Source organism: Micromonospora sp. NPDC049274, assembly GCF_040678875.1.
Lineage (GTDB): Bacteria > Actinomycetota > Actinomycetes > Mycobacteriales > Micromonosporaceae > Micromonospora.
In genome coordinates this window covers 1-56437 of sequence record NZ_JBFAQS010000009.1, presented here as the reverse complement: position 1 = coordinate 56437, position 56437 = coordinate 1, and the positions used below count along the sequence as shown (strand labels likewise).

Genomic DNA, 56437 nt, shown 5'->3' with positions numbered 1-56437 from the left:
CCGCTGAACCTGCTCGGTGACTTCGCCGGCGGGGGCATGGTGCTGGCCGTGGGGGTGCTGGCAGCCCTGCTGGAACGGGAACGCTCCGGCGTCGGCCAGGTCGTCGACGCGGCAATGGTGGACGGCTCGGCGCTGCTCACCTCCTTCCTGCACGGGCTGCTGGGCACCGGCCTGTGGGCCGCCTCGCGCGGGCGGAACCTGCTCGACGGAGGAGCGCCCTTCTACGACACGTACGCCACCTCCGACGGCGGCTTCATGGCCGTCGGGGCACTGGAACCGGCCTTCTACGCCGTACTGCTGACGGGTCTCGGCCTGGCCGACGACGCCGATCTGCCCGACCAGTACGACCCGAGCGGCTGGGACGAGCTGCGCAGGCGGTTCACCGAACGGTTCGCCGAGCGGACCCGGGACGAGTGGACGACGGTCTTCGCCGACCTGGACGCCTGCGTCGCCCCCGTGCTCGCCCCGGGGGAGGCGCACCGGCACCCGCACAACGCGGCCCGGGGGACGTTCGTCGAGGTGGACGGCGAGATCCAGCCGGCCCCGGCGCCCCGCTTCGACCGTACGCCCGCGGGCCCGCCCGCACCCGCGCCCGATCCCGGACGCGACGTCGCGCCTGTCGACGACATCCTCGCCTCCTGGGATTGATCCACAGCGGACCCATGGGATACCCGAGCGGGTGTCGCGTTGATACCGTCGTGCACCGACGGTCGACTGCGTACCTGGGGGGACGAGCATGGCGAGCGGGATTGATCCGTCCGGCCTGAGCGGCTCGCTCGAAGAGGCGATGCGCCTGCTGAGCCAGGCGTCGGGCGCCGTCACGGCGCAGCCGGGTGAGAGCGACGGGCCCGTGCCGGACGCCGAGCAGACGGTGGGGCGGGGCACCGGTGGGGCCGGTCTGGTCGAGGCGGAGGTCGACGCCTTCGGCGCCCTGCGGACGCTGGTGATCGACCCGAGCCTGTCCCGAGCCGGCACGAGCACGATCGCCGCGTACGTCCTGGAGGCGGTCCAGGCGGCACAGGCCGACGAGCGTGCCCGCCGGGCCGACCTGACGGCTGCGGCCCAGGTCGACAGCATGGCCCTCACCCAGCAGCTCGAACGGGTCTCCGAGGAGGCGTTCCGTGGCTTCCAGCAGATGATCGGCGACCTGGACGCGGCCACCCGCCGGATGAATCGGCGCTGAGCCGTGTCCGACGGGATCGAGGTGGACGTCGACGCTCTGCACTCCGCTGCGTCGTCGATCGCGACAACCGGCCAGCAGCTCGGCGAGGCGGTCAGCGGCCTCGAGTCGACTGTGAATGGGGCGGGTAATCCCTGGGGCGCCGACGAGGCGGGCTCACTCTTCGGGGCCGTGTACGTCGAGGTCCTGACGCATGCGCTCGACGTGTACCGGTCGATGGCCGACCAGTTGTTGGAGGCCGCCGAGAACCTCGACCTCAGCGCCGACGCGCACGAGGCGACCGACCTCGCCAACGGGGAACTCTTCACGAGGATGGAGCTGCCCAGTGGGTATGCAGCTTCCTCCTGAGCTCGCCGAGGCGCTGGGCTGGGTCGGCTTCACCTGGCCGACCGCCGACGAGGAGTTGCTGGTCGAGGCGTCCCAGATGTGGTTCGCGTTCGCCGGCCGGCTGCGGACGGCGGCCGGGGAGGCGCAGTCGGGCGCGGCGCAGGTCAGCACGACCAACAGCGGCGATGACGTCCGGGCGTTCGAGCAGGCGTGGCAGGGCGAGGAGGGTGCGCCGCGCCGCATCGAGGACGGCGCGCAGGCGGCCGAACTGATCGGCATGGCGTTGCTGGTGATGGCCATCATCACCCTGACGCAGAAGATCATCGTGATCGTCCAGTTGACGATCCTGGTGATCCAGGTGGCGATCGCGTTGGCGGCTGCGGCACCCAGCTTCGGCGCCTCGCTCGCGCAGATCCCCGTCTCGATCGGCCTGGCCCGGATGGCGATCCAACGGGTCATCAAGGAGGTCATCGAGCGGGTCGTCAAGGAGATCATTCCGCAGTTGTTGATGCGCGCGAAGACGCTGCTGCGTCGTTTCGCCCGCAAGGGGGCGAAGCGGGGCGGCCCGAAGCGGCCCCGCGTGCCCGGCCCGCACACCACCGGGCGCTATCCCAACACGAAGGCGATGCTCGACAAGTACCGCAACGAGCATCTGCCCGGGGGCCACTTCCCGACGGCCGTGCGCCGGCTCAGTCCCGAGGAGCTCGAACAGCACCGGGTCTTCTTCGACGGCGACGGCGTGCTACGTAGCGCGCGCAACGGCGAGCCGTTCGACACGTCGAGCGCGCAGACCGTGTTCAGCGGGGACAGTCAGGCGATCTTCGTGATGGACGGCAACGGCAACCTCTACGCGTCCAACTACCAGCGGGTCGGCGACTTCCACCACTCCACTCTGGGTAACGGAAACCCGGTCGCCGCGGCCGGCGAGCTGGTCGTCAAGGACGGTAGGGTCCAGTACGCCACGGCGCGCAGCGGTCATTACCAGCCCGACCCGAGCCACATGGCCAATCTCGACGCCGAGTTCAGACGCAACGGCGTCAACGGGGTTCCGATTCTGGGCTGGGATGGCGGCCGGATCTTCTAGGGGAGTCGACGAGCATGGGTACGGACAGTTGGAAGGGCCACGTCAACGGGATCCTCTACGGGGTCCAGTTCGACAGGACGCTCGACGATGCGGTGGTGACCCGGGTCGCCGACGGGGTGGCCGCCGGGCTCTACCCGGGTGGCCGGGCCGAGACGCGGGAGGCGCTGGACCAGGCGCTGCTCTACTCGGGCCCCCTGAACGACCAGGCCGAGACGCACCACAGCGAGGACGACATCCGCGCGTTCCTCCAGCGGCTCACCGCCGTCCTGGCCGCCCCGCCCGCGCAGAGCTGATCACGAGGTTCGCGTCACGACAGGGCGCTGTCGTGACGCGAGCCCGCCGATCGCGCGAGGTGACCGGCGGCGGTACCAGGTCGCGAAGAGGGCCACCGCCAGCAGCAGCTCCGCCGCGTCGCCTCCGTAGTACATGAGCTGGGCGGCCGAGCGGAACGCCGCCGCGTCCGGGTCGGTCAGCCCCGGGGGCAGGATGCCGGCCCGCGCGTAGAGGTACTTGGCGAGCACGGCGTGGCCCGCCGACGCCGCGAGCAGCGCGCCGACCCGCACGGCCAGCCCGGGGCGGCGGGGCGCCGGGTCCGGCCCGGCCAGCGACCAGGCGAACAGGTAGCCCGCGGCCAGATAGTGCAGGTGCACGGCGTGGTGCAGGGCCGGCTGGCGTTCCGCCGCCGCGTACAGCGGGGTGAGCAGCACCAGCGCCAACCCGCCGGTGCTCAGCAGCGCGGCGGTGACCGGGTGGGCGATCAGGTGCAGACAGCGGGCGCGCAGCAGCCGGCCGACCCGCCGACGCGTCGGTGCTGGCGCGACGTGCAGCAGCAGCGTCACCGGCGCGCCGAGGACCAGCCCCAGCGGCGCCAGCATGCCGAGCAGCAGGTGCTGCGCCATGTGCCCGCGCGGATCGTCCGAGAGCTGGGCCAGCGGCCCGAGCGTGACCGCCAGCACCGCGCACCCGGCCAGCCAGGCGACGGTACGCCGATGGTCCCAGCCGCGCCTGTCGCGTACGGCGGCCAGCAGGTAGCCGACGGCCAGCACCGCGACCGGGAGCAGCGGCAACCAACCCGGCCCGACAGCCGCGTGGCCCCCGTGTGCCAGGGGCGGCAGCACCGACCAGCCCGATCCGTCCGCCGGGGGCCCGCCGGGTGGCACCGCCGGTAGGTCCGGAGCGACTGCCGTCACCGGGAGCCGTCACCCGGCCCGCGGGACCGCGTCCACCAGATGAGCGCCGCGCCGGCCAGCAGCAGGACCGCGCCGCCTACGTTCCAGACCACGTCGTACGGCACCAGGTGGACGCCGTAGCGGATCTGGTGTACCCGGAGCACCTTGTGGTCGACCAGCCCGTCGAAGAGCTGGAACCCTCCCGCGCCGAGCAGGACGCCACCCCAGGCCAGCCGGGGCGACAGGGCCAGCCGTCGGCGCAGATCGGCGAACCAGAAGAACCCGCCGACCAGGGCGATCACCTCGGCGGCGTGCAGCAGCCCGTCCGAGAGCAGCGCCACCGACGGCGTGGACCGGTCGTAGAAGTGGTGCCAGGCCAGCAACTGGTGGAAGACGATCTCGTCCACGGCGGCCATGATCGCGACACCGATCAGGACGCCTGCGAGGATGGAGGAGCGGGCGTCGACGGTACGTGCACTGGGCAGGCTGGAACCGACCATCACACACCTCGCATTCGCCCGAATCACTGCCGCACTACCCCGGACTCAACGATCCATGCCCGCCGAAGCCACTGCCGGTGAGGCACCGCCACGGTCCCCGTTTCGCGACTTCCGCACGACCACCGGCATGATCATGGAGCCTGAGAGGGCAACCACTGAGGAGGTGCCTGTGCCGGACGCGGACGAACTCGTCGCCGACGCGCTCGCGGCGGTGCGCGGCACCGACGTACGACGGGCCGAACGGCAGTTGGACCGGCTGATGGTCGGCACCGGTGCGGCGGACGGCGCCACGGCTGTGGACGCGGCCCTGCTGCGTCGGCTGGTCCGTGGTCTCGGGCAGCTCTGGCCGCGCGGCTGGCAGCCTGTCGACGTACACCGCATCACCGGACGGCGGCTCGATGCCAGGGCCGCCCGGCTGGTCCGGGACGCGCTGGCCGCCCAGAGACGCGAGCAGGCCGGGCCGGTCCCCGACTGGTGGGACGACCAGCTACGCGGGCTGACCGCCGAGGGCCGGGACGACGGCCGCGACCTGCTTGCCGCCTGGGCCGCCGCGGAGGGGTTGGACCGGGTCGACGCGCTACGCGCGGCGGTCGACGTACTCGCGCTTGTGGAGAGCCTGCCACCGATCGCGGTGCTCCGCCCACCGCCCGGCTCGACAGGTGCGGCCGTCCCCCGCGTGGCCGGTGCGGGCCGCGGCGGGTCGCCGATGCTGGACCGGGTCCGCGCGCTGCTCGCGAAGGCCGAGTCGACCACCTTCCCTGCCGAGGCGGAGGCGTTGACCGGGAAGGCGCAGGAGCTGATCGCCCGGCACAGCATCGACGAGGCGCTGCTGGCGGCAGGGGCGGAGCGCGGCGACCTGCCGGGCGGGGTGCGGCTGGGCACCGAGACCCCTTACGCGGGGGCGAAGGCGCTGCTGGTGCAGGAGGTGGCGGCGGCGAACCGGTGCGAGGCGGTCTGGTCCGACGATCTCGGTTTCACCACGGTGCTGGGGTGGCCGGCGGACCTCGTGGCGGTAGAGCTGCTCTACACGTCGCTGCTGGTGCAGGCCACCGCCGCGATGCTGCGCGGGCGCACCGAGCGCCGGCCGGGGTCGGGCCGGCGGACGAAGGTGTGGGACGAGTCCTTCCTCAACGCGTTCGCGCTGCGGATCGGTGAGCGACTGCGCGCGGCCACCGAGGCGGCGGACCAGGCGGCCGTCGAGACGGCGGGGTCGGAGCGGCTGCTGCCGGTGCTCGCCGCACGCGGCGAGGCGGTCCAGGAGCGGCTGGGCACCCTCTTCCCGGGCGTCACACGGCACCGACTGAGCGTCCGCGACGCCGAGGGCTGGTCGTCAGGCACCTCGGCCGCCGACCGGGCCGCGCTGGACGTCGGCGGCGGCAAGCGGCCTCGACAGGTGCCCGGTCGACAGTGATCCGCCCGGCGTGGGACCACCGCCGGCAAATATTTTCTGCGATTTTCTTCGGTACCGGTAGGGAATGGGGTGTCGGCTCCGACCCTCCGGTGAGCCGCACCCCGACCGGGGAGCGACACGCAGAGCGAGGAGCATCGCCGTGAAGTACATGCTGCTGATCTGGAACCGGCCCGGCTTCACCGAGGAGCTGACCGAGGAGGACCGCAACGCCCTGTTCGGCGAGGTCGACGACATCATGAAGGAGCTGACCGAGACCGGCGAGCTGGTCGACGGCCAGGCGCTGGCCGACCCGGCGCAGACGCAGACGGTCCGGCGCGTCGGCGGCGACACCGAGATCGTCGACGGGCCGTTCGTGGAGAGCAAGGAGCAGTTCGCCGGCTACCTGACCGTCGACTGCGACAGCCCGCAGCGGGCCGCCGAGATCGCCGCCCGCTGGCCGGACGTGCGCTACGGCGGCGCGATGGAGGTCCGGCCGGTCATGGAGCAGGCCGGGACGGAGATGTGACCGACGACCGGACGGTCGAGGACCTGCTGCGCACGCTCGCGCCGCAGGTCCTCGGCCTGCTGGTCCGCCGGCACGGCCAGTTCGACAGGTGCGAGGACGCGGTCCAGGAGGCGTTGCTCGCGGCCGCGACGCAGTGGCCCGGGCAGGGCGTACCGGACAATCCGCGCGCCTGGTTGCTCACCGTGGCGACCCGCCGGCTCACCGACGAGTGGCGCAGCGAGAGCGCCCGCCGGGACCGCGAGGTGGCGCTGGCGCTGCGCGAGCCGGCGTACGCCCAGGTCGCCCCGGCGGCCGACGCCCCGCCGGCGGTGGCGGACGCCGACGACACCCTCACCCTGCTCTTCCTCTGCTGCCACCCGGCGCTCGCGCCCTCGGCGCAGGTGGCGCTCACCCTGCGGGCGGTCGGCGGCCTCAGCACCGCCCAGATCGCCCGGGCGCACCTGCTGCCCGAGGCGACCATGAGCCAACGGATCCGGCGGGCCAAGCAGCGGATCGAGGCCGCCGGAGCCCGTTTCTCGATGCCCGGACCGGGTGAGCGCGGCGAGCGGCTGCGCACCGTGCTCCGGGTGCTCTACCTGATCTTCAACGAGGGGTACACCGCGTCCAGCGGGCCGGACCTGCGACGGGCCGAGCTGACCGGCGAGGCGATCCGGCTGGCCCGCGTCCTGCACGGGCTGCTGCCCGACGACGGCGAGGTGAATGGGCTGCTGGCGCTGATGCTGCTGACCGACGCCCATCGAGCGGCCCGGGTCGGCGAGGACGGCGAGCTGGTGCCGCTGACCGAGCAGGACCGCACCCTCTGGGACGCCGATGCCATCGCGGAGGGAGTCGCCCTCGTCACCGAGGCGCTCACCTGGTCGCCGCCCGGCCCGTACCAGCTTCAGGCGGCGATCGCGGCGGTGCACGCCGAGGCGCCGACGGCGGCGGAGACCGACTGGCCGCAGATCGTGGCGCTCTACCGGCTGCTGGCGCGGATCGCCCCCAACCCGATGGTCACGCTCAACCAGGCGGTCGCGGTGGCCATGGTGGACGGGCCACGCGCCGGGCTCGCCCTGCTCACCGCCCTGGACTCCGACGGCCGCACTGCCGGGCACCACCGGCTCGCGGCGGTCCGGGCGCACCTGCTGGAGCTGGCCGGGGAGCCCGGCGCCGCGCGGGAGGCGTACCTGGCGGCAGCACGCGGCACCACGAGCCTGCCGGAGCAGCGCTATCTCCAGTCGCGGGCGGCCCGGTTGGCCGCGCCCCGGTAGGTCCGCCGCCGGACGCCGGGCGGATCGACCCGACGCCGGCGGCCGACTGTCACACGGGCTCGACGGCCGGGCAGCGGGTGCCCCGGGGCGGCACCACCCGGTCGATCAGGTAGGCGTCGACGGTCCGCTCCACGCACGGGCTCGTGGTGTAGCTGCCGTGCCCCCAACCCTCGTAGGTCAGCAGCACGCCGTGCCTGCCCAACTGCCGCGCCACGTCGGTGGCCCAGTTGTATCCGCTGGCCGGGTCGTGCACGGTGGCGGCGATCAGCAGCGGCACGTCGGTGCGCACGCGCAGGCGGTGCTGCGGGTTGGCGACCGGCGTCGGCGTGCCCAGGCAGGTCGCGAGGGCGAAGACCGCCGTCGGGTACCGCAGGTCGGGCGCGAGCCGGGCCATCCGGCGCAGGTGTCCGGCGTACTCACGGTAGTCGCGGACGGGCAGGCTCCAGTCCTGGCAGAAGACCGCGAAGGGGTACGGCGCCACGGCGTCGCCCGCCGACGGGACGACGGCGGCCCGCACGGCGCTGGGGACGTCCATGCTGCCCAGCCACTCGGCGAGCCCCGGCCACCGCCACGTGTCGTAGAACTCCTTGTGAGTGAGCCGGGTCAGCTCGAACGGGGTCAGCACGACACCGGGCCGTTTCGGGTTGGTCAGATCGCCGCGCTCGGCCCGCGCGCGCAGCCTCTCCCAGATCGCCCGCAAATCCTGCCCGTGCAGCACGCACGCGGTGGACCTGTCGCACCAGGCGACGAACTCGTCGAACGCGTCCTCAGAGGTGACGGCCTGGGTGTCGAGAAGCGCCCGGGTGTCGAGGCTGTGGTCCATGGCGGCCTCCAGCACCATGGCCCGGACCTTCTCCGGGAACAGTTCCGCGTACCGCTCGCCGAGCAGGGTGCCGTAGGAGCTGCCGTGGAAGGTCAACTGCCGCTCGCCGAGCGCGGCCCGGATCGCGTCGAGGTCACGGGCGGCGCTCGTGGTGTCCACGTGGTCGTAGAGCGGGCCGGTGCGGGCGCGGCAGTCGGCGCGCAGCAGCACGTTGCCGGCCAGCGTGGCGTCGAACTGGGCCTGGTCGGCGATCAACTGCGGTTGCCGGGCGAGCAGGTCCCGTGCGCAGAGCACCGGGTGGCTGCCGCCGGTGCCGCGCGGGTCGAAGCTGACGATGTCGAACCGGCGGCGCAGGTCGGCGCTGAACCGGGAGCTGCCGTTCACCACCCGGTCGACCCCGCTGTCGCCCGGCCCGCCGGGACCGAACACCAGCGCACCCTCCCGGGTGGCCGGGTTGGCGACGCGGCGGGCCAGCGCCAGGTCGAAGCGCTCACCCCGAGGTCGGTTCCAGTCCACCGGCAAGGACAGGGTGCCGCACTGGGCGGTGGCGTCGGCGGCGCACGGCCGCCAATCGATCGTCGGGGCGGGCTGTGCTCGGGCGGCGGCCGGGCTCGCCGGGGTCAGGCCGGCGGCCGTGAGGGCCAGGGCGACCGCCCAGCCGACTGCGGATTTGCGTACGCGCAGCATGAGGTGCTGTCCTCTCCTCGAAGGAGCGTTACCGGTGAGACTCGCCCACTGGGCGAGGTGATGCTGCTTCCCTCCCGGGCCGTCGAGTGGCCGCTCGACGGCCCGGGGCCTCCGTCTCCGGCGCGGTCAGTCGACCTCGCGCAGGACGCGTTCGAGGGTGGTCATCCGGGTCTCCATCCCGCCCAGCCGGCCGTCCATGGCCGCGAGCAGGCGGGCGTTCTCCGCCTGGGACTGAGCGGCCGTCTCGGCGAGCCGGCGGTAGTCGTCCGCGCGGGCCGCCTCGTACCGGGCCCGCCGGGTCTTGGCGAATTGGACGACTGTCACCGTGACCACGCTGATCAGGAAACCGAAGATGCCGATCGCGCCGACCACCTCGGTCCAGTCGTGCTCGCTCATCGGTCCGCTCCGGACTGCTCGGCCGAGTCGGGCACGGTGAGCGTCTGGACCGCCGCCGCGATGACCTCGGGGGTGAGTGTGAGCACGAACGGCTCCACCTCGTAGTAGTTCATGGCCTTCCCGTCCTCCGACAACTCCAGGCGAGCGGTGACCAGCCCGGCCGCCGCCAGCTTCCGTAGGTGGACCTGCAACAGCGCCCGGCTGATGCCCAGTTGCCGGGCCAGCCCGCTGACATAGGCACGCTCACGGGCCAGCGCGGCGACGACCCGCAGCCGGTGCGGGTTGGCCAGGGTGGCCAGCATCCGGACCAGGTCGTCGCCGGTCGGCGGTGAGGCGGCACTCATAACCAGCCCTTGCACATGCCAACAGAAGTTAGCAGGTAACAGCGCGCGGCGGTGCGGTCGACAGCGGAATCAGGGGGATCTCAGGGTTCCCGGTCCGGGACAGACAGCAACGCCGGGCCGGTGAAACTCACCGGCCCGGCGTTCTGCTACGTCGTACGTCAGCTCTTGAAGGCGTCCTTGATCTTCTCGCCGGCCTGCTTGAGCTTGGCCGTGGACTGGTCAGCGCGACCCTCGGCCTCGAGCTGCTCGTTGTCGGTGGCCCGACCGGCGCCTTCCTTCAGCTTGCCGGTCGCGTCCTCGGTGGCGTTGTTGATCTTGTCGTCGAATCCCATTGCCAACCTCCATTGCAAGCGTCGCTACGACAGCAGAGGTACCCCCGTCATCGCCGGCCCAACCATCACCATCGTCACAATCCGCGATCGGTGGCCGAGCGAAACCGACGCAGCCGCAGGCTGTTGGCCACCACGAAGACCGAGGACAGCGCCATCGTGGCACCGGCGATCATCGGGTTGAGCAGCCCGGCGGCGGCCAGCGGCAGGGCTGCCACGTTGTAACCGAAGGCCCAGAACAGGTTGCCCCGGATGATCCCGAGCGTGCGCCGGGACAGTCGGATGGCGTCCACCGCCGCATCCAGGTCGCCCCGGACGAGGGTGAGGTCGGACGCCTCGATCGCCACGTCGGTGCCGGTGCCCATGGCCAACCCCAGGTCGGCCTGGGCAAGTGCCGGCGCGTCGTTCACCCCGTCCCCCACCATCGCCACCGACCGCCCCTGCGCCTGCAGCCGCCGGACGACGTCGACCTTCCCGGCGGGCAGCACCTCGGCGATCACCTCGTCGATGCCCACCTCGGCGGCGACCGCCCGGGCCACTGTGGGATTGTCCCCGGTCAGCAGGACCGGGGTGAGCCCCAGCGCACGCAGCCGAGCCACGGCTGTCCGGCTGGTGGGCCGGACCACGTCGGCGACCGCGAGCACACCCCGCGCCCGTCCTTCCCAGCCGGCGACGATCGCCGTACGTCCGGCGGCCTCGGCGTCCCGCACGGCCCGGTCGACCTCCGGCGGTACGTCGACGCCGCGCTCGCGCAGCAGCCGGGGCCGGCCGACCAGTACGGCCCGCCCGTCGACGGTGCCGGTGACGCCCGACCCTTCGAGGTTGGCGAAACCGGTCACCGGGGGCAGCGCTCCGGCCTCGACGGCACCCGCGGCGACGGCCCGGGCGATCGGGTGCTCGGAGGCGGCCTCCACGGCCCCGGCGAGCCGAAGCAACTCGGCGCGGACCTCACCGCTCGCCGGCACGACGTCCACCAACGTCATCCGACCAGTCGTCACAGTGCCGGTCTTGTCCAGTACGACGGTGTCGACCCGACGGGTCGACTCCAGCACCTCCGGTCCCTTGATCAGCACGCCGAGCTGGGCGCCACGGCCCGTGCCGACCAACAGCGCGGTAGGCGTGGCCAGCCCGAGGGCACATGGGCAGGCGATGATCAGCACGGCCACGGCGGCGGTGAACGCGGCGGTCGGACCGGCGCCGGTGCCGAGCCACCAGCCGAGGGTGCCCACCGCCAGGGTGATGACGATCGGCACGAAGACGCCGGAGAGCCGGTCGGCCAGCCGCTGCACGGCCGCCTTGCCGCTCTGCGCCTGCTCGACGAGGTCGGCCATCCGGGCGAGCTGCGTGTCCGCGCCGATCCGGGTGGCGGTGACGACCAGCCGGCCGCCCGCGTTGATCGTGGCGCCGACCACGCCGTCGCCCGGCCCGACCTCGACCGGCACCGACTCACCGGTCAGCATGCTGGCGTCGACGGCGGACGTGCCCTCGTCGACGACCCCGTCGGTGGCGATCTTCTCGCCGGGGCGGACCACGAACCGGTCACCGACGGCGAGCCGGTCCACCGGGATCCGCGTCTCCACCCCGTCGCGCAGCACCGCCACGTCCCGGGCGCCGAGTTCGAGAAGGGCGCGCAGGGCCGCCCCGGCGGTCCGCTTGGACCGGGCCTCGAAGTAGCGGCCGGCCAGGATGAACACGGTCACCCCGGCGGCCGCCTCCAGGTAGATGGTGCCGGCGCCGTCGGTGCGCGTGATGTCGAAGCGGAACGGGTGCGTCATCCCGGGCATCCCCGCGTCGCCCAGGAAGAGCGCCCAGAGTGACCAGCCGAACGCGGCCAGGGTGCCCAGCGAGACCAGCGTGTCCATGGTCGCGGCGCCGTGCCGCAGGTTGGTCCAGGCGGCCCGGTGGAACGGCAGCCCGCCCCAGACCACCACCGGAGCCGCAAGGGTCAGTGACAGCCACTGCCAGTAGTCGAACTGCCAGGGCGGCACCATGGCCAGCACGACCACCGGCACGCTGAGCGCCACCGACACCCACAGCCGGGTACGCGGACCCCGCAGCGGGTCGGCCGGCTGCTCGGTCGTCGGCGGGGCCGGCAGGGCCGCCGTGTAGCCCGTCTTCTGCACCGTGTCGATCAGGTCGTCCGGGGTGACACCGTCGGCGTACCGGACCGTGGCCTTCTCGGTGGCGTAGTTGACTGTGGCGCTCACCCCGTCCATCCGGTTCAGCTTCTTCTCGATCCGGGCGGCGCAGGCGGCGCACGTCATTCCCCCGATGGCCAGCTCGATCCGGTTCGGCGCCTCGGGCAGGGGTCTGCTGGTGGTGGTCATCGTCTGGTCCCGTCAGTTGTGCCCGTGGCCGGGGGTGCCGTGCTCGGCGCCGCCGGTCGAGGACGGTCCACCCGGGGTGGGGCCGGCACCGGTCGCGGCGGCGTCGGCAACGACTGTGAACTCGGCGGTGTGCACCCGCCCGCCGTGCCGGAAGTCGAGGTAGAGCCGGTAGCTGCCGGCCGACGGCACCTCGGCGAGGAAGGTGACCTGCGGACCGGGTCGGGTGCGCCCGTCGCCGGGCGTTCCGTCCGGGTGGACGTGCAGGTACGCGAGATCGCCGCGGCGCAACGCCACCAGGTGCCCGTACGCCCCCAGGTAGGGCTCCAGGTCGGTGACCGGCCGCCCGTCCCGGCTGACGGTAAGGGTGAGTGGCGACGTGCGGCCGGGCTGCGGCGTGCCGGCCAGGGTGACCGTGTACCCGTCGACGGTGGTGCTGCTCGCCGGGGCGGGCAGCGGCCGTTCGGTCAACTCACCGGGGACCGTCACGTCCACCCCGAGGATCAGGGGCTCACCCCCGGTCGGGGTGAAGTCGGCGAACGCCCGCCACTGCCCGGGACCGGCCAGCGGGGTGTCGACCCGCCAGGTGCCGTCGGGAGCCAGGTCGGGGTGCACGTGGCGGAAACCGGACAGGTCCCGGCGGGCGACGATCAGGTGCATCCGCTTGTCGTGCGCCACGTCGTACCTGGTCACCGGGCGGCCGTCCGGTCCACCGACGCGGAAGGCGAACTCGCCTGCCGGGGCGGCCACCGGAACGAGTGTGTAACCCCGGTCGGAGACGAGCAGGCCACCGGGAACCCGATCGGTCACCTCGTCGTGGGTGGTGGGGCCCGAGGTGTGGGCGGCGCCGCCGTCGTGCCCGCTCCGGGCGGCCGGGGCGGCCGGGTCGACCACCCGGCCGATCCCGTACGCCGCGCCGAAGACCGCCGCGAGACCGAGGGCGAACCCGCCCAGCCTGGTCACCGTGTTCACCTCGAGCCTCCCGCTCACGCCTCGACGAGGTCGTAACCGGCCTCGTCGATTGCGGCCCGAACGGACTCGGTGGCCACGGGCTGCTCACTGGTGACGGTGACCCGGCCGCTGGCGAGATCCACCTGCACGTCGCGCACGCCGGCAATGGCGCCCACCTCGGCGCTGACGGCGCTGACGCAGTGCCCGCAGGTCATGCCGCGCACCTGGTACATCGTGTCGACCATCGAAGCTCTCCCTTCATCGTCCGCCAGCCTATACCCCCCAGGGGTAAGGCCGAGTCAGACCGGTGTCCGTTCACGTACCGGTACCCGGTGGGGGTATCCGGCAGGAAGGGACGGTACCATACCCCCCAGGGGTACGCTATCCTCGTCGTCATGACCGCTCCCACCCCGATCCGCGGGTACACCGCCAGCAAGGACCAGCTGCTCGCGCGGCTCCGCCGCGTGGAGGGCCAGGTCCGGGGCATCGAGAAGATGGTCGACGACGACCGCTACTGCATCGACGTGCTCACCCAGATCTCCGCGATCCAGGCCGCTCTCGACAAGGTGGCCCTGGGCCTGCTCGACGGGCACGCCCGGCACTGCATGCACGAGGGAGCGGCCGAGGGCCGGGCCGACGAGATGGCCACCGAGATGATGGCGGCCGTCGGCCGACTCATGAAGCGCGGCTGAGCCGGCAGACGGCTCCCGCCGTGACTACCATTTCCGACGATGGCCCACCGGTCCCCGCCACACAGTCGGGCGCCGGCACCGCCAGACAGCGGCGCCGGCACGTACCAGCCGGGCCGGCCGGTCACTGTGCGTGACCGCCCGTTCGTCAGCCAGCCATCCGATGCGCTCGTCACCGTGTTCGTCCGGCGGAGGTGAACCGCCCGGCCCGTCGGCACGTACCCCGCACCGGATCGTTGGGAGTCTCGCATTGGGTTCCGACCACAGCAGTTCCGCTCGCCCCGCCCCGCCCCGGGTACGACGCGCCGCCGTACCCCTCACCACCGGGCTGGCCGCGGCGGTGAGCGCGGCCGGGTCGACGCCGGTGCGGGGCGCGGACGCCGACGCCCTGACGCCGCGCCCCCGTGCGGACCGGACGGAGGCACTGGCCGCCCTCAGCTCCCCGCCAACGGGTCGGCCCGACGGGCCCGATCCGGAGCGGCGTCCACCCCCATCCACCGCCACCGCCCGGTGGCCAGAGCCGAACAGGAGCACGGATACGGCATGGTGACACTCCTCAGCGTGACCGGATCGGGCATCCCCCCTGAGAACCGCGTCACTGGTCACTCAACGCCATGGCGAAATGACGCTTTTAGTGGGTATCGGGACGTAGCTCAGGCGGTGGATTCTCGGGTAACCTCGCTGCCGGTCACCGACGAAGGCGCGCAGCGGCGCCTGCGGTGCCACCGCCCAATCGCCAACCGGCGAGCCGGGGACCCAGGCACGTGGGGTGAATCCGCGCCAGCGGTAGGGGCCACTTCCGCCCCGAACCCGTCAGCTAACCCGGTCGGCGGTCGACGGAAGGGAACATTGTGACGGCACCCCTACGCCGCTGGTTGACACCCGTGGTGGCCGTGCTCGCCGCGCTGACCGTGTTCGCCGGACCCCTCCCGGCCCACGCCGCCCCGACGACCCCCACACCGTCCGGGCACGAGCAGGAGGACGAGCCCAAGCTGCTCGACGACGTGATCGAGCAGACCAACCGGGACTACGTGGCGGCCAAGTCCAAGCTGGACCAATCCAAGAAGCGGCAGCTCGAGCGTTCGCTGGAGGTCGAGCGGGCCAAGGCCGACCTGGCCGCGCTGGCGCCGCAGGTCGCGCAGATCGCCGCCCAGTCGTACCGGACCGGGCGCGTCGGCGCGATCGCGATGCTGCTGGAGAGCGACGCCCCGGACTCGTTCGTCCAACGGGCCGCGGCGCTCGACGAGATGAACATGGTCAACGAGAAGAAGCTCGCCGAGGTCAACGCGGTCAAGGCCCGCGCCGAGCAGGCCAAGCTGGCCCTCGACGCGGAGGTCCGCGAGCAGCAGAAGCAGACCGCCCTGATGGCGAAGGACAAGCGCGACGCGGAGAAGTCGCTCGCGCTCGTCGGCGGTCAGGGTTTCACCGGCGGCCTGGTGGACGCCACCTCGCCGGTCGCCCGTATCGGCCCGGGTCGCACCGCCGACGGTGACTGGAAGCCGCAGTCGTGCAGCGAGAAGGACCCCACCACCTCCGGCTGCGTCACGCCCCGCACGCTGCACGCGTACAAGGAGGTCAAACGGGCCGGGTTCAACCGGTTCGTCGGCTGCCACCGCAACGGTGGCCCGTACGAGCACCCGAAGGGCCGCGCCTGTGACTGGTCGTTGCAGAAGAGCGGCTTCAGCCCGTGGCACAACAACGACACCCGCATGTACGGCAACAACGTCGCCGCGTTCCTCATCCGCAACGCCGACCGCCTCGGCATCTACTACGTGATCTGGAACCGGCAGATCTGGTTCCCGGCGACCGGCTGGAAGTCGTACAGCGGGCCGTCGAACCACACCGACCACGTGCACATGTCGCTGCTCTGACCCACCGCTCAGGAGTCCGAGGGCCGTCCCGCACCCCGCGGGGCGGCCCTCGCCCTGTCAGGCGGCGGTAGCTGCCGGGGCGTCCGCGGCGCCGGGTGCGTCGACAGTCGCGGCACCCGACGGTACGGGGGTCACCGGGCGCACCACACCGGCGGCGAGCCGGTACGACATCCCCACCACCGCCAACCGTCCCTGCGCCACCTCGGCCGCCAGCACGGGCGACTGCCCGAGCAGCGTTTCGACGGTTTGGGCGATGTGGATGTCGACGATGCCGTCGATATCGGTCACGCCCTCGGCTGTGGCGCGCCGCAGGCTGGGCAGTACGGCGTCGACCACCGCGGGAAGGTGCCCCGGGGGCGCGACGCCGGTGGCGGCCGCCTCGCGAGCAGCCTGTACGGCGCCGCACGAGTCGTGGCCGAGCACCACCACCAGCGGGGTGCCGAGCACGGCGACCGCGTACTCCACGCTGCCCAGCACCTCCGGGCCGGCGGTGTGCCCGGCCGTACGGACCACGAAGAGGTCGCCCAGTCCCCGGTCAAAGATGATTTCGGCGGCCAACCGGGAGTCGGAGCAGCCCACGATCACCGCGAACGGGTGCTGCCCGTCGGCCACGGCAGCGCGGTGCCCGGCGTCCTGGTTGGGGTGGCGCGGCGCTCCACTGACGAAGCGACGATTGCCGGCGGCCAGCTCTGCGTAGGCACGGGCCGGCTCGGTCGACGTCGCCGCTCGATCGCCGGCCCGCTGCGGGCCGGGCTGCTCGCCAGGCGTACCGGAACGGCTCATTCCCGCACCTCGTCTCCACGCGTTTGACCTGTTCAACAGGGTTTTCAGCCGGGCCGGCGGTGGGCGCTGGCCCGGGCTCCACGGTCACACGCACCGCAAGAGGCGTCAAGGTATGCGTGATTTAGATTTCATACGTTGAACCCGAACCGATCTCCGGCCGCAGGGACCGGCCGGGCCGTCGGCACCTGGCCCGACACGCCGGCGGCATAGGGTGGGGCGGACAACCGGAGAGGCGGCGCCACGATGGCGAGCGCGGCGACGGCCGGAGGCGGCCGGAACTGGACGTTCCTGACCAACCATGGGCATGTGCTGCTGGCCATCGCCCGCGACCCCACCGCGCGACTACGCGACGTGGCGGCCGAGGTGGGCGTCACCGAGCGGGCCGCCCAGGCCATAGTCGCCGACCTGGAGGCCGGCGGTTACCTGCACCGCACCCGCGTGGGGCGCCGCAACGAGTACACCCTGAACCCCGCCGGCCGGTTCCGGCACCCGGCCGAGGCCGACCGCCAGGTGGGTGCCCTGCTCGCGCTCTTCGCCGACGCACCCGCCGACGACGTGACGTCCCGACCCTGACCGCGACCTCGCGCCGACACTGAACGCCATCGGCGCACGCCGACCCCTTCCGGCGTCCCCGTTACCCCGCCGCGATCGGCGTCGTCGCGCCTGGCTCCGAGCGGCGTCGGCTTCCGCGCGTCGTCGTCGCCCGCCGGAACGGCGTCGGCGGGCCGCTGCCCGACGCGGCGCAGCGGTAATCTCTGCGGGTGCGCGAATGCCTGCCGCCGAGCACGACCGAGCCGTCCCGCCGTGCCCTCCGAGCCGTCCTCAGTGGAACCCTGGCGGCTCTGCTCGGCGCTGCCCTGGTGGTCCCCTCGTCCCCGGCGGTCGCGGCAGCACCCACCTGCGGCCCGGCCGGCGAGGACGGCCTGGTGCAGATGCCATGGGCACTGCGCCGGGTGGATCCCGCCGCGGCGTGGCCACTCTCCCGGGGCGCCGGGGTGACGGTTGCGGTCATCGACTCGGGGGTCTCGGCCATCCACCCGGCTCTCAAGGGTCAGGTGCTCGAGGGGCGCGACTTCAACAACCTGCCGGCCAAGCAGGGGCAGTGTGACCTCGCTGGTCACGGCACGATGGTCGCCGGCATCATCGCCGGCAAGGACAGCACCGGGGTGCCGTTCAGCGGCGTCGCCCCGGGGGCGCGCATCCTGCCGATCCGGGTCCTTCCGGATGCCAAGGGCACCAACGACGAGGCGCTGCCGGGGCAGATCGCCGCAGCCATCGACTGGGCGGTCGACAACGGCGCCGACGTGATCAACCTGTCCCTGGTGACCCTGCCCCGAAGCGATCTGGCAGAGGCCGTCGAACGCGCCCTCGCCAAGCGGGTGGTGCTTGTCGCCGCGGCGGGCAACCGACAGGAGACCCAGGAGGACAGGCCGGCCTACCCGGCCGCGTACCCGGGGGTGATCGCCGTCGGGGGCGTGGACGAGCAGGGCGGGCACGTGGGCACGTCGGTCAGCGGCACCTTCGTCGACGTCGCCGCTCCGGGACTGAACATCATCGGCCCGGCGCCGGGTGGCTCCGGCTACCGCGCCGAGCCGACGGGCGGCACCAGCTTCGCCGCCGCGTACGTCTCGGGGGTGGCCGCGCTGGTTCGGGCCGCCTACCCGGATCTCACCCCGGAGCAGGTCGCCGACCGGTTGGAACGGACGGCGGACAACCCGCCGCAGGGCCGCAACGCCGAGGTCGGCTACGGCGTGGTCAACCCGTACCGGGCAGTGTCGAGCCTGCTGGGCACCCGCACCAACCAGCCGGTCGCCAGGCTCGCCGCACCTGCCGCTGGGGCCGACCCGCTGAGCTGGCAACGCACCGTCGCGATCTGGGCCGCCGCCATCGGCGGGCTGCTCGCCGTACTGCTGCTCATCGCGCGACCGATCATGGCGCGCGGCCGCCGACGTGGCTGGCGCCCCGGCCGCCGTACCGACGAACCGATCACCGGCTGAGCGGGCGCCGCCCCGGGGCGGCACGGCCGTGGAACGCGGCACGGCTGTGGAACGCGGCACGGCTGTGGAACGCGGCACGGCTGTGGAACGCCGCACGGCTGTGGAACGCGGCACGGCTGTGGAACGCGGCACGGCGCTGCTGCGGTCGGCCGCAGCAGCGCCGTGGCGCGAGAAGTTCAGCGCAGGATGCCGGAGGTGCCACCGCCGTCCGCGCCCCACACGTCCTCGTCCTCCTCCAGCCAGGTGTTGCGGGCGGTGTCCTCCTCGCCGTAGCCGGCGCCGTTGCCCGCCCCGGCCACACCACCGGCGCCCCGAGCACCCGCACCCCGGCCACCGGCGCCCGCCGCGCCACGCCCGGCACCGCCCCGACCGGCACCGCCGCCACCTCCCATGCCGGGTGCCATGCCGCCGCCCAGCTTGCCGCCGCCGAGTCGACCACCGGCGCCCCGGCCACCGCCGCGACCGGCACCCGCCGCGCCGCCACCCATCATCGGGCCCATGCCCGGGGAGACCGCCCGACCGAGCGCGCCGCCACCCGCGAGTGCCCCGGCGCTGCCCACGCCGCCGCCACTGCCGAGCCCACCGGACGAGCCCAGGCCACCGGAGCCCAGGCCACCGCCTCCGAGGCCGGAGCCGAGGCCCGGCGAACCGCCGCCCGCACCCGCGAGGCCGCTGCTGAACTCGTCGCCCGCGCCGCCGACGCCCGGGACGCCACCGGTGCCCGGGTAGTTGCCCGTGCCGGAGTCGTACCCACCGGAGAGATCCGGGTGGGCGCCCGAGCCGCTGGGCAGATTGCCGGTGTCCGGCATGGCGGTGGCACCGATTGAGGGCTTGGCACCCAGGTCGCCGGCGGACGGGCCGCCACCGAGCTTCGGCACACCACCGCCGCCGCCCCCACCGCCGCCGCCGTTGTCCAGGTTGGGGATCTGCTTCGTCGGCGTCTGATTGCCAATTTGGCCGGCGTCGCCCGGGGTGCCGGGGGCAATGGCCTGGTAGTCGCCGCTCACCTGCTGGAAGACCCTGGCCGCGTCCTCCGACTGGTCGTTGATCCAGTCGGCGATCGCGGTCACCGGGTCGAACCAGCCCAGGAAGTCCGGCGAGACCTTCGCCTCGAAGAAGCCGACCCCGAGGGTCAGCTTGGCGTTGCGCGCCTCCAGGACGTCGTTGACGCAGGTCGCCGGGATCGGAAAATCCCGCTGGGCCGCGGTGAGCTTGTCGGCGGCGGTCTTGAGCGACTGGACGATGCCGGTGCCCTTCTCCGCGTCCGCCACGATCTGCCCGGTGTCCTTGGAGATCTGCTCGACATGACCCTTGAACGCCTCGTACGCGGGGCCCTTCCAGGTCGTGCCCAGGTCCTTGATGTTGGTGTCGAGGCTCTGCTTGACGTTGTTCAGATTCTTGATCAGCTGTTCCCAGCCGAGGGCGGCGCTCTCCACGTCGCCCGGCCGGCCGTCGATGACGACCTTCTGGCACATCTCTTCCCAGCTCAGGCCCATCTGCCGTCCTCCCCCGTCCTAGCGACCGTCGCCGTTGCCGGCCACGTCACCGAAGACACGCTGCATGTCGGCGGCGGACATCCTGTTCTGTTCCTCCGCCGTGTCGTAGTTCTGCTTGACCTGGCGCAGCGCCTCCGCCGCGTCGTACAGGCTCTGCGAGAGCTTCCGGACACCGGACTCGGTGCCCTGGTAGAGCCCCTGGTGCTTGGCGGCCAACCGGGCCGCCCAGTCGAACCCGCCGAGCGGGCTCGGCTGCCCGCCGGCTCCGCCGGCCACGCCGCTGGCCGCGCCACCCATCAGGTCCTGGATGTCGACCATGTCGTAGGAGAGCTTGTTCAGGTACGCGGCATGGGTCTCCAGCCAGGTGATGGCCGAGTCCAGGCTTGTCGCGTCCCACTCGGTCTTGACGCCGGCCTCGCCTGGCGCGGTGACCAGACCCTTCGGCGTCTCGGCGTGGTTGACGTTGTCGATGTCCAGGCCGGTGATGGCCAGACCCGACGTCGGCAACCCGCCAACCGGCACCGGGATGTAGAGGTCGTCGTTCTCGTACCGTGCCGGCTGGCTGGTCCTGTCGTCCGTCATCGGTCCCCTCCCCGAAACCCTGACTGGTGGTCTGCGCTCACTGTTGTTGCTGGTGCGGGCCGGATGGTGGTGGCGCCTGGGCCGAGCCCGGCCCGCCCGACGCGCCCGGCGGCTGCGCCGGAGCGGTTGGCGCCGACGGATAGCCCTGCGCGGGCTGGCCCGGCGGCGGGCCGTATCCCGCAGGGTGCTGCGGCGGCGGGCCGTATCCCGCAGGGTGCTGCGGCGGCGGGCCGTATCCCGCAGGGTGCTGCGGCGGCGGGCCGTACCCGGCCGGTGTCGGCTGGGTAGCGGGCCAGCCGGGTGGCGGCGTGCCGGGTACGCCGGGGTACGGGCCGCCGGCCGGCGGTGGGCGCCGCTTGCGGCGTCGCAGCACCACCAGCAGGACGATCAGCGCGACAATCGGCACGCCCAGACAGAGCCCCACCTGGACGATCGCGCCGGCCTTGTTCGTCACTCCGAACTCAACGGCGGGACCGTCGTCGTCGCCGGGTCGCGCGGCGGCACCGCCGGGACGGGTCGGGCCGGCCGCCCCACCCTCCAGCAGCGGGTTCGCCGTCACCGGGGGCACAGACCGGGTCAGCGCTGCCATCAGGTCGACAGTGCCGAAGCCGAACTGCGGGTCACGGCCGGACGGCCCGGCGTCGCGAGCGGTCTTGATCAGCCGGTTGATGACGTTGGCCGCGTCGAGGTTCGGGTACTCGGAACGGATCAGCGCCACCACCCCGGAGATGATGGCGGCAGCGGAACTCGTGCCGCTGCCCACCGAGTAGCCGTTCGGCGAGACCCCCTTGGGTGCCGGCCCGATGATGCTGTCCATCGGGCCGGCGATCACCGTCTCGGGCCCCTGCACCGAGCCGGCGAAGAAGCGGCCCCGCTTGTCGAAACCGGAAACGGCGATGACGCCGGGGATGTTGGCGGGCGCGGTTACCTCACGGTCGCCCTGCTCGACGTTGCCCGCGGAGGCCACCACCACGACGTTCTTGCTCAAGGCGTAGTTGATGGCATCCACCAGATCTGGGGGGGCCGTCCTGTTGCCAGCACCGACGGAGAGGTTGATGACGTCCGCGCCGTTGTCCGCGGCCCACCGAACACCCAGGAGCACGTCCTGGTTGTTGAACGTGTCGCCCATCGAGACCGGGAGGATCTTCGCGCCCGGGGCGATGCCCAGCTCGTGCATCGCGCCACCGCCGCGCCCGGCGATGATGCCGGCCATCGAGGTGCCGTGCCCCTTCACCTTGTCGTCGTCACGCTGCCCGTCCCGGGCGGCCGAGGCGCTGGTGCCGTGCCCCGCCAGCACCTGCCCGCGCAGGTCGGGATGGCTGGCCTCCACACCGCTGTCGATGACGGCGACCACGACACCCGTACCCTTGGTGATCTTGTGGGCGGCGGGGACCTTGAGGTAGTCCAGGTACCACTGGAGGCCACGGACGGTGTCAGCGGCCTGAGCCGGCGGCGGCGCGACAGTCACCGCGGGGGTCAGCGCGGCGCACAACGCCAGCGCGGCCGCGGCCACGGCCCGTGTCGATCGGAAAGGCTTCCCCGTACGCATCGCTCTCCCAGTACCTGTGCCGACGCCAACACAATGCGGCTCCGGCCCGGTCGAGCCGGACCGGAGCCGCATCGGTGATTGTCTCAGCCCCACACCTTGGAGTTGCTCATCTCGGTGGAGACGTAGTTCTCGCGGGCGATGCCGACGGCACCACCGATCTCGTTCAGGATCCGGTTGATGTCCCGAACTGACGAGTCCCACTTCGCCTGGTGCTGCTCGTAGGCGGTGCGGTCCTCACCCTCCCACTCGAGCTTGGACAGCATCGACCGCAGCGTGTCCAGCTTCTCGTCGATGGTCTTCGAGATCGCCTGCATCTGCTGGTTGCTGCTCTCGAGGACCGCGTAGTCAACCTTGATCGTCACGACTTCCTCCTCTGCTGGCTGCGGATCACGGGTTGAGAGCAGAGTGGAACTTGTCCAGCATCTGCTGCTGCTCTTCGTCGTTGACCTGGTGCGTCGTACCCGACTTGTCGAGCAGGTCCGCGATGCTGTCCATCGCGGTCAGCAGGTTGCCGGTGTCTTCGCTCCAGCGCTGCATGAGCGACTGGAAGCCCGTGGACGCCTGACCCTTCCACGCCATGGCCAGGTCGTCGACTACGTTCCACAGCTTCTTCAGCTCGCCGTCGACCTCGCTACGCGTGGACCGCACGTCACTCGCGGCGGTATGGAGAGTCGCAGCTTCGACCTCGAACGCCATGCTTCACACCCTTCCGTCATGTTGTGTGGCGGCGGCTTTGCCGCGCCCCTCCCCCGCGGCAAGGCAGCAACACCCCACCGACGGACACTCCACCTGAGACCGTAGCGGAATCTGTCCAGCCATCGCAGCCCTGACCGGCCACGATCGATGGATGGCGGTGAATCGCGTCGTTTGTGCCACCCGTTCGGACGGGATTCCGACCCGAACGGGGTCCGGGATCGCCGCGTCGTCACCGTCGACACCGGACGGTCGCACCCCACGAGCCGGCCCGGAACGCTCGGTCAGGCCGGCTCGCACCAGGCGGTCTGGATCAACTGCTGACCGTCGCGCCGACGGACGAGCGTGCCCCGACCGGGTGGCTGCGGGCTCGGACGCAGCGTGCCGAAGACCGCGCCCTCCTCCCGGTTGCCGGACATCAGCAGGCCGGGTGAGTCCAGTTCGCGTAACCGTTGCAGCACCGGCTCGTAGAGCGCCCGGGACACCCCGCCGACCCGGCGCGTGACGATCAGGTGCAGACCGATGTCCCGGGCCTGCGGCAGCAGCTCGTGCAGGGCACTCAGCGGGTTGCTGCCACCGGACGCCACCAGGTCGTAGTCGTCCACCAGGATGTACAGGTCCGGACCCTTCCACCAGCTGCGGTCGCGCAGTTGGGCGGTGGTCACGTCCGGGCCGGGCAACCGATTGGACAGCGCGCTGCGGATCGAGCCGAGCCCCTGCGCGAACGCCTGGTTGGAGGGCGCGTAGTCGAGCAGGTGATCGCCCTCCACCGCGCCCAGCAGCCCCCGCCGGTAATCGGCGATCACCAGCCGCGCCTGGGCCGGCGTGTACCGCTCGGTGATGCCCCGGGCGATCAGCCGCAGCAGGTTGGTCTTGCCGCACTCGGCGTCACCGAACACCGTCAGGTGCGGCTCGTTGGCCAGGTCCAGGTAGACCGGCGCGAGCGCCGACTCGTTGACGCCGATCGGCAGACCGGGCGCCGACCGGTCGATGATGCGGGCCAGCTCGGACACCGGCAGCCGGCGCGGCAGCAGCCGCACCTTCGGCGCCGGACGCCCCGGCCAGTTCGCCGCCACGTGCCCGGCCAGCGCTGTCGACGCCTCGCTCAGATCCTCGATGTCGCGCCGACCGTCGATCCGCGAGATGGCGGTCAGGAAGTGCAGCTTGTCCCGGGTCAGGCCGCGACCGGGTGACTTCTCCGGCACGTTCATCGCCGATCGCCTGTCGATCTCGGACTCCGCCGCGTCGCCCAGGCGCAGCTCCAGCTTGGTGCCGAGCAGATCGCGCATGTTGATCCGGATTTCCGCCCAGCGCACCGCCGTGAGCACCACGTGCACCCCGAAGCCGAGACCCCGGTTGGCGAGCGTCGTGATCGTCTGCTCCAGCTCCTCGTAGTCCTGGCGCAGCGTGTTCCAGCCGTCGACCACCAGGAACACGTCGCCGAACGGGTCGTCGGCGAACTCACCGGCGGCCCGGCGACGGCGGTAGCTCGCCACCGAATCGATGCCGTACTGGGCGAAACGCGTCTCCCGCTCGTCCAGCACCGCGACGACCTCGGCCACCGTGCGACGTACCGCCTCGATGTCGCGCCGGCCGGCCACGCCGGCCATGTGCGGCAGACGCTCCAGGCTGCGCAGCGCGCCACCGCCGAAGTCCAGACAGAAGAACTGCACCTCGCGCGGCGTGTGGGTGAGCGCCAGCGAGGCCAGCAGCGACCGCAGCATGGTGCTCTTGCCACTGAGCGAGCTGCCGACGATGACCACGTTGCCGCCCGCGCCGGCCAGCTCGACCATCATCGGGTCACGGCGCTGCTCGTACGGGCGGTCCACCACCCCGACCGGCACCGTGAGGCGACCGCGGCCCGGCCAGGACGCCGTGCAGAGCCCGTAGGTCGGGTCGACGGCCAGCGGGCCGAGCAGCTCGCCCAGGCCCGGCGGGTCCGCCAGCGGCGGCAGCCACACCTGGTGCGCGGGGCGGCCCCGACCCTTGAGCTGGTCGATCAGGACGTCCAGCATCGCGACGGCCTTGCCGTCGGCCGGCTGCTCCGGCTCCGGCACGGCGTCCACCGACACCTGCGGGGCCTGCGCCGGGATGAAGTCGACGCCGTACGGCACGATCCGGCGCTGCACCAGGGCCTGCGACGCGGTGACCTGCTGGCCGGGCGCCCGGTACGGCCCCGAGACGTACGCGGCCCGGAAGCGCAGCATCGTGCTGGTGTCCGTCTTCAGGTAGCCGTGCCCGGGAGCGTTCGGCAGCTCGTACGCGTCCGGCACGCCGAGCACGATCCGGCTCTCCACCGCCGAGAAGGTCCGCAGACCGATCCGGTACGACAGGTGGGTGTCCAGGCCGCGCAGCTTGCCCTCCTCGAGGCGCTGCGAGGCCAGCAGCAGGTGCACACCGAGGGATCGGCCCAGCCGGCCGATCATCACGAAGAGGTCGATGAAGTCCGGCTTCGCGGCCAGCAACTCGCTGAACTCGTCACAGATGATCAGCAGGCTCGGCATCGGCGCCAACGGCTCACCGGCCGCCCGGGCCTTCTCGTACTCGAAACGGGACACGTAGTTGCCCGCCGCGCGCAGCAGCTCCTGCCGGCGCACCATCTCACCGGCCAGCGCGTCACGCATACGGTCGACCAACGGCAGCTCGTCAGCCAGGTTCGTGATCACCGCGCTGGTGTGCGGCAGCGCGTCCAGCGAGGCGAACGTCGCGCCGCCCTTGAAGTCCACCAGGACGAAGTTCAGCTCCTCCGACGAGTGGGTCACCGCCAGCGCGGCCACCACCGTACGGAGCAGTTCGCTCTTGCCGGAGCCGGTCGCGCCGATGACCAGGCCGTGCGGGCCCATGCCCTCGTGCGCCGACTCCTTGAAGTCCAGTTCGACGACGTTGCCGTCCGGGCCGACGCCGAGCGGGATGCGCAGCCGGTCCCGGTGACCGCGCGGCCGCCAGGTCTGGTGCACGTCCACTGCGGCGGCGTCGCCGACGCCGAGCAGGTCGGGCAGCTCCGTGCTGCGGGCCAGCGGCTCCTCGTTGCTGGCCTGCTGCTGCGACAGGCGGTACGGCGCGATCTGCCGGGCCAGGCCCTCGGCGGCCTCGGCGGTGAGCCGGTCGGGTCGCCCGAGCCGCGACGACGAGCTGCCCCGGATCAGGTCGAGGGTGCTGCCGTCGCCCACGTCCAGGCAGAGCAGCCACCGACCGGCGTCGCGCGGCACCGTCCCGGAGAGGTCGATCAGGGTGACGCCGAGCAGGCCCTGGCCCACCAGCTGACAGGTCGGGGAGATCTCGCCACCGTCGACCACCACGACCAGGTGTGGCGCGGTGGTCAGCGCCTTGGCCTCGGGCGCGAACCGGGGTCGCCCGGCCAGTTCGGCGGCGAGGGACTCTTCGGCCTCGGCCAGGCTGGCGAAGACCAGCCGGCGCGCGCCTGCGGCATCCGTCCGACCGGCGTGGTGGGCGTGGGGTAGCCACTTCACCCAGTTCCAGGCCGACTGCCGGTCGGGCGCGGCGACAACGGCGACGACCAGGTCGTCCGGGGCGTGGAAGGTCGCCAGCTGGCCCAGGGCCGCCCGGGTCAGGTCGAGCACCGGCTCCCGGTCGCCGCGCAGCACCACCCGGCTGAAGGCGCGCACCGACAGCGCGGTCGGCAGGTCGGGCACGGTGGTGTGTGCACGCACGAACCGACGCAGCGCGATGGCGCTCATCGGCTCCAGGTCCTCCACCGGCTTGGTCTCCGGGGGAACGATCTCCACGGCCAGCCGCTGCGGGCCGAGCGCGATCCGGGTCTCACCGAAGTCGGGTTCGGTGATCCGCCGCTCCCACAGCCGCCGGGACGCGGCTATCGACCACAGCGCGTCGGGCTCGGGGTGCCGCCAGTTCATCGCGTCCCGCTGCTGGGCCGCCGCCCGCCGGGTGCGCTTGCGCATCTGCGCCAGGTAGCGCATGTAGTCGCGGCGGTCGGCGTTCAGCTCGGCCTTGTCGTTGCCGCCGTTGCTGAGCGAACCGATGGCCATGCCGAGCATCGACACCCCGAACAGCCCACCGGCGACGTACGTCATCATGCCGCCGCCCCGGCCGGCGTAGAGGAACGCCATCGCGCCGACACCGCAGACCATCGGCAGGATCATGAGCAGTTGCCCCATCCCGCGGGGCGTCGGCTCGGGTAGCTCGGGCGGGGACTCCAGCACCACCTCGCCGCGCGGCAAGGCCGGCCCCGGCTGGCGCGGGAGTCGGCGGAACACCACCGTGCTCACGGCTGTCTCCTCCCCAGAAGCGGCCCTGCTGTCGTGCCGACGCGACTCGAAGCCCGCGGGTGGGCACTGTACGTGCCCGCCATCGTAGGTAATCTCCCGTGGGCGCGGTGCACCCGCACCGTGGCACTACGGGCCCGATGATCGTAGATGGACACCCAGGAGGCCACTGTGGCGACGAAGACGGCGACCGGTGGCCTGAGCCGGATCACCATTGTGGCTCCTCGTACCCGGATGGATCTGGCCCTGCCCTCGGACGTACCGATGGCGGACCTTCTGCCCACCCTGCTGCGTTACGCCGGGGAGGACCTGGCCGACGACGGGGTGCGGCACGGCGGCTGGGCGCTGTCCCGGCTGGGTGGCGCACCTCTGGACGGCGGTCGTACGGCCGCGCAGCTCGGTGTCCGCGACGGCGAGGTGTTGTACTTCAATCCCCGGTCCGCGACCGCTCCGGAGATCGTCTTCGACGACGTGGTGGACGCGGTCGCGACCGCGACCACCCAGCGACCGGGTTCCTGGCAGGTCGCCGCGACCCGCTCGTTCGCGGTGCTGTTCGCCGCGGCGGCCTTCGGCGCCGGCGCCGTGGCCGCACTATTCACCGGCCCTCCCCACCTGCCCGGCGCTCTGTCGGCCGCGCTGGTCGCGGTGGCACTGCTGGTCGGCGCGGCGGTGCTCTCCCGGGCGGCGGGTGACACCCGGACGGGCTCGGTGCTGGCGATGGTCGGGCTGGTGTACGCGGGCACCGGCGGTCTGCTGCTGCTCGCCGGTGACCGAAAGCTGACCGAGCTGGCCAGTCCGCACGTTCTTCTCGCGGCCACCGCCGTGGTCGTCGCCGGGGCCGTGGCCGTGCTGGCCGTCGGTGACCGGTACCCGCTCTTCTTCGCCGCGATCGGGGTGGGCGCGGGGATGGGTCTGGGCGCGCTGCTCTGCCTGGTCCTCGGCATCGACGCCGCGGCCGGGGCCGCGGTGGTGGCGGCTGTCGCGTTCGGCGTGGTGCCGGCGCTGCCGATGGTGGCCTACCGGCTGGCCCGACTGCCGGTGCCGTCGATCCCGACCGGCCCGGACGACCTGAAGACCGACAGCGAGTCGGTGGACGGGCGGCAGGTGCTCGAGCGGAGCGACCGGGCCGACCAGTTCCTCACGGGTCTGCTGTGGACGGTCTCGGTGCTGGTGCTCGGCGCGCAGCTGGTGCTGGCCCTGGACGGCAGTCTGGCGGCCGTACTGCTGTGCCTGGTGCTGGCCCTGCTGTCGATGCTGCGGGCGCGGCCGCTCCTGGGTCGGGCCCAGCGCGTTCCGGTGCTGCTCACCGGCACCGTCGGTCTGGGCCTGGCCGCCGCCGCCACCTTCGCGGGTGGATCGCTTCCGGTCCGGCTCGGTCTGATCCTCGGCGGCCTGCTGCTGGCGGCCATGGTCAGCCTGATCTACGGCCTGACCGTCGCCGGCAAGCGCATCTCGCCGGTGTGGGGCCGGCTGCTCGACATCGTCGAGATCATGCTGATCATCGCGCTGGTGCCGCTCGCCTTCTGGGTCTGCGGCCTGTACGGCTGGATCGTCAACCTGCGGCCCTGACCGTCGGGGCCACCGCGACGTCAGCGGGGTTGCCGGCCTCCAACGCCGCCCAGCGTCGACGCGACAGGCGCGCTGGCGTAGACGCCCGGGGCGTGCTGCCCGTCCATCGGCCGGGCCGGCGTGCCGGCGCGGTGTGCGACATCCCGGACGACCTTGACCAGCGCCTCGACGTGGTTGTCCATGGCCGCGACCCGGAGCAGAGGCGCCGCCACGCGCCCGTCGGGCGACACCGCCGCGGCCACCGTGTGCGAGGGGGCCGACGTGGCGGTGATGGCGTCCACCAAGGGACCGAGCGGCGCGTCCGGCCGACCCCGCAGGGTCAGGCAGCGGTGCGTCCAGCCGCCGCCGCGCAGCCCACGCCAGTTCTCCGTCGGCGGCTCCGGCACCAGGTCCAACCCGGCTGCCGACACCACCGCGGCGCGCAGCTCGTCGCGACCCAGCGGGCGGTGGGCCAAACCGGCCGCCGTCAGCGCCTTGCCCAACCGGCCGATCCCGGCGGCCAACGTCCGATGGACACCGGGCAGCCCACCGCCCCGGCTCACCGTCTCGACCCGTGCGTCCGCGACCGTGAGCCGCAGCGCCACCCAGACGGTCCGGTGCGCTGCCGGCGGCGCACCGGGGGCCGGGTACCAGACCAGGGTGTGCGCGACCACCTGGGTCCTGGACACCGGGGCTGTGAAGTCGGCGAGCACCCGCAACGCGTGATCGACTGTCGACGCCTCCACCGAGCCGACCGCGGCGCCGGTGACCGGTTGCAGCGCGACCGCGGCGAACCAGCCCTGGTCGTCCTGCCCGATGCCGAGCCGGGTGCCCCGGTCGGTCAACTCGATGACGTCCAGCTCGGGCGCGAGCGCGGCCAGCCGGGGATCCACGGCGGTGCCGCCGGCCAGCGCGGCCGCCGCCCGTTCGTTACGGAGGCGCAGCCGGCGACGCAGCAGCACGTCGTCGAACCACCAGCGACCGCCACGGCGGGCGAACGTGGCAACCACGACGGCCAGCGCCAGGACGGCCACCGTGGCCAGCAGCCAGCTCGGACCGGCCGTCGCGGCCCAGACGGCGACGGCACACACCTCGAGGACGACGAGCTGGCCGACCAGCACAGGACCGATGCGACCCCGGCCCGGCCGGTCGGCCGCCGGGGTGGCCCGTGCCGGGATGTCGGACGGCCCCGTGACCGCTCGGGCGGGTGGCGCCTGAACCTGCGTCATCGCTGACTGTCCCTCCTGGACGGCATGGCCCTGTGCCGGGTCTACCCGGCACCGATCCGGCGGCGGCCCCGAGGACCCGCCGTCGGACCCTTATCGTAGGGAAGCCCGCGACGGCACCCCGAGGACATCGTCGCGGATCCACCCCGCCGGAGGTAAGTCATGCGGACCCGCCGCGATCAGGTGCAGGCGTACCGCTTCGTCACCCGTCGGATCGTCTCCGCGCTCATGTCGGGCGATCCGGAGACGACCAACCTGCCGATGCGTCGGCTCGGCATGGCGGTCTTCGGCAGTGTGATCGCCGCGGCGGTGGTGCTCGGCGGCGTGGGTGCGTACGGCCAGTTGACCGGGAACACCGCGCCGCTGGAGGAGAACACGCTCGTCATCGAGCGCGAGACCGGCGCGACGTACGTGTTCGCCGAGGGGCAGCTGCACCCCACGCTCAACTACACCTCGGCACGGCTGATCCTGAACGTGCCCGACCCCGCGGTACGCACCATGTCGCAGGCCGCGCTGCGCGACAGGCCACGTGGCCAGACCGTCGGTATCGTCGGCGCGCCCGACGCGCTGCCCGACCGCAAGTCGTTGACCGGTCTGCCGTGGTCTGTCTGCGACGTGCCCGACCCGACCGACCCGCGTCACTCCACCACCCGCGTCGTGATCGACCGCGCGCTGCCCGGCGGCGCGCCGCTCGGCGACCGGGCGGTACTGGTCACCGTGGACGGTCAGCGACACCTGCTCACCGGCAACTCCCGGCTCGAGGTGCGCGGCGGTGACCAGGCGGTCGCCGCGCTGCGGATGACAGGCACGGCGCCGCTGCCGGTCGGCCAGCAACTGCTCAACGCCGTACCGGCCGGGCCGCCGCTGCGCAAGCCGTCACTGCCCGGGATGGGCGACCGGAGCGGCCTGAGCGTCGCCGACCGACCCGCGACCATCGGTCAGGTCTTTCAGGCGGCGGGGCAGCACTACGTACTCGCACGGGAAGGGCTCGTCTCGATCAGTGAGATCACGGCCCTGCTGCTCATCAGCGGCGGTGGTCAGATCACCGACATCACGCCGGACCAGGCCGGTCGACTGTTGACCGAGCAGCGGGTGGACGCGGACGGAATGCCCCGGACGCTGCCCACCCTGTACCAGGCTCGGGCCGGGCAGACGCTGCTCTGCGCGACGTACCGGGCCGGCACCGGCGGTGGTCCCCCGACCACCACCCTGGAGGTCTTCGACCGTGCTCCGGCGGAGCTGACGGCGAACGAGCCCGGCTCGGTGCCGGTGCGCCAGACCAACCGGGACGCGCTCCGCACGGCCGAGTCGGTGCTGCTGCCCGGCGGCAAGGGCGTACTGGCCCAGGCCGCGCCCGGCGCCGGCACCAGCGGTTCCGGCGCCGCCGGTGCGACTGTCTACCTGATCAGCCCGCAGGGCGTCCGGTACCCGCTCGGTTCCGCCGAGACACTGGGGGCGCTCGGCTACGAAGGGGTCACCCCGCTGGCGGTGCCCGGCTCGCTGCTCGCGTTGATCCCGACCGGGCCGACCCTGGACCTGGCGGACGCGCTGGTGCAGTTCGCGCCCGGTGACGCGCCGGCGACCGCGTCCGTGCCACAGCCGACGTCATCCACTCCGGCTGCCGGCGCCCCGGGCACTGGCGCCCCGACGAACGGCGGCACGGGCGGCGGGCTGCCCGCGGCATCGATCGGCGCCGACGACTGAGCCGTTCGGACGGGTCGCCCCGGGTCGCGGCGGTGGACTAACCTGGTTTCGCTGACGGTTGTCAACCAGAACGACGGGGATGTTGCCATGACCGGCCGTACGGAAGTCGACCCGCTGTCCCTTGAGGACTTCCACCAGCACCTGGCATCGCGGCTGAGTCAGGCCGAGTCGGTGCTGCGCAAGCTCAACACCGAGATGCAGTGCAGTCCACCCGCGTTGGGCACGTTCACCGACGCGACCCAGAATTCGCGCCGCTACAGCGAGGTTCACCAGTCGTACGTGGACCAGGCCGAGCGACTCCGGCAGGCCGTGCAGGCTGCGCAGCAGGCGACCAGCACCATCCTGGCCAACTACCGCACCGCCGAGGCGCGTAACGCGGCCAACGCCACCGACATCACGGCCGCGCTGACCGGTGTCGACCGGGCGCTGCAGCCGAAGGGGGACGCGCGTGTCTGAGTACACCCAGCGTTACGAGGGCAAGAGCCACCGCGAGCTGTACGACGCGGTGATGGCCGGCAATCCGGAGCAGATCGACGGGATCGCCGCCCAGTGGGCCGCCCTCAAGGGCATCCTGGACGGCCTCAGCCGGGAGTTGAGCGGCGACCTCGACAAGCTCGGCAACACCTGGACCGGCTCGGCAGGTCAGGAGTTCCAGCGGCGGCTGTCCCTGATCGTCGACCACTCCGACGCGCTGGGCGAGGGCATGGCCGGCGTCAAGCAGGGCCTCACCATGATGGCCGGCCAGCTGCGCACCGCGCACAAGCAGGCCGAGAGCCCGGAAGAGACCGACGACAACGACCAGGCCGTCTCGGGCGCGCTCAAGGGCGCCGCCTTCGGCGTTCCGGGCATCGTGGTCGGAGGCTTCCTGGGCCACCAGCAGGACAAGGAAGAGCAGGAGAAGGCGCACCAGCGGATGGTGAACGTGGTGGCCGAGCTGGCCGCCGGCTACGACCTGTCCGCCTACGACCAGGTGGTCGACCCGCCCCACCCCCACCCGGACACTCCGCAGACGACCAACGACGATCGGCCGACGCCGCGCAGCGGCCCGGCCACCACGACGCCGTCGGCCGCTCCGACCGCCACCGGCCTGACCGCGCACACCGGCGGCGCGACCATCGCGACGCCCGACGGCGTGGCACCACCGCCGGCCGGCGAGGGTGGTTCCATCCCCGGCCAGAACGCCGGCAGCTCGGTCGTCGTCATCGGGCCCGAGGGCGCCGCCAGCGGCGCCGAGGGCAGCACCACCTCCCTCGCCAGCGCGGACCCGGTGCTCGGCGGGGCGGCCGGCCTGGCCGGGCTGTCCGGGTCGACCGCCGTGGCCGCCAGCGCCGCAGGCGGGTCGAGCCCGCTCTTCGGGGCACCGGCCGGTGGGGTGCTGCGCACCTCCGCGCTCGCCGGGTCGACCAGCACGCCCACCACGGCGGCCCGGCCGACCGGTGGCGCTGCCGCCGCCGAGAACCGTTCCGCCAGTGGCGTCGGGCGCAGCGTCGACGGTCGTCGCGGTGAGCCCGGTCGGGCGGCCGGCGGCCGCCAGGGCCTGGCCGGCAACGGCCGGGGCGCCAACCGACCCGGGGTGCTCGGCGGGCACGGTCGCCCCGAGGACGACGAGTCCGACGAGCGGCTGACCTGGCTGACCGAGGACGAGATGGTGTGGCGGGACGCCGGGGACGAAGCGCCGCCGGTGCTCGGCACCGCCGGCTGACCGGTCGATGGCGCTCGGCACCGCCGGCTGACCCGTCGGCGGCCGGCGCCGCACGAGATCCTCGAATGACCCCTGCCGCCTGCTGCGGCAGGGGTCATCGTGGTTCGGCTCCCGGGCACCCGGCGCGACCACGGGTCTACACCGTCCACAGTGTCGACGGTGGTGGCGGTCACCCCGATCGCGCCGGCCGGGGTGCTGCGCCACACCGGCTCGGGCGATAGGTTGGTCAGGTGTCGTCCGCAGCCCTGGTCCGCCCAGCCCGGTGGGCCGTGCTGCGGTCACTGCGGGAGCTGACCCGGCTGGCGGTCACCGCGCTGGTGCTCGCGGTCGGTCTCGGCGGCGCCCTCGCCGCCACGCCGCCGTCCGCCCAGGCTCAACTACGGCCCAGCGCCGTCAGCAGCCGCGTGGACGCCGTTCGACCCGAGGCTGTCGCGGCCACCGAGCGTACGAGCCAGCCGGCCGCGCCCCGGCCGAGCAGCGAAGCCGTCGTCGCCACCCCGACCGGCCCGGTCCTCGCGGGCGCGGAGCACGCGCCGGCCGTTGCGCCCGGTCGCGGCGCCCCGCCCCGACGCGGCCCTCCCACCAGCTGACCCCAGGCCGTCCGGCCACCCGACGCTCCCCGTGACCCGGCTTCGGGTCGTGCGTCCGGGTGCCCGGTCGCCGCCGCCGCGTGACCCGCAGCCAGACCCGATCCGGCTCGTGAGATCTCGCCCGGCCGCGATCGACCCGAGCCTCGGGCGGCCATCCGCAGCTCACCCCGACCACTCGGAGCCCGGCGCGTCGACACCAGTCGAGCGACCGGCCCGGTGCCGTCAGGACCCATCCGTCGATACCGTCGTTCGACCGCGAGGTGCTGATCATGCAGACCGTCCTCTCCGCCGTCCTGCCCGACATGCCCCGGGCCGCCGCCATCTGGCTGAGCCTCCTCGGGGTCGTTGTGGTCGCCGTCGCCGCGCTCCTGCTGCGACCCGGCCGGTTCCGCCTCGACCCGGCCGCCCGGATCCGCGACGCGGCCATGCCCAGCCAGCTCGAACAGGCCCATAAGGAGCGGGAGCAGAGCCGCTACGCGCAGGAGATCGCGGTGGCCGCCGAGCGCGCCACCACCACCGCCCAGCGCCGACGGGCCGAGTGGGTGGCCGCGCAGGAGACCGTCGAAGCTGCCTGGCAGGCGCTGGAGGCGGCCGAGACCGGCGTACGGCGACTCGGCGCGGCGGCCGCGATGCCGCTGCCGCACACCGCCCGGACCCCTGCCGAGTACGCCGACCGCGAGCGCTACCTGCACCGGGCCGCGCTGGACGCGTACTGGCGGCGGGAACTGTCGGTGGAGCAGCTCAGCGACGTCTTCGCGCACCGCGACGGCTGGGACCCGCGGCTGCACCCCGTCGAGCAGGAACTCGTGTTGCAGCGGGCGATCCGCGACAACCTGGCGGCCCGGCACGTCGTCGCCCAAGAGCGGGAGCAGGCGGCCTGGCGGGCCGCGGAACTGGCCGTGGCGGCGGCTCGCAGCCTGCGCGAGGAGGCCCACGCGGCGACCGGACGGCGGGTGGCGGAGTCGGCGTCGGTGCTGCCGCTCAGCGAGGTCCTCCGGCCGTCGGCCGAGCAGACCCGGGAGAACACGGTGGTCGCTCGCGGTCGGGCCGCGGTGCCGGCGTTCTGACGCCTGCGGCTGGGCTCGTCCCGACCGCAGGCACCGCAGCACGCCGCGCCCGGCGGGCGGTTCGGCCAGCGGCGCGCCGGGCCGGTCCCGCGCTTCTGGGTTAGCGTGACGCCATGTCCCGACAGGCGTGGGTCCTCGTGGTGATCGCCGGCATCCTGGCGATCGCCACACTGGTCGGCGCGGTGGTGCTGGCGGTACGCCTGGTGCGTACGAGGCGGCTGCTGACCGGGCTCGGCGCGAGCGGCAAGGTGGCCTTCTACGGAGCGCTGATCTACACGATCTTTCCGGTGGACATCCTCCCGGATCCGATCTACCTGGACGACATGGGCGTTCTGGCCGGCGCGCTGATCTACCTCACCCGGCTCGTGCACAAGCGCCGGGCGGCCGGCCGTCGCCTGCCCGGGCAGCCGGACGCGCCGCCGGAACCGAACCGCGCCCGCTCCGTACGATGATCGGGGTTGGCGCACAGGACGGGGGACGGACGTGGCGGGCGATCATCGGCTGGACATCCGCGACGACCGGGTCGCCGCCTTCTGCGCGGAACGGCACCTGGCGACGCTTACCACCCTGCGTGCCGACGGCACCCCGCACGTGGTGCCGGTCGGGGTCACCCTCGACGCGGCTGCCGGGTTGGCCCGGGTGATCACCTCCGGCACGTCCCGCAAGGCGCGACAGGTGGCCGCCGCCGGCGACACGGGCACTCCGGTGGCCGTCTGCCACGTGGACGGCCGCCGTTGGTTGACGATCGAGGGCCGAGCGGTGCTCCGGTCGGATCAAGCCTCCGTCGCGGAGGCGGAGCGCCGCTACGCCGAGCGGTACCGGACACCGCGCCCGAATCCGGAGCGCGTGGTCATCGAGATCACCGTGACCGGGCTGCTGGGAAGTCTCTGACCTGACGTCCGTTACGTGGCCGTCCGACCGCTTCGGCGTCGGAGCCCACACCTGCGGAATCCCGCACCGCCGGCAGCCGTTACACCTGGCTACGACGCCCGGAACGGCAGCCGGCGGCGGAATGCCGCCCGGAGCAGGGCCGTTACGTCCCCGGTACGCACGGCCGAGACCGCCACGGAGGCGGCACCCCCGAACGGAGACTCGACCATGAACCCGATCGTGCAGAAGAGTGGCCTGTCCGTCGTCGGCCTGCTGGTCGCGGGCGGTTGCGCCCTCGGCCCCGCCGTCGCCGCGCAGGCGGCCCCCGCGCAGGCCGCCCCGTCCTCGTCGAGCCAGAGCAACCGCAGCGCCGAACGGATCCTCGACGTCGACTACCAGGCCCAGCCGAACTTCTTCTACTGCGGCCCGGCCGCGACCCGGATCGCGCTCTCCGCGCAGGGCAAGGCGCTGTCCCAGGACGAGGTGGCCAAGCGGCTCGCCACCACCGAGGCGGGCACACCGTCGGCCCTGGACACCACACGCGTGCTCAACGAGCTGACCGGCGGTCGCTACCGGACCACCGAGATCCGTGACTCGGTGGCCCGCCCGGACCAGGTCGAGCAGCTGCGCCGGGACGTGCTGGCCGCGATCGACGCCGGCCGTCCGGTGGTGGCCAACATCAAGGGCACGACAGTGGACACCGACGGCAACCCGCACTCGTACGAGGGCGGCCACTACCTGACGCTCGTTGGCTACCGCGACGGTGGGGACACCATCCGCGTCGCCGACCCGGCCGACCCCGCGCTGGGCGAGTACTGGATGAGCCTGCCGAAGGTCGCCAACTGGATTGCCGAGCGCGGCTACTCCTCCTGATCCGACGGTTTCACCGGGCCGGTCTCCCCCGCGCGGGGAGGCCGGCCCTGTCGCTGTCGCGCCGACGGGAGGCGAGGTGCGCTCGCCGACGTGCCCGGGCGGCCCGAGTCGGCCGGACGCGGTGCAGATGGCGTCGGATCGGTGGGTTGATGGCCGCCTCGCCGGCGCCGGCCGCCCTGCGCACGATCCGGTTGGCGTCGTCCGGTTCACAGCCGGCCGCCCGGAGCAGGTCGCTGGCAGCGGTACGCAGGCCGGTGACGAGCGCGTCGCCGAACGATTTGACCCCGAGCGCGGCGGATCGCCCGGCCAGCTCGGCGCACTCCTCGACCACCTTCCGGGTGCACAACGGTGTATCGCCGACCCGGCACTCCCTCCGCATCTCCTCCACCGCCTGTCCCAGCCGGGCGATCGCGTCCGGCAGCTCCGACGGGATCGGCTCGTCGTACTGCAGGGCGGTCGTCGACCAGCGGGCCAGCGCGCGGGTGTCCAGCAGCAGCCGCTCCAGGTGTGACGCGCTGCGGGCGTACTCGTGGAACTGTTGGCGGCGGTGCCAGCGCGCCGGGGCGATGGTGACCACCTCCTCCGCCCCACTCAGCGAGTCGTTCAGGCGTCCCACGTCGCCCTCGGTGCCGCGAAGCCGCTCCAGGACACCCTTCGTCCGTTCGACGTCGCGCTCGCGTACCGCCTGTGCCAGCTCGGCGAGCTGCTCGCGCAGGACCGCGAAGATCGGCGCGGCGGCGCGGTCCAGCACGCGCATCGGGTTGACCGGCACCAGCAGCGCCACGACCAGGAGACCTACCGCGCCGCCGACGACCGCGTCGACGATCCTCGGCAGTTCCAGGCCACGCTCCATCGGTGCCAGCGTGGCGATCAGTACGGCGGTACCGCCGGCCTGGCCGACAAGCGGGCCGCCCTTGCCGGCCACCAGGAGGGCGCTGGCGATGGCCAGGGCGACGACCACGCCTGTCTGCCACGGCCCGGAGCCGATGAGGAAGCGCAACGTGTCGCCGATGACGATGCCCAGGCCGACGCCGAACAGCAGCTCGAAGGTGCGTCGGGCCCGCTGGCCGATGGCGGTGGCGATCGTACCGACGGCGGCGGCGGGAGCGAAGACGTGCGCCCCGGGGCCGAGGAAATGCTGCGCGATCAGGCCGGCGAGCGCCGCGGCCAGCCCGGCCTGGACGGCGATCACCAGGGTGACCTCCAGCTGCCGGACCCGGATCCGGCTGGCCTGCCCGCCGCGGTGCCACACCCGATCCACCGTCCGGCCGCTGCGCTCGGCGGCCTCGCCGAGCGTCGACCGGTTCCGGTCGGCTGGTGGGTGGTCGTCGGCCATGGCGGCGGTTACCCCGGGGCCGACGGGCCAATCGTGCTCCTCCGTCCCGCGCGTCCCACGAACACCGTCAGCACCATCCGTCAGCCCGACCACGGACGACGGTCCTTCCGCCAAATCCATCGGCGACCGTGGGTTTGCCCGAACGCTGCGGGGTACCAGGGGCCACACACCTACCGACCGCAACCGGCAAGGGGCCCAGATGACCAATCCACAGACCACCGGCGACCAGGACGTCGTCGACATCCTCGTCGCCGATCACCGCGAGGTCGAGACCCTCTTCGTCGAACTGGAGACGCGGCAGGGCACTCCCGAGCACCGCCGCCAGCTCGCCGACGTCGTGATCGCCGAGTTGGTCCGTCACGCGGTGGCCGAGGAGGCGTACGTCTATCCGACGGCTCGCAAGGCGCTGCCCGACGGCGACCAACTCGCCGATCACGAGATCGAGGAACACTCCGACGCCGAACGGACCATGAAGGACCTGGAGTCGGTCGAGGCGTCCGACCCCCGCTTCGACGAGCTGCTCGCCCACCTGACCAGCACCATCCGCCACCACGTGCAGGACGAGGAGAGCGACCTCTTCCCCCGGCTGCGCGCCGCCACCGCCCGGGAGGAGCTGGTCGAGCTGGCCGGCAAGGTCACGGCGTTCAAGAAGGTGGCACCGACCCGGCCGCACCCGAGCGCGCCGGACCACCCGCCGGCGAACAAGCTGCTCGCCCCCGGCACCGGGATGATCGACCGGCTGCGTGACGCACTGAGTGGCCGACCGACCTCGGTGGACGAGCTACGCGAGAAGCAGCAGCACTGACCGACGTACCGTCCGACAGAGACAATCCCGGGCCGCCGAATCCTCGGCGGCCCGGGACATGTCCGATCCGTCAGCGGACCTGGTCACCCTCACCGGTACGCGCCTGCGCCTGATCCACGCCCTTGTCGATCTGGTCGTCGTACTTGCCGCCCGTGCGCTTGTCGGCCATGTCGCCGGCCTTCTCCATACCCTGATCGACCTGCTTGTCGTGCTTGTCCGCGACGTCCTTGGCCTTGTCCATGAAGTCACCCACGGCGCTCCTCCTCAGCTCGTTTTCCTTCGCGTTCCCTGGGCCGGTCAGCGCAAACGCCGACGGTCCGGACGTGGATGGCGAAGGCCCGGCCGACCGGCCCACCTCGGCGTACGATCCGCGCGGGCGGCACGCCCAGGGCCGTGGAGGACACATCCGTTCCTCCGACGGTCAGCCCAGCGCTGGCGCGATTCGGGTGTCGGCGCAGCGCCGGCCGGGTACCGACCTCGCCGAGATCGAGGAGGGCCGACATGACGGCAGACGAACCCGGGGCGGACGCCGCGCCGACAAGCGGCACCGCGTCCACAAGCGGCGCGGCGTCCACGACCGGCACCGCGCCGGCGACCGGCACCACTCCCACGCCCGGCACCGCGGCGACCGGCGAGACCGGGGCACGCCAGGCGTGGGCGGCCCTGCCCTGGCTGGTCCGGACCGCGGTGCTGTGGAGCGCCTGCCTGGTGGTGATCATCGCCGGGCTCTACCTGCTGGGTCAGATCGCCGTCCTGCTGGCCCCGCTGGCCATCGCCCTGGCCGCCACCATCTTCCTCACCGCGCTGCTCGATCCGGTGCTGCTCCGGCTACGCCGCCTGCGCCTGCCCGCGGCACTGGCGGCGCTGCTCACCGTCCTGCTGCTGCTCGGCATCCTGGTGGGGGTGGGCGCGCTGGTGTGGAATCTGACGGCCAGCCAGTTCGACCAGCTCAGCCAGGAACTGACCCAGGGGTTGGACCGCAGCCGAGAATTCGTCACGTCCACCCTGCCGGTCAGCGACGCCCAGCTCGACAAGCTGATCGACCAGGCTCGGGAAGGGCTCAGTGGCAGCTCTCCGGACCCGGTGGCGGGTGCCCGAACGGCCAGCGAGGTCGTCGGCTCCGCGCTGCTTGCCCTGGTGCTGCTCTTCTTCCTGCTCAAGGACGGCCGGTCGATGTGGCACTGGACGCTGTCCCGGATGACCGGCCCGAACCGACAGGTGGCCGCCGAGGCCGGCCGGGCCGGCTGGCAGACGTTGGGCGCGTACAGCCGGGGGACCATGCTGATCGCGGCGATCGACGCGATCGGCATCGGCCTGGCGTTGGTGCTGCTGGGGGTGCCGCTGGCCCTGCCCCTGGCGCTGATCACCTTCCTCGGCGGCTTCATACCGATCATCGGGGCCACGGTGGCCGGCGCGGTCGCTGTGCTGGTGGCGCTGGCAGCCAACGGGCCGACGACAGCTCTGCTCACCCTCGCCGCGGTGGTCGCCGTGCAGCAGATCGAGGGCAACCTGCTGGAACCGTTGGTCATGAAGCGTCAGGTACGGCTGCACCCGGCCGTGATCCTGGTGGCGGTCACCGCCGGCACCCTGATCGCGGGCATCGCCGGTGCCTTCGTCAGCGTCCCGATCACCGCCGTCCTCTGGCGGATCATCGACACCGTGCAGCGTCGCCGCTCCAGCGCGGAGGCGGCGGCACACTCCTGAGGCGGCACGCCGCGTCGCTCACGAGCGGCGCGGCGCAGCCGTCGTCCGGGCGAGATGGGTGGTGAACCAGGTGCCGGCATGGTCGGCGACCTGGTCGAGCGCGCCGGGCTCCTCGAAGAGATGGGTGGCTCCCGGCACCACCCAGAGCTCGCCGATCTCCCCCAACTCGGTGCGCGCCCGCTCGTTGATCGTGATCACTTCCTCGTCCAGGCCGCCGACCAGCAGCAACGTCGGGGTACGCACCTGAGCCAGCGCCGCGCCGGCCAGGTCGGGTCGGCCGCCCCGGGACACCACCGCGCCCACCCGGTCGGCGCGGGACGCGGCCGCGACCAGCGCGGCGGCGGCACCCGTGCTGGCACCGAAGAGACCGATAGGCACGTCACCGGCGGGGCGCTCGGCCGCCAACCAGTCGACGATCCCGGCCAGCCGACTGGCCAACAACCCGATGTCGAACCGCAGTTCGGCGGTACGCGCGTCCACCTCGTCCTCGGCCGGGGTGAGCAGATCCACCAGCACTGTCGCGAGGCCGCGGTCGTTCAGTGCCCGGGCCACCGCGACGTTGCGCGGGCTGTGCCGCGAGCTACCGCTGCCGTGCGCGAACAGCACCACGCCGACCGGCTGGGCGGGCAGCAGCAGATCAGCGGGAAGCTGGGCGTCCCGGACCGGGATGGTCATCGTGCTGCGTTGCTCAGCCATGCCGCACCTCCACGTGCTTGCCTTCCGCCCGCTTACCCCGCCCGCCGCGCCACACGCGCCCACGTCACCCGCCGCGTCGGGCGGCCCCGATCGCGCACGTCCAGGCACGGCGTTTGCCGGGTGGTCCGCCGGGTACGCGACGAGGAGACCGCAGACCGTGTAGGCGCAGCCGCGCCCCGACGGATCGCGAGGATCACGATGGCCAAGCAGCAGATTTCCCGGCAGCAGCAGATGACCGAGCGCGCCCAGCGTGAACAGGACGCCGAGCGCAACCAGGACTTCGGGGACCAGGCCGCTTCGGCCCGGCTGCCCGACGACCCCAAGGCGGCAGCGCCCCGGGACGCGATCGGACGCCCGTCGACAGGCGAGCCGATCTGACGTACGCCTGTGACGGCCGGGGCGGGAGCACTCCCGCCCCGGCCGTCACTGGTCGTGCTCGGGCAAGCGGAGCAGCGGCGACCGGCCCGGCGGCTGCTCCGGCGCCGGACCCGAGGGCTCGGCCGGCGGGACCGGCACGGTCACCGGCTCGTCGCAGGTGACCCGCAGGATCTGGTCGTGGTGACGCAGCTCCACCACGTCGTCCGGGCCACCGTGGCGCAGCGAGTACGTCGTCTGGTGGGGTCGGACGTCCACCCGCAGCGCCAGCCCGCGCCACTGCAGCGAGAACTCCAGTCGACTGAGCCGGCTGGAGAGCCGGGGTGCGAAGGACAGCTCGCCGTCGTGATCGCGCAGGCCGCCGAAGCCGCTGACCAGGGCTAGCCACGCGCCGGCCAGCGAGGCCATGTGCACGCCGTCACGGGTGTTCTCGTTGAGGTCGTGCAGGTCCATCAGCGCGGCCTCGCGCAGGTAGATGTGCGCCAGGTCGGGATGGCCCACCTCGGCGGCGAGCACCGACTGGGTGCAGGCCGACAGTGACGAGTCCCGCACCGTCCGTCGCTCGTAGTAGAGGAAGTTGCGTACCTTCTGCTCGGGGGTGAAGGCGTCCCCCCGCCAGTGCATCGCCAGGACCAGGTCGGCCTGCTTGACGACCTGCTTGCGGTACAGCTCGAAGTACGGGTAGTGCAGCAGCAGCGGATACTTCTCGGTGGGCGTGTGCGGGAAGTCCCACTCCTGGAGCCGGGTGAACCCCTCCACCTGCTGGTGCACTTCCAGCTCGTCGTCGTACGGCACGTGCATCGAGTTGGCCGCGTCGCGCCAGCTCGCCGCCTCCTCGTCGGTGACCCCGAGATGGAACGCCTCGTCCCGGTAGCGCATCACCACCTCGGCGGCGGTGAGCAGGTTCCGCTGTGCCATCAGGTTGGTGTAGATGTTGTCGTTCTTCACCGCGGTGTACTCGTCGGGGCCGGTGACCCCGTCGATGTGGAAGCGGCCGTGCCGGTCGTGGTGCCCGATCGAGCGCCACAGCCGGGCGGTCTCCACCAGCAGGTCCAGCCCGATCTCCCGCTCCATGGCGGTGTCCCCGGTGACCAGCACGTACCGGCGTACCGCGTCGGCGATGTCTGCGGCGATGTGGAACGCCGCCGTGCCGGCCGGCCAGTATCCGGAGGACTCCGGCCCCTCGATGGTCCGCCACGGGAAGGCGGCGCCCTTGAGGTTGAGGGTCTCGGCCCGCTCCCGTGCCAGCTCCAGGGTGCTGTGCCGCCACTGCAGGGCGCTGCGCACCGCGCTGGGCTGGGTGTACGTGAGCACGGGCAGGACGAACATCTCGGTGTCCCAGAAGGCGTGCCCGTCGTAGCCGGGGCCCGTCAACCCCTTCGCCGAGATCGGCCGCTGCTCGGCCCGGGCGCCGGCCTGGAGTACGTGGAACAGACCGAACCGCACGGCCTGCTGGATCTCCGGATCGCCCTCGACCAGCACGTCGGCGGCGTCCCAGAACTCGTCGAGGTAGTTGCGCTGCTCCCGGTGCAGCCCGTCCCAGCCGTCGAGGCGGGCACCGGCCAGCGCGGCGCCGACCTGGTCGCGGAGCGCGGGCAGCGAGCGGCGACTGGACCAGCCGTACGTCAGGTACTTGACCACCCGCAGCTTCTCGCCGGGCTTGAGCACGCAGCCGATGGTGGTGCGGACCCAGTCCTCGTACCCCTCGGACTCGATGGTGGTGTGGTCCGGGCCGTGCACCTCGTGTTCCATCGCGGCGGCCACCCGCAGCCCGGAGACCTTGGTGCGGTGGATGAGCTGCCCGCCGTCCGGGGTGGTCAGCTCCTCCTCGGCCTGCAACGGCGACTCCAGCACGGCCGCGACCCGGGGGTCCTTGCTCTGCGCCGGCAGCGACTCGTTGGCCACCAGCTCGGACTGGACGATCAGCCGCAGCGGGCGGTCGACGGCCTCCACCTCGTAGCTGATCGCGGCGACCGAGCGCTGGGTGAACGACACGAGCCGGGTGCTGCGGACCTTGACCTCGCGGCCGGCCGGCGAGCGCCAGTGCAGCTCCCGGTGCAGGGTGCCGGCGCGCATGTCGAGGACCCGCTCGTGGGACAGCAGCTCGCCGTAGCGGACGTCGAGAGGCTCGTCGTCGACGAGCAGCCTGATCAGCTTGCCGTTGGTGACGTTGACGATGGTCTGCCCGGACTCGGGGAAGCCGTAGCCGGCCTCCGCGTACGGCAGCGGACGGAGCTCGTAAAACGAGTTGAGGTACGTGCCGGGTAGGCCGTGCGGTTCGCCCTCGTCGAGGTTTCCGCGCAGCCCGACGTGCCCGTTGGAGAGCGCGAAGACCGACTCCGACTGGGCCAGCACGTCCATGTCCAGGCGGGTCTCCCGGATGTGCCACGGCTCGACGGGATAGGCCCGTTCCCGGATCATGCGCCGCCCCGCTCACCTGTCGACGTCTGGCCGGCCGTGCGCGGCACCCCTGCGGCGGCGTCGCCCGCGTCGAGCAGGTCGGCGAGGTCCTTGACGACGATGTCGGCGCCGTGCGCGAGCAGTTCGTCGGCCTGTCCCACCCGGTCGACACCGATCACGTACCCGAAGCCGCCGGCGCGGCCGGCCGCCACCCCGGAGAGCGCGTCCTCGAAGACGGCGGCCTGGGTGGGGTCCACGCCGAGGATCCTGGCCCCGGCCAGGAAGGTGTCGGGTTGCGGCTTGCCGCGCAGCTTCTGTTCCCGGGCGACGAGTCCGTCGACCCGCGCCTCCAGCAGAGCTTCCAGCCCGGCAGCGGCGACCACCTCGCGCCCGTTGGCGCTCGCGGTGACCACCGCCCGGCGCAGCCCGGCAGCCGTCGCCGCCTCCAGGTAGCGCACCGAGCCCGGGTAGACCTCGACACCGGAGGTGCGCAGCTGTTCCAGCAGGAGGACGTTTTTGCGGTTGCCGACGCCGTTGACGGTGTCGGCGTCGGGCGGGTCGTCCGGGCTGCCCTCGGGAAGCACGATGCCCCGGGAGGCGAGGAACGACCGGACGCCGTCGGCGCGGGGCCGGCCGTCGACGTAGCGGTTGTAGTCGGGGCCGGGGTCGAACGGCTGGAAGGGTTCTCCGGTCGCCGTGGCGCGCTGCCGCAGGAAATCGTCGAACGTCTTCGTCCAGGCGGCGTTGTGCACCCGGGCGGTCTGCGTCAGCACACCGTCCAGATCGAAGAGACAGGCGGTCACATGAGCAGGTAGGCCCAGCACGGTACGAATCTAACCACCCGGCCGGGCCCGCAAACCCGTTTTGGACGCCCGTGGCACGGCTCAGTTCGGTCGCAGCGTCCAGACCACCGTCATCGCCGACGTGGGCGTGCCGTCCTCGGTGGCGATCTCCACCTCGACACCGAACTCGGGCCGCCTACCGGATTCCAGCTCGGCGATCACCTCGGGAGCCGGCCGAACGAGCCGCGCGGTGGCCAGCACCGGTCCCCGGGCCAGCTTGCGGTAGGCGATCTCGGCTCGGACGGCGAGCGGCACGGCCCGGTCGAGCAGCTGCCCGAAGGCGGCCAGCACGACCGTGCCGGAGGCCGTCTCGCCGAGCGTGAACATCGCCCCGGCGTGCGGGCCCCCGACGTGGTTGTGGGTGGCCGGCGTGTCGGGGAGCCGGACGACGGCCCGCACCCCGCCGTCCGCCTCCGGGGCCACCTCGACGAATTCGATGCCGAGCGTACGAGCGAACGGCACCGCTTCCAGGATGCCGGCCGCCACCTGGCGTGAGTCGATGGTCATGGCCCGACGTTACTTCTCGGTAATGAGGGCGGCAACCAGGGTTTTCCCAGTTACGAGGCGGGTCAGAGGTTGGCGATCGTACGCAGGATCTCCGCGTAGAAGTTGCCGTCGATGCTGCGGAAGAGGGAAAAGTCCTTGTCCGGGTCGCCGAAGAACGGCCGCAGCGTCCACGCCAACTGGGTGCCGACGAAGCCGAAGAGCAGGATCCAGATGTAGAGCAGCGTCATGCTGGCCGGCCGCTGGGTCGGCTCACCGCGCCGAACCTGCGGGCTGCCCCACGGGCGCTGCGCCGGCTGGTAGCCGGGCGGGAACGACGCGCCGGCCGGCTGACCGCTCCACTGCGTCGGAACCTGCGCCGGGGCCGGTGCAGTCGTCGCGTCGGGCGCGGCCCCGTTCGCGGTCGAGGCGGCAGCCGCTCCGGCCGGTACGGCGACCGGCTCGGCAGCCGCACCGGCGACCCCCGCCGATTCGGCGGGCACCGCGACCGGCACGGCACCGGCGGGCACCGTGGCAGGTACGGCAATGGCAGGCACGGCGGCGGGGACGTTGCTCGTCGCCGGGGCGAGCAGGCCGTGGTCGTTGAGCACCTGCATCCCGCCGGTCAGGAACCGCAGCCCGACCAGTGCCGACAGCGTCAGGATCGCGACGTTGAGCAGCTTGAAGAAGCCGTAGTCGGGCGCGGTGATCAGGAAGAAGAGGCTGATCGGCGCGAACGCCACCGCGAGCATCGAGGTGACCGTGATCGCGACCATCACCAGCGCCAGCGACTGGCGCACCGACAGCCGGGCACCGAACACCAGGTTGAACAGGTACAGCGTGGGCAGGCAGATGGCCAGCGTGACCAGGAACAGCAGGGGCAGCTTCAGCGCGGACGTGAGCGCCATCAACGGGCTGTGGAACGCCCCGAGCACCGCCCCGTAGCAGGCGAGCGCGACGGCGGAGCTGGCCAGCATCCGCCCCGTCAGGGCGTTGAGGTCGCCCTCGGCCACGATCTGCTGCCAGATGCCCTGCCGGTCGCGCAGGATGCGCTCGATGACGAGCGGACTGGGACGGTCACCCGACACGGGTGCACCCCTCTCGATATGTCACATACGGGATCAGGTGGGCAGACGGTAGGGCACTGGACGGACATCCCGCCACCCCGCTGCGGCGTGGCGTCAGCGCCAACCCACGTCGATCCGGGCGCCGCGCTCGTCGAAGAAGTGCAGCGCGTCCATCCGTACCGACACGGCGAGCGGGTGACCTGCGGTGACCGCCGGGTACGGCGCCAGCCGCACCGCCAGCTCAGCCGGGCGACGGTGGTGCCGGCCCGGATCGGGGAGGACGCTTGTCTGCCCGGAACCGTTCGGGACGTCCTCGGGCTCCACCGGCTTGCCGGTGAGCCGCTGCATCACCGCACCGAAACGGCGCAGGCCTCGCTGGCCCACAGGCGGCGGGTCCAGTGGGGCGCCCATCTCGTCGACCATGATCGCGGTCGCCCCGATGTCGAGGAACGCCAGCGACTCGTGCCCGTGGTGCTCGAGGTAGCGGATACGGCCGCGCAGCACGTCACCCGGGCTGTCCGGGGCGACCGGGGTGAGCGCCTCGGCCCGCATCCCGACCACGATCCGCTCACCGTGGTAGTGCGCGACCGCCCGGCTACGGATGTCGTTCCACGGCAGGTAGAGCGACTGGTCACCGAGGTTGAGCGTGACGTACCTGTCGAGGTGGACGTAGACCGACGCCTCCAGCAGGTTCATCCGAGGGCTGCCCAGGAAGGCGGCGACGTAGAGCGTCGCCGGGCGGCCGTACACCTGGGTGGGTGTGCCCACGTCCTGGAGCACGCCGCGGCGCATGATGGCCACCCGGTCGGCCATGGTCAGCGCCTCGGCCTGGTCGTGGGTGACGTAGACGGTGGTGACGCCTAGCTCCCGGGTCAGCCCGGAGATCTCCGCGCGCAGCTCGGCGCGGAGCCCACTGTCCAGGTTCGACAGGGGCTCGTCCATCAGGAACAGCCCGGGTCGTCGGACGATTGCGCGGCCCATCGCGACCCGCTGCCGCTGGCCGCCGGAGAGCTGCCCCGGCTTGCGGGCGAGCACGTCGCTGATGCCCAGGGCGCTGGCGACGTCGGTGACCCGCTCACCGCGCGGCTCCGGTTCCACGCCGGCCAGCCGCAGCGGAAAGGCGATGTTGTCGCCGACGGTCATGTGCGGATAGAGCGCGAAGTCCTGGAAGACCATGGCGATCTTGCGGTCGCGTGGCGGCAGGTCGTTCGCCAGCTCTCCGTCCAGCAGCACGGCGCCCGTCGTCGGGTCCTCCAAACCGGCGATCATGCGCAGCACTGTGGACTTGCCGCAGCCGGATGGCCCCAGCAACACCATGAACTCGCCGTCGTTCACATCCAGATTTATGCTGTCGACGGCCAACGTGCCGTCCTTGAAAATCTTGCTCACATCTTTGAGCGCGACGGTGCTCACCGTCACCTCCCCCAGGTCGTCGGCCGAACCCCCAGAAGACTGTGACTAGGATCATTGGTTTCGCACATCGGGTAAACGTCTCATGTTCGGCCCATGACACCCCAATTACGCGGTACGAGTGCCGAGGCGATCAGCAGCCCGTCGACGGTTCTGTCTGCTCGCCCAGGAACACCCGACGTACCACCCGCTCGGCCGCCCGCCCGTCGTCCAGGCCGCAGAACCGGCCCCGAAAGTGTTGGCGGGCCTTCTGCGCGGCGTCCGAGCGCACCGCGTCCGTGCGAAACAGGTCGAGCAGGTCGGCGAACGTGGTGGCCACGGCCCCCGGTGGCTCCGCGGTGACGTCGAAGTAGACACCCCGGGCCAGGCGGTACGCCTCCCAGTCCGGCGCGTAGAGCACGATCGGCCGGTCCAGCACGGCGAAGTCGAACATCGCCGACGAGTAGTCGGTGACCAGCACGTCGGCCACCAGGTACAGATCCTCCACCCGCTGGTAGCCGCTGACGTCGCGTACCCGCTGGACATGCAGCGGTCGGCCGGGCCGCCGCTCCCGGTCGTGGAAGTAGTGGCTGCGCATCAGCAGCCGCCCCGAGTCGCCGAGCGCGGCCACGAACCGGTCCGGATCGAAGGGCGGCCGGTAGCCGGGCAGGTGCTCCCGGTGGGTCGGGGCGTACAGCACCACCTGCTCGTCGGGCCCGAGGCCGAACTCAGCCCGCAGCCGGCGTACCTCGTCCGGGTTGGCCGTCACCAGCCGGTCGTTGCGCGGATAGCCCACCTCCAGCGTCGTGTAGGTCGCCGGATAGGCCCGGTCCCACATCTGGGTGGAGAAGCTGTTGGCGCTGACGCTGTAGTCCCAGCGGTCCACCCGGCGCAGCAGACCGGCGAAGTCCATCCGGCCCGCGCCGATCGGGTAGCGCTGCTGGTCCAGACCCATCACCTTCACCGGCGTGCCGTGGTGGGTCTGCACGTGCACCTGCTCCGGGCGCTTGCGCACGAAGTCGGGGTAGTTCACGTTGTTGACCAACCACCGGGCCCGCGCGAGGACCCGGTAGTACGCCGGGGTGCCGGCGACCACGTACTCCACCCCGGCCGGGACGGCGTCCACCCGGTCGCGGCGCACGATCCACACGCCCCGCACCTCCGGGGCCAGCCGGCGGGCCGCCTCGTAGATCGCCGCCGGGTTGCACGAGTACCCGCGGTACCAGTAGGCCGCGTACACCGCGAGCGTCGGGTCCACCGGCCGGCGCAGCTCCGCCCGGTAGTACTCGCGCAGCAGCCCGTCGCGGGTCAGCCGCGCGCCGCGCCGGGCCGCCGGCCCGACCCGACGTCGGGCGGTACGTGCCTGCCTGCGGGCCGTGTCACGGGCCCGGCTGGCGGCCCGCAACGCGCTGAACGTCCGCCACCGGCCGGTCGCCACCAGCCGGTGCTTGACCCCATCGACACCCTCCGGCACGGGATATCCGCCGTCCGGCAGCCACCGCGCGTAGTCGGCGGTGATCTGCGCGAAGAACGCCTGCCGCAGTTCCGGGGCGATCCGCTGACCGTTGCCGAGCACCGTCAGGTAGTGCCAGATCATCCGTTCGAAGACCGCCGGCCGCAGCGCGTCCACAGCCGGTGACCAGGCGTCCATCAGGTGGAAGACGCGATGCCACTGCGGGAACACCTCGAAGTGCCGGTCCCCGCGGGTCTTCGTGATCGCGCCCGTGCGGCGCTGCCGGTAGTTGACGCAGACCCGATCCAGTACGCCGATCCGCTGCGCCGCCATCAGCACCGGGTAGCTGAACGACACGTCCTCGTACCAGCCGTCCGAGAAGCGCAACCCCAGCTCGACCAGGAACTCCCGGCGGACCAGCCGGTTCCAGGCGGTGTGCAGCAGCCGCATCGCCTCCGGCCGGTCCCGCAGCCGGAAGGTGGCCGCACCTGGCGACTCCGGGAACACCTCGGCCATCGCGCTGCGGGTGGCGGTGTCGTTCCAGTGCGTCCGCACGTGGTCCACCAGCAGCACGTCCGGCCGAGTCGCGCGCAGCCGCTCGGCCACCTTCGGCAGGCAGTCCGGCGCCAGCCAGTCGTCCCCGTCGAGAAACCACACGTACTCGCCGACGGCCTGGTCCAGCCCGATGTTGCGGGCTGGACCGAGGCCGACGTTCTCCGACAGTCGGACCGACCGGACCCGCTGGTCGCGGGCCGCGTACTCGTCGATGATCTCGCCGCTGGCGTCCGGCGAGCAGTCGTCGACGGCGATCACCTCGAGGTCGGTCTCGGGCTGGCCGAGGATCGAGTCCAGGCATTCGCGCAGGTATCCCTGCACCCGGAAGGCCGGCACCACGAAACTGAGCAGGGTCATCCGGCCGTCCCTCCGTCAGCGCGGTGCGACACCTCCCGCGCCCACCGGCGCGGCCGACGCCCGCGCGCTACGGGCCGGCCGGACGAACCAGGCCAGGACGGCGCTCGCCACGAAAACCACGAGAAGGTACGCACCGAGTGTAGCCATACCGATACTCACGGTCCCGGCAATCGCCGCGAGGGCCAGGAGCGTGGACCGTCCGTCCCAGCCCAGCGTCGCGGCGTGCAGCGGTGGCGCCGTCTGCCGCTTCTCCAGCCGGGCGGTCAGGTCGTAGTGCTGCACGGTGAGCACGAAGACGTAGCCGAAGATCAGCCACCCCGGCGCGCCGCCGACCACCCCGACCGCGATCGCGAACAGGTACTCGGCGGCCCGCAGCGCCGCCGGGACCAACCAGTCCAGCGGGCCGTTGTGTGCGGCGCCGGCACCGAGGCCACCGGCCAGCAGCACCAGCAACGCCACCGGCACCGCCCAGCGCAGCCCGTCCGACGCGTCACCGACCAGGGCCGCGACCAGCAGCACCGCCGGGCCGAGCGCGGCGAGCACCGCCAGGGCGAGCGGTCCCGTCGGGCGGACCACCGGCAGCCGGCGGGCCAACGGGCCGTCGTCGCGGTGCAGGGTCGCGTCGACCGTGTCCAGCACCGGCACCCGCATCCAGCGGGCCCGCAGCGTACGCAGCGCACCGGTGTACGCGAACGCCAACGCCCCCCAGACCAGCACCGCGATGAGGCTGACCAGCGGGTTGAACAGCGCCACGGTCAGCGCGATCAGCGCCCACCGCTCACCGATCGGGAACACCACGGTCCGCTTCAGCCAGTACGACAGCGACCCCGTGTCCGCCTGCACCCGCGTCGAGGCGGCGTTCAGCCGGTCACCGATCCCGCCGCCGGCACTCCCAGCCGCCCGGGGCCGGCGTGCCGCCTCGTCGTGCAGCACCCCGTACCAGGTGTCGGTCATGTGCCGGACGGTCTGCAACGTCATCGCGGCGATCGCCAACGCCCAGCCGTTGCCCAGCCCGGCGTGACTCACGCCGAAGCCGAGGCCGGCGTAGACCAGGTACTCCTTCGCCCGGTCGGCCATCGTGTCCAGCCAGCCGCCCCAGGCGCTGAAGTGCCGGGTGTAGCGGGCCAACTGGCCGTCGACACAGTCCAGCACGAAGCCGAGGTAGAGCAGCACCGCGCCACCGACCAGCGCCGGCCGTCCGCCGACCCCGAACAGCACCGCGGCGGCCAGCGCGAACAGCACCGAGATCACCGTGACCCCGGTCGGGGTGAGCCGCAGCCGGGCCGCCAGCCGCACGACGTACGGGGACCAGGTGCTGACGAAGTACGTGGAGAAGAAGTCGTCCTTCTCCTTCACCGACAGCCGCAGCTCGGCGCGGTCCTCGTCGACAGCCGTCACCGCCGCCTCGGCGGCGACCAGCCCGGCGCCGTCCTCGACCCGGTGCGCCACGAGCAGACGTACCCGCTGGGCGAAGATCAGGGTGCCGTGCGCCGCGAGACCCGCGACGAGCCGGTCCACGGCGGACCCGGGGCCGTCGTGTCCGGCTCCCTCGGCGGCCGGCAGCGGCGACACGTCGCCGGCCGGGCCGAGCGGAGCGGGAACGGGTCGCGCGCCGACAGCGGCGGCCCGCGCGGCGGCGGCCAGGGTCGGCAGGTCGTGGACGCCGACGCGCAACGCGCCACCGAACACGCCTGTGGCGTCGCCGTCGAGGGCGTCCAGCGGGCCGGCGTCGACGATCTGGCCGCGCTCCTCGCGCACGGCCGTCCGTCCGGGCACCGGCGCGTCGGTCAGCACCAGCGCCACCGTCGGCCCCACCGGGCTGGTGGCGAGGTGCCGCAGTACGGCGGTGTGCGCCACCAGGTCGGTGCCACTGATCAGCAGCGGACCGTCGGCGGCGTCGGCAAGCGCGGCCAACTCGTCGAGGGTGGCGGCGAAGCGCACCTCGGTCGCCCCGGCCCGGCGCAGCTGGGTCGCGAGACGGTCGGCAAGCGGCTCACCGGACGCGGTGGTCAGGCCCGCCGCGGACGTCCCGGCGGCGAGCACGATCGCGAGCGTCACCGCGGAACCGCGGCGTGGTACGCGTCGAGCGCCTCGGCGATGGTGCCGTCGAGCGTCAACCGGCCCGCGTCGAGGTACAACCCTCGTCGGCAGAACCGGGTCAGGTCCTTTTCGTTGTGTGACACCAGCACCAGCGTGCGCCCCTCTCCGAGCAGACGATCAATCGTCGCGTAACACTTCTCGCGGAACTCCGCGTCCCCGACCGCGGTCACCTCGTCCATCAGCAGGATCGGGTGCGGCAGGTGCGAGATGATCGCGAAGCCGAGCCGCACCTTCATTCCCGACGAGAAGTGCCGCACCGAGGTGTCGATGGCCCGTTCCACCTGCTCACCGGCGAATTCGACGATCTCGTCGAAGTGCCGCTTCAGGTAGCTCGCCGACAGCCCGTGCAGCCCACCGACCAGGTGCAGGTTCTCCCGCCCGGTCAGCTCGTTGGAGAAGCCGGCGGACAACTCCAGCAGCGGCGCCACCGCCCCGTGCACCCGGATGTCACCCTCGTCGGGGATGAGCACCCCGGCGATCAGCCGCAACAGGGTGCTCTTGCCGGTGCCGTTGCGGCCGATCACCCCGACGGTATCGCCCGGCTCGACGGCGAACGACACGTCGCGCAACGGCCAGAACTGGCCCGGCAGGGCACCGCGCCCGCCCCGGTGGATGAACAGCTCCCGCAGCCGCAGTTGGCGGCGACGGTTGCGGACGAACCGGATGCCCAGGCCATCCGCCTCGATGATCGGCGCGGCCACGTCAGAGTTCCTTGAGCACGGCGGGCTCCAACCGGCGAAACGACCACCAGCCGGCGGCCAGCACCAGCAGGCTGCCGCCGACAGTGGTGGCGAGCAGCCGGGCGTCCGGGAACTCGTCCGGGTACCAGATCGCGTGGTGCAGCTGGAAGATCCCGACCAGCGGGTTCAGCTCGTACACCACCTTCAGCCAGCCCGGCAGGTTGGATTCCCGGACCAGGCTGAGCGGATAGATGATCGGCGTGGCGTAGAACAGCACCCGGATGATCAGCCGCAGAAACCGCTCCACGTCGCGCATGAGCACGTTCCACGCCGACAGCAGCAGGGCCAGCCCGACCAGCAGCACCGCCTGCACCGTCACCGCGAGCGGCAGGGCGAGCAGCGACCAGCCGGGATGGATCCGGCCATGCGCCGCGTAGATGACCGCGATGGCGATCAGGATCGGCAGGCCGGCCGCGTACTCGGCGAACCGGCCGGTGACCCGCCCGATCGGAAAGACCTGCCGTGGCACGTTCATCGTGGTGATCAACCGGGACTGGCCGGTCAACGCGTTGGTGGCCTCACTCAACGCCGAACTGGCCCACATCCAGGCGAAGATCCCGGTGATCAGGAACAGCGGGTACGACTCGGTCGCATCGCCGAGGTGCCGCCCGGTGTCCCGGGAGTAGAGCACGCCGAAGATGAACCAGTAGATGGCGCCCATGCCGAGGGGCTCGATCAGCGACCAGAAGTAGCCCAGCACCGACTGCTGGTACTTCACCGCCAGATCCCGCCGGACCAGGATGCGCAGCGAGTTGCGGTGCGACCACAGGGCCGCGACGCCAGAGGTCACCGCGAGCCTCCCGCCTCCTGAAACGGACGACAGGCTAGCAGTCGGTGAATGAATGCCCCGAATCGACCGGACTCAGCACTCGATCACGTTGACGGCCAGACCGCCGCGCGCCGTCTCCTTGTACTTGACCTTCATGTCGGCGCCCGTCTCCCGCATCGTCTTGATGACCTTGTCCAGCGACACCTTGTGCACACCGTCGCCGCGCAGGGCCAGCCGGGCCGCCGTGATCGCCTTGATGCTAGCCACCGCGTTCCGCTCGATGCAGGGGATCTGCACCAGGCCACCCACCGGGTCACAGGTCAGGCCGAGGTTGTGCTCCATCCCGATCTCGGCGGCGTTCTCCACCTGCTCCGGGGTGCCACCGAGCGCCTCGGCCAGACCCGCCGCCGCCATCGAGCACGCCGAGCCGACCTCACCCTGGCAGCCGACCTCCGCGCCGGAGATCGACGCGTTCTCCTTGAACAGCACGCCGATCGCGCCGGCCGTCAACAGGAACCGCACCACGCCGTCGTCGTCGGCGTTCTCGACGAAGCGGCTGTAGTAGTGCAGCACCGCCGGGATGATCCCCGCCGCGCCGTTCGTCGGCGCGGTCACCACCCGCCCGCCGGCCGCGTTCTCCTCGTTCACCGCGAGCGCGAACAGCGTCACCCAGTCCATCACGTGCAGCGGGTCCGCCGTCGGGGCCTCCGCCTCCAGGCCGCGCCGCAGCTCCGCCGCGCGCCGCCGGACCTTCAAACCCCCAGGGAGTACGCCGTCCCGCTCGCAGCCGCGCTGCACGCACTCCCGCATCACCCGCCAGATCTCCAGCAGGCCCGCCCGGATCTCCGCCTCGCTGCGCCACGAGCGCTCGTTGGCCAGCATCACCTCGCTGATCGACAGCCCGGTGCGGCTGGTGACCTCCAGCAGCTGCGCCCCGGTCAGGAACGGATACCGCACCCGCGTGCTGTCCGGCTTGATGCGGTCCGCACCCGCCGCCGCCTCGTCCACCACGAAGCCACCGCCGACGGAGTAGTAGCTCCGCGCCCTGACCTGCGCCCCGGCCGCGTCGAAGGCCACGAACGTCATCCCGTTCGGGTGGTACGGCAGCGACCGGCGGCGGTGCAGCGTCAGGTCCCGGTCCGGATCGAAGTCGATCTCGTGCGCGTCCAGCAGGCTGATCCGCCGCTCGGCGCGGATCCGCTCGACGCGAGGACCGACGGTGTCGGTGTCGACCGTCTCCGGCGCCTCGCCGGCCAGCCCCAGCAGCACCGCCCGGTCGCTGCCGTGCCCGTGCCCGGTGGCGCCCAGCGAACCGAACAGCTCGGCCTGCACCCGCGCCGTCTCGGTGAGCAGCCCGTCGGCCTTGAGCCCGGCCACGAACGTACGGGCGGCCCGCATCGGCCCGACCGTGTGCGAGCTGGACGGCCCGATGCCGACGCTGAAGAGGTCGAAAACACTGATCATGGCTGCGCTTCCTCGGCGTCGTCCCGTCGTACGGGAGCCGCCCGGTCGTGGCCGCCGGTCCGGCAGCCCCGCTCGTGGCCGCCCGGTCGGGTGGCCGCCGGCCACCCGGGATGTGGGTGCCCGACCAGCGAGCCTACCCGCCCAGCTCACCACCCTCCCGGCAGCTCACCGCCGCCAGATCGCCGGACGGGTGCGGGAGGAGTTGGGGAGGGTTGGCCCGGGTAATGCACCTACGGGTCCACGGACCGCCGATCCTCCTCGGGACCGAGGGCGGGATGGCCACCCCTTCGTACCGTGGATCGCAGACGCGGCGCACCGCCGCAGAGTGGGAGTACGACGATGAGTCGCAAACTGGTTCGGCCCCGCCAGGGGCGCATGCTCGCCGGTGTCTGCGCCGGCCTCGGCCAGCGGTTCGGCATGTCCGCCGGGATGGTTCGACTGCTGTTCCTGCTGTCGCTGCTGCTGCCCGGCACCCAGGTGATCGTCTATCTGATCCTCTGGGTCCTCATGCCGAACGAAGACCGCTACCTCGCCTCCACCGGCCACTGACCGCAGCCAGATGCCCTTGAGCTAGCCGCCCGGAGGGCCACCGCACGGGTGCCGATGGTGGCCCTCCTCCTGGCACCGCCGCCCAACATCCGAGAGCCACCCACCGCTCGCACGGACCTCCCCCCGGAGGCACCCTGGTCCGCGCACCCACCCGCGCGGCCCGTGCGCAGAGCCCCCGCTGCCCGTGCGCAGAGGCCCCGCAGCCCACACCGGCAGAGGCTGATGTGCACGGGCGCGGGCCGCCGGCCCGGGTATGCCGACACGGCCTGCGGGAGCGGGTATGCCGGCACGACTGCACGGACGGGTATGCCGGCACGGGCTGCGGGGGCGCGCGGCCGGGGTGCCGAGGCGAGCCCCTGAACAGCCCCGCCGCACTTCACGCCTCGCACGAAACCACACCGGCCTCGCACCGCACGCCCAATTGCCCGAATTATCGGATTAACAAAGCCGCGGCGATCGCAGCCCGAACAGATCTTGGACAGTTTCCGTTAACTGGGCGGGCTCAACCGGTGGTTGCAACACCCTTCCGTTTTCTTCGTTGGGGTGGTTATGGCGTCGAGGTTGAGCCCGCTGGAGCGGGAACAGATCG

The 56437-nt window shown here is 72.5% G+C and carries 55 protein-coding genes and 1 riboswitch (1 of these 56 cut by a window edge); of the genes, 25 read left to right on the top strand and 30 right to left on the bottom strand.

Annotated features, from left to right (window positions below; all coding sequences use genetic code 11):
- The 5 genes from AB0K10_RS18400 to AB0K10_RS18380 form a co-directional block, all read left to right on the top strand.
- Positions 1-648, top strand: the 3' portion of a protein-coding gene (locus AB0K10_RS18400) for a CaiB/BaiF CoA-transferase family protein (protein WP_363684869.1). 474 nt of this gene lie to the left of the window's left edge; 648 of the gene's 1122 nt are visible here — the last part of the coding sequence; its start codon lies off the left edge, out of view; its stop codon occupies positions 646-648.
- Positions 649-736: 88 nt separating this feature from the next.
- Positions 737-1183 (top strand): YbaB/EbfC family nucleoid-associated protein, encoded by a 447-nt coding sequence (locus tag AB0K10_RS18395; RefSeq protein ID WP_363684867.1) that lies wholly within the window; start codon positions 737-739, stop codon positions 1181-1183.
- A gap of 3 nt (positions 1184-1186) precedes the next feature.
- Positions 1187-1528: a hypothetical protein gene (locus AB0K10_RS18390; protein ID WP_363684865.1), complete on the top strand. Its 342-nt coding sequence runs from the start codon at positions 1187-1189 to the stop codon at positions 1526-1528.
- Complete coding sequence (locus tag AB0K10_RS18385; protein ID WP_363684863.1) at positions 1512-2591, top strand: hypothetical protein; 1080 nt, start codon at positions 1512-1514, stop codon at positions 2589-2591. The genes AB0K10_RS18390 and AB0K10_RS18385 overlap by 17 nt, the downstream gene beginning before the upstream one ends.
- A gap of 14 nt (positions 2592-2605) precedes the next feature.
- On the top strand, positions 2606-2884 hold the full coding sequence (locus AB0K10_RS18380; RefSeq protein ID WP_363684861.1) for a hypothetical protein: 279 nt from the start codon (positions 2606-2608) through the stop codon (positions 2882-2884).
- Here the strand turns inward: AB0K10_RS18380 and AB0K10_RS18375 are convergent, their stop codons facing one another.
- Both AB0K10_RS18375 and AB0K10_RS18370 read right to left on the bottom strand, forming a co-directional pair.
- The gene (locus AB0K10_RS18375; RefSeq protein WP_363684859.1) at positions 2885-3781 is read right to left on the bottom strand and encodes a cytochrome c oxidase assembly protein; all 897 of its coding nucleotides are present in this window, start codon (positions 3779-3781) and stop codon (positions 2885-2887) included.
- Complete coding sequence (locus AB0K10_RS18370) at positions 3778-4260, bottom strand: DUF2243 domain-containing protein (RefSeq protein WP_363684857.1); 483 nt, start codon at positions 4258-4260, stop codon at positions 3778-3780. The genes AB0K10_RS18375 and AB0K10_RS18370 overlap by 4 nt, the downstream gene beginning before the upstream one ends.
- A gap of 169 nt (positions 4261-4429) precedes the next feature.
- On the opposite strand from AB0K10_RS18370, the gene AB0K10_RS18365 reads away from it, so the two are divergent.
- From AB0K10_RS18365 to AB0K10_RS18355, 3 genes are all read left to right on the top strand, one after another.
- Positions 4430-5671: a DUF2786 domain-containing protein gene (locus AB0K10_RS18365; RefSeq protein WP_363684855.1), complete on the top strand. Its 1242-nt coding sequence runs from the start codon at positions 4430-4432 to the stop codon at positions 5669-5671.
- Between the two features lie 148 nt (positions 5672-5819).
- On the top strand, positions 5820-6176 hold the full coding sequence (locus AB0K10_RS18360) for a YciI family protein (protein ID WP_363685289.1): 357 nt from the start codon (positions 5820-5822) through the stop codon (positions 6174-6176).
- Positions 6173-7426, top strand: a complete 1254-nt coding sequence (locus tag AB0K10_RS18355) for a DUF6596 domain-containing protein (protein ID WP_363684854.1) — start codon at positions 6173-6175, stop codon at positions 7424-7426. The genes AB0K10_RS18360 and AB0K10_RS18355 overlap by 4 nt, the downstream gene beginning before the upstream one ends.
- 49 nt (positions 7427-7475) lie before the next feature.
- On the opposite strand, the gene AB0K10_RS18350 is transcribed toward AB0K10_RS18355, so the two are convergent.
- The 7 genes from AB0K10_RS18350 to AB0K10_RS18320 all read right to left on the bottom strand — a co-directional run bounded on the left by AB0K10_RS18350 (position 7476) and on the right by AB0K10_RS18320 (position 13525).
- A complete protein-coding gene (locus AB0K10_RS18350; protein ID WP_363684853.1) occupies positions 7476-8936 on the bottom strand; it encodes an alpha/beta hydrolase in 1461 nt (486 codons plus the stop codon).
- A gap of 126 nt (positions 8937-9062) precedes the next feature.
- Complete coding sequence (locus tag AB0K10_RS18345) at positions 9063-9332, bottom strand: hypothetical protein (RefSeq protein WP_363684851.1); 270 nt, start codon at positions 9330-9332, stop codon at positions 9063-9065.
- Entirely contained in the window at positions 9329-9676 is a 348-nt protein-coding gene (locus AB0K10_RS18340) for a helix-turn-helix domain-containing protein (protein WP_363684849.1), read from the bottom strand. Before AB0K10_RS18340 ends, AB0K10_RS18345 begins: the two co-directional genes overlap by 4 nt.
- Positions 9677-9834: 158 nt before the next feature.
- A complete protein-coding gene (locus tag AB0K10_RS18335) occupies positions 9835-10008 on the bottom strand; it encodes a CsbD family protein (RefSeq protein WP_036410891.1) in 174 nt (57 codons plus the stop codon).
- Between the two features lie 74 nt (positions 10009-10082).
- A complete protein-coding gene (locus tag AB0K10_RS18330; protein WP_363684847.1) occupies positions 10083-12332 on the bottom strand; it encodes a heavy metal translocating P-type ATPase in 2250 nt (749 codons plus the stop codon).
- A gap of 12 nt (positions 12333-12344) precedes the next feature.
- The gene (locus tag AB0K10_RS18325; protein ID WP_363685287.1) at positions 12345-13301 is read right to left on the bottom strand and encodes a hypothetical protein; all 957 of its coding nucleotides are present in this window, start codon (positions 13299-13301) and stop codon (positions 12345-12347) included.
- Between the two features lie 14 nt (positions 13302-13315).
- Positions 13316-13525 (bottom strand): copper ion binding protein, encoded by a 210-nt coding sequence (locus tag AB0K10_RS18320; RefSeq protein WP_363684845.1) that lies wholly within the window; start codon positions 13523-13525, stop codon positions 13316-13318.
- A 150-nt stretch (positions 13526-13675) separates the two neighbouring features.
- On the opposite strand from AB0K10_RS18320, the gene AB0K10_RS18315 reads away from it, so the two are divergent.
- Both AB0K10_RS18315 and AB0K10_RS18310 read left to right on the top strand, forming a co-directional pair.
- Complete coding sequence (locus AB0K10_RS18315; protein ID WP_030329541.1) at positions 13676-13972, top strand: metal-sensitive transcriptional regulator; 297 nt, start codon at positions 13676-13678, stop codon at positions 13970-13972.
- Between the two features lie 713 nt (positions 13973-14685).
- Positions 14686-14816, top strand: a riboswitch (cyclic di-AMP (ydaO/yuaA leader).
- A 4-nt stretch (positions 14817-14820) separates the two neighbouring features.
- Positions 14821-15840: a hypothetical protein gene (locus AB0K10_RS18310; RefSeq protein WP_363684843.1), complete on the top strand. Its 1020-nt coding sequence runs from the start codon at positions 14821-14823 to the stop codon at positions 15838-15840.
- A 57-nt stretch (positions 15841-15897) separates the two neighbouring features.
- Here AB0K10_RS18310 and AB0K10_RS18305 read toward each other — a convergent pair whose 3' ends face one another.
- Positions 15898-16623, bottom strand: a complete 726-nt coding sequence (locus tag AB0K10_RS18305; protein ID WP_363684841.1) for a carbonic anhydrase — start codon at positions 16621-16623, stop codon at positions 15898-15900.
- Positions 16624-16866: 243 nt separating this feature from the next.
- Between AB0K10_RS18305 and AB0K10_RS18300 the strand changes: the two genes are divergently transcribed.
- Positions 16867-17196 carry a MarR family winged helix-turn-helix transcriptional regulator gene (locus AB0K10_RS18300; protein ID WP_363684839.1) on the top strand — a complete coding sequence of 110 codons (330 nt, stop codon included), beginning with the start codon at positions 16867-16869 and terminating at the stop codon, positions 17194-17196.
- A gap of 188 nt (positions 17197-17384) precedes the next feature.
- Positions 17385-18620, top strand: a complete 1236-nt coding sequence (mycP, locus tag AB0K10_RS18295) for a type VII secretion-associated serine protease mycosin (RefSeq protein ID WP_363684837.1) — start codon at positions 17385-17387, stop codon at positions 18618-18620.
- Between the two features lie 176 nt (positions 18621-18796).
- On the opposite strand, the gene AB0K10_RS18290 is transcribed toward mycP, so the two are convergent.
- The 6 genes from AB0K10_RS18290 to eccCa all read right to left on the bottom strand — a co-directional run bounded on the left by AB0K10_RS18290 (position 18797) and on the right by eccCa (position 27187).
- On the bottom strand, positions 18797-20116 hold the full coding sequence (locus AB0K10_RS18290; protein ID WP_363684835.1) for a hypothetical protein: 1320 nt from the start codon (positions 20114-20116) through the stop codon (positions 18797-18799).
- Positions 20117-20134: 18 nt separating this feature from the next.
- Complete coding sequence (locus AB0K10_RS18285) at positions 20135-20698, bottom strand: hypothetical protein (protein WP_363684833.1); 564 nt, start codon at positions 20696-20698, stop codon at positions 20135-20137.
- Between the two features lie 37 nt (positions 20699-20735).
- A complete protein-coding gene (locus tag AB0K10_RS18280; RefSeq protein WP_363684831.1) occupies positions 20736-22211 on the bottom strand; it encodes a S8 family serine peptidase in 1476 nt (491 codons plus the stop codon).
- Positions 22212-22330: 119 nt separating this feature from the next.
- On the bottom strand, positions 22331-22609 hold the full coding sequence (locus tag AB0K10_RS18275; protein ID WP_007454922.1) for a WXG100 family type VII secretion target: 279 nt from the start codon (positions 22607-22609) through the stop codon (positions 22331-22333).
- Positions 22610-22634: 25 nt separating this feature from the next.
- On the bottom strand, positions 22635-22943 hold the full coding sequence (locus AB0K10_RS18270) for a WXG100 family type VII secretion target (RefSeq protein WP_363684829.1): 309 nt from the start codon (positions 22941-22943) through the stop codon (positions 22635-22637).
- 281 nt (positions 22944-23224) lie between these two features.
- Complete coding sequence (eccCa, locus tag AB0K10_RS18265) at positions 23225-27187, bottom strand: type VII secretion protein EccCa (protein ID WP_363684827.1); 3963 nt, start codon at positions 27185-27187, stop codon at positions 23225-23227.
- Between the two features lie 147 nt (positions 27188-27334).
- Here eccCa and eccD point away from each other — a divergent pair, with 147 nt between their 5' ends.
- Positions 27335-28753, top strand: a complete 1419-nt coding sequence (gene eccD / locus AB0K10_RS18260) for a type VII secretion integral membrane protein EccD (protein ID WP_363684825.1) — start codon at positions 27335-27337, stop codon at positions 28751-28753.
- Positions 28754-28773: 20 nt separating this feature from the next.
- Here eccD and AB0K10_RS18255 read toward each other — a convergent pair whose 3' ends face one another.
- Positions 28774-29961, bottom strand: a complete 1188-nt coding sequence (locus tag AB0K10_RS18255) for a type VII secretion protein EccE (protein WP_363684823.1) — start codon at positions 29959-29961, stop codon at positions 28774-28776.
- 159 nt (positions 29962-30120) lie between these two features.
- Between AB0K10_RS18255 and eccB the strand changes: the two genes are divergently transcribed.
- From eccB to AB0K10_RS18215, 8 genes are all read left to right on the top strand, one after another.
- Entirely contained in the window at positions 30121-31662 is a 1542-nt protein-coding gene (gene eccB / locus AB0K10_RS18250) for a type VII secretion protein EccB (RefSeq protein ID WP_363684821.1), read from the top strand.
- A gap of 87 nt (positions 31663-31749) precedes the next feature.
- Positions 31750-32118, top strand: a complete 369-nt coding sequence (locus tag AB0K10_RS18245; RefSeq protein WP_363684819.1) for a hypothetical protein — start codon at positions 31750-31752, stop codon at positions 32116-32118.
- A complete protein-coding gene (locus AB0K10_RS18240) occupies positions 32111-33364 on the top strand; it encodes a WXG100 family type VII secretion target (RefSeq protein ID WP_363684817.1) in 1254 nt (417 codons plus the stop codon). The genes AB0K10_RS18245 and AB0K10_RS18240 overlap by 8 nt, the downstream gene beginning before the upstream one ends.
- A 230-nt stretch (positions 33365-33594) precedes the next feature.
- Positions 33595-33954, top strand: a complete 360-nt coding sequence (locus AB0K10_RS18235; RefSeq protein WP_363684814.1) for a hypothetical protein — start codon at positions 33595-33597, stop codon at positions 33952-33954.
- A 269-nt stretch (positions 33955-34223) separates the two neighbouring features.
- The gene (locus AB0K10_RS18230; protein ID WP_363684812.1) at positions 34224-35021 is read left to right on the top strand and encodes a hypothetical protein; all 798 of its coding nucleotides are present in this window, start codon (positions 34224-34226) and stop codon (positions 35019-35021) included.
- 113 nt (positions 35022-35134) lie between these two features.
- A complete protein-coding gene (locus tag AB0K10_RS18225) occupies positions 35135-35473 on the top strand; it encodes a YkvA family protein (RefSeq protein WP_363684810.1) in 339 nt (112 codons plus the stop codon).
- Positions 35474-35504: 31 nt separating this feature from the next.
- Positions 35505-35912: a TIGR03618 family F420-dependent PPOX class oxidoreductase gene (locus AB0K10_RS18220; protein WP_363684808.1), complete on the top strand. Its 408-nt coding sequence runs from the start codon at positions 35505-35507 to the stop codon at positions 35910-35912.
- Between the two features lie 207 nt (positions 35913-36119).
- Positions 36120-36764 (top strand): C39 family peptidase, encoded by a 645-nt coding sequence (locus AB0K10_RS18215; RefSeq protein ID WP_363684806.1) that lies wholly within the window; start codon positions 36120-36122, stop codon positions 36762-36764.
- Positions 36765-36774: 10 nt separating this feature from the next.
- On the opposite strand, the gene AB0K10_RS18210 is transcribed toward AB0K10_RS18215, so the two are convergent.
- Positions 36775-38100, bottom strand: a complete 1326-nt coding sequence (locus AB0K10_RS18210) for an FUSC family protein (protein WP_363684804.1) — start codon at positions 38098-38100, stop codon at positions 36775-36777.
- A 199-nt stretch (positions 38101-38299) separates the two neighbouring features.
- On the opposite strand from AB0K10_RS18210, the gene AB0K10_RS18205 reads away from it, so the two are divergent.
- Positions 38300-38905: a hemerythrin domain-containing protein gene (locus AB0K10_RS18205; RefSeq protein ID WP_363684802.1), complete on the top strand. Its 606-nt coding sequence runs from the start codon at positions 38300-38302 to the stop codon at positions 38903-38905.
- A gap of 70 nt (positions 38906-38975) precedes the next feature.
- On the opposite strand, the gene AB0K10_RS18200 is transcribed toward AB0K10_RS18205, so the two are convergent.
- Entirely contained in the window at positions 38976-39158 is a 183-nt protein-coding gene (locus AB0K10_RS18200) for an antitoxin (protein ID WP_007454882.1), read from the bottom strand.
- Positions 39159-39406: 248 nt separating this feature from the next.
- Here AB0K10_RS18200 and AB0K10_RS18195 point away from each other — a divergent pair, with 248 nt between their 5' ends.
- Positions 39407-40609, top strand: a complete 1203-nt coding sequence (locus AB0K10_RS18195; RefSeq protein WP_363684800.1) for an AI-2E family transporter — start codon at positions 39407-39409, stop codon at positions 40607-40609.
- An 18-nt stretch (positions 40610-40627) separates the two neighbouring features.
- Here the strand turns inward: AB0K10_RS18195 and AB0K10_RS18190 are convergent, their stop codons facing one another.
- Positions 40628-41305: an alpha/beta fold hydrolase gene (locus AB0K10_RS18190; protein ID WP_363684798.1), complete on the bottom strand. Its 678-nt coding sequence runs from the start codon at positions 41303-41305 to the stop codon at positions 40628-40630.
- 198 nt (positions 41306-41503) lie between these two features.
- Here AB0K10_RS18190 and AB0K10_RS18185 point away from each other — a divergent pair, with 198 nt between their 5' ends.
- The gene (locus tag AB0K10_RS18185; protein WP_358096282.1) at positions 41504-41683 is read left to right on the top strand and encodes a hypothetical protein; all 180 of its coding nucleotides are present in this window, start codon (positions 41504-41506) and stop codon (positions 41681-41683) included.
- 45 nt (positions 41684-41728) lie between these two features.
- Here AB0K10_RS18185 and AB0K10_RS18180 read toward each other — a convergent pair whose 3' ends face one another.
- The 10 genes from AB0K10_RS18180 to AB0K10_RS18135 form a co-directional block, all read right to left on the bottom strand.
- Positions 41729-44101, bottom strand: a complete 2373-nt coding sequence (locus AB0K10_RS18180; RefSeq protein ID WP_363684796.1) for a glycoside hydrolase family 65 protein — start codon at positions 44099-44101, stop codon at positions 41729-41731.
- Positions 44098-44904 (bottom strand): beta-phosphoglucomutase family hydrolase, encoded by an 807-nt coding sequence (locus tag AB0K10_RS18175; protein ID WP_363684794.1) that lies wholly within the window; start codon positions 44902-44904, stop codon positions 44098-44100. Before AB0K10_RS18175 ends, AB0K10_RS18180 begins: the two co-directional genes overlap by 4 nt.
- A 60-nt stretch (positions 44905-44964) precedes the next feature.
- The gene (locus tag AB0K10_RS18170; protein WP_363684792.1) at positions 44965-45429 is read right to left on the bottom strand and encodes a DUF4442 domain-containing protein; all 465 of its coding nucleotides are present in this window, start codon (positions 45427-45429) and stop codon (positions 44965-44967) included.
- Between the two features lie 62 nt (positions 45430-45491).
- Positions 45492-46493, bottom strand: coding sequence for a hypothetical protein (locus AB0K10_RS18165; protein WP_363684790.1), 1002 nt, complete (start codon positions 46491-46493; stop codon positions 45492-45494).
- A 93-nt stretch (positions 46494-46586) separates the two neighbouring features.
- Entirely contained in the window at positions 46587-47885 is a 1299-nt protein-coding gene (locus AB0K10_RS18160) for an ABC transporter ATP-binding protein (protein ID WP_363684788.1), read from the bottom strand.
- Positions 47886-48015: 130 nt separating this feature from the next.
- Positions 48016-50226 (bottom strand): bifunctional glycosyltransferase family 2 protein/CDP-glycerol:glycerophosphate glycerophosphotransferase, encoded by a 2211-nt coding sequence (locus AB0K10_RS18155; protein WP_363684786.1) that lies wholly within the window; start codon positions 50224-50226, stop codon positions 48016-48018.
- Between the two features lie 15 nt (positions 50227-50241).
- Positions 50242-52239 (bottom strand): DUF5941 domain-containing protein, encoded by a 1998-nt coding sequence (locus tag AB0K10_RS18150; RefSeq protein ID WP_363685285.1) that lies wholly within the window; start codon positions 52237-52239, stop codon positions 50242-50244.
- Between the two features lie 41 nt (positions 52240-52280).
- On the bottom strand, positions 52281-53027 hold the full coding sequence (locus AB0K10_RS18145; protein ID WP_363684784.1) for an ABC transporter ATP-binding protein: 747 nt from the start codon (positions 53025-53027) through the stop codon (positions 52281-52283).
- 1 nt (position 53028) lies between these two features.
- Positions 53029-53856, bottom strand: a complete 828-nt coding sequence (locus tag AB0K10_RS18140) for an ABC transporter permease (RefSeq protein ID WP_363684782.1) — start codon at positions 53854-53856, stop codon at positions 53029-53031.
- Between the two features lie 72 nt (positions 53857-53928).
- Positions 53929-55299: an L-serine ammonia-lyase gene (locus AB0K10_RS18135; protein WP_363684781.1), complete on the bottom strand. Its 1371-nt coding sequence runs from the start codon at positions 55297-55299 to the stop codon at positions 53929-53931.
- A 339-nt stretch (positions 55300-55638) separates the two neighbouring features.
- Between AB0K10_RS18135 and AB0K10_RS18130 the strand changes: the two genes are divergently transcribed.
- On the top strand, positions 55639-55848 hold the full coding sequence (locus AB0K10_RS18130) for a PspC domain-containing protein (protein WP_234589045.1): 210 nt from the start codon (positions 55639-55641) through the stop codon (positions 55846-55848).
- Positions 55849-56437 lie beyond the last annotated feature (589 nt).

What these genes read in the sequence shown, in the direction of transcription:
- AB0K10_RS18395 (WP_363684867.1), top strand. Translation starts at nt 737, where the DNA reads ATGGCGAGCGGGATTGATCCGTCCGGCCTGAGCGGCTCGCTCGAAGAG.
- AB0K10_RS18385 (WP_363684863.1), top strand. Translation starts at nt 1,512, where the DNA reads ATGCAGCTTCCTCCTGAGCTCGCCGAGGCGCTGGGCTGGGTCGGCTTC.
- AB0K10_RS18380 (WP_363684861.1), top strand. Translation starts at nt 2,606, where the DNA reads ATGGGTACGGACAGTTGGAAGGGCCACGTCAACGGGATCCTCTACGGG.
- AB0K10_RS18370 (WP_363684857.1), bottom strand. Translation starts at nt 4,260, where the DNA reads ATGGTCGGTTCCAGCCTGCCCAGTGCACGTACCGTCGACGCCCGCTCC.
- AB0K10_RS18360 (WP_363685289.1), top strand. Translation starts at nt 5,820, where the DNA reads ATGCTGCTGATCTGGAACCGGCCCGGCTTCACCGAGGAGCTGACCGAG.
- AB0K10_RS18350 (WP_363684853.1), bottom strand. Translation starts at nt 8,936, where the DNA reads ATGCTGCGCGTACGCAAATCCGCAGTCGGCTGGGCGGTCGCCCTGGCC.
- AB0K10_RS18345 (WP_363684851.1), bottom strand. Translation starts at nt 9,332, where the DNA reads ATGAGCGAGCACGACTGGACCGAGGTGGTCGGCGCGATCGGCATCTTC.
- AB0K10_RS18340 (WP_363684849.1), bottom strand. Translation starts at nt 9,676, where the DNA reads ATGAGTGCCGCCTCACCGCCGACCGGCGACGACCTGGTCCGGATGCTG.
- AB0K10_RS18335 (WP_036410891.1), bottom strand. Translation starts at nt 10,008, where the DNA reads ATGGGATTCGACGACAAGATCAACAACGCCACCGAGGACGCGACCGGC.
- AB0K10_RS18330 (WP_363684847.1), bottom strand. Translation starts at nt 12,332, where the DNA reads ATGACCACCACCAGCAGACCCCTGCCCGAGGCGCCGAACCGGATCGAG.
- AB0K10_RS18320 (WP_363684845.1), bottom strand. Translation starts at nt 13,525, where the DNA reads ATGGTCGACACGATGTACCAGGTGCGCGGCATGACCTGCGGGCACTGC.
- AB0K10_RS18315 (WP_030329541.1), top strand. Translation starts at nt 13,676, where the DNA reads ATGACCGCTCCCACCCCGATCCGCGGGTACACCGCCAGCAAGGACCAG.
- AB0K10_RS18305 (WP_363684841.1), bottom strand. Translation starts at nt 16,623, where the DNA reads ATGAGCCGTTCCGGTACGCCTGGCGAGCAGCCCGGCCCGCAGCGGGCC.
- AB0K10_RS18300 (WP_363684839.1), top strand. Translation starts at nt 16,867, where the DNA reads ATGGCGAGCGCGGCGACGGCCGGAGGCGGCCGGAACTGGACGTTCCTG.
- AB0K10_RS18290 (WP_363684835.1), bottom strand. Translation starts at nt 20,116, where the DNA reads ATGGGCCTGAGCTGGGAAGAGATGTGCCAGAAGGTCGTCATCGACGGC.
- AB0K10_RS18285 (WP_363684833.1), bottom strand. Translation starts at nt 20,698, where the DNA reads ATGACGGACGACAGGACCAGCCAGCCGGCACGGTACGAGAACGACGAC.
- AB0K10_RS18270 (WP_363684829.1), bottom strand. Translation starts at nt 22,943, where the DNA reads ATGGCGTTCGAGGTCGAAGCTGCGACTCTCCATACCGCCGCGAGTGAC.
- eccD (WP_363684825.1), top strand. Translation starts at nt 27,335, where the DNA reads ATGGACACCCAGGAGGCCACTGTGGCGACGAAGACGGCGACCGGTGGC.
- AB0K10_RS18255 (WP_363684823.1), bottom strand. Translation starts at nt 29,961, where the DNA reads ATGACGCAGGTTCAGGCGCCACCCGCCCGAGCGGTCACGGGGCCGTCC.
- eccB (WP_363684821.1), top strand. Translation starts at nt 30,121, where the DNA reads ATGCGGACCCGCCGCGATCAGGTGCAGGCGTACCGCTTCGTCACCCGT.
- AB0K10_RS18245 (WP_363684819.1), top strand. Translation starts at nt 31,750, where the DNA reads ATGACCGGCCGTACGGAAGTCGACCCGCTGTCCCTTGAGGACTTCCAC.
- AB0K10_RS18230 (WP_363684812.1), top strand. Translation starts at nt 34,224, where the DNA reads ATGCAGACCGTCCTCTCCGCCGTCCTGCCCGACATGCCCCGGGCCGCC.
- AB0K10_RS18225 (WP_363684810.1), top strand. Translation starts at nt 35,135, where the DNA reads ATGTCCCGACAGGCGTGGGTCCTCGTGGTGATCGCCGGCATCCTGGCG.
- AB0K10_RS18215 (WP_363684806.1), top strand. Translation starts at nt 36,120, where the DNA reads ATGAACCCGATCGTGCAGAAGAGTGGCCTGTCCGTCGTCGGCCTGCTG.
- AB0K10_RS18210 (WP_363684804.1), bottom strand. Translation starts at nt 38,100, where the DNA reads ATGGCCGACGACCACCCACCAGCCGACCGGAACCGGTCGACGCTCGGC.
- AB0K10_RS18205 (WP_363684802.1), top strand. Translation starts at nt 38,300, where the DNA reads ATGACCAATCCACAGACCACCGGCGACCAGGACGTCGTCGACATCCTC.
- AB0K10_RS18195 (WP_363684800.1), top strand. Translation starts at nt 39,407, where the DNA reads ATGACGGCAGACGAACCCGGGGCGGACGCCGCGCCGACAAGCGGCACC.
- AB0K10_RS18190 (WP_363684798.1), bottom strand. Translation starts at nt 41,305, where the DNA reads ATGGCTGAGCAACGCAGCACGATGACCATCCCGGTCCGGGACGCCCAG.
- AB0K10_RS18185 (WP_358096282.1), top strand. Translation starts at nt 41,504, where the DNA reads ATGGCCAAGCAGCAGATTTCCCGGCAGCAGCAGATGACCGAGCGCGCC.
- AB0K10_RS18180 (WP_363684796.1), bottom strand. Translation starts at nt 44,101, where the DNA reads ATGATCCGGGAACGGGCCTATCCCGTCGAGCCGTGGCACATCCGGGAG.
- AB0K10_RS18170 (WP_363684792.1), bottom strand. Translation starts at nt 45,429, where the DNA reads ATGACCATCGACTCACGCCAGGTGGCGGCCGGCATCCTGGAAGCGGTG.
- AB0K10_RS18155 (WP_363684786.1), bottom strand. Translation starts at nt 50,226, where the DNA reads ATGACCCTGCTCAGTTTCGTGGTGCCGGCCTTCCGGGTGCAGGGATAC.
- AB0K10_RS18135 (WP_363684781.1), bottom strand. Translation starts at nt 55,299, where the DNA reads ATGATCAGTGTTTTCGACCTCTTCAGCGTCGGCATCGGGCCGTCCAGC.
- AB0K10_RS18130 (WP_234589045.1), top strand. Translation starts at nt 55,639, where the DNA reads ATGAGTCGCAAACTGGTTCGGCCCCGCCAGGGGCGCATGCTCGCCGGT.